The sequence below is a fragment of the Streptomyces mayteni genome (assembly GCF_054783955.1).
Genome location: NZ_BAAGPR010000048.1, coordinates 1 through 55,610, shown reverse-complemented (window position 1 = coordinate 55,610; position 55,610 = coordinate 1). Strand labels below are relative to the sequence as shown.

General features: G+C 73.3%; 49 protein-coding genes, 2 tRNA genes and 2 pseudogenes. 30 read left to right on the top strand and 23 right to left on the bottom strand.

The features are described 5' to 3' along the window. Window positions 1–92: 92 nt before the first annotated feature. Window positions 93–749, bottom strand: a complete 657-nt coding sequence (locus tag ACYVPE_RS21335; RefSeq protein ID WP_461035261.1) for a class I SAM-dependent DNA methyltransferase — start codon at window positions 747–749, stop codon at window positions 93–95. Between the two features lie 170 nt (window positions 750–919). On the opposite strand from ACYVPE_RS21335, the gene ACYVPE_RS21330 reads away from it, so the two are divergent. Beyond that, the gene (locus ACYVPE_RS21330) at window positions 920–2,740 is read left to right on the top strand and encodes a hypothetical protein (RefSeq protein ID WP_461035260.1); all 1,821 of its coding nucleotides are present in this window, start codon (window positions 920–922) and stop codon (window positions 2,738–2,740) included. Between the two features lie 41 nt (window positions 2,741–2,781). On the opposite strand, the gene ACYVPE_RS21325 is transcribed toward ACYVPE_RS21330, so the two are convergent. Then, window positions 2,782–4,299 (bottom strand): hypothetical protein, encoded by a 1,518-nt coding sequence (locus ACYVPE_RS21325; RefSeq protein WP_461035259.1) that lies wholly within the window; start codon window positions 4,297–4,299, stop codon window positions 2,782–2,784. Between ACYVPE_RS21325 and ACYVPE_RS21320 the strand changes: the two genes are divergently transcribed. After that, complete coding sequence (locus tag ACYVPE_RS21320; protein WP_461035258.1) at window positions 4,280–4,762, top strand: hypothetical protein; 483 nt, start codon at window positions 4,280–4,282, stop codon at window positions 4,760–4,762. The two genes, ACYVPE_RS21325 and ACYVPE_RS21320, sit on opposite strands and share 20 nt — an antisense overlap. A gap of 117 nt (window positions 4,763–4,879) precedes the next feature. On the opposite strand, the gene ACYVPE_RS21315 is transcribed toward ACYVPE_RS21320, so the two are convergent. Continuing rightward, entirely contained in the window at window positions 4,880–5,548 is a 669-nt protein-coding gene (locus ACYVPE_RS21315; protein WP_461035257.1) for a pirin family protein, read from the bottom strand. A 73-nt stretch (window positions 5,549–5,621) separates the two neighbouring features. Between ACYVPE_RS21315 and ACYVPE_RS21310 the strand changes: the two genes are divergently transcribed. The 6 genes from ACYVPE_RS21310 to ACYVPE_RS21285 all read left to right on the top strand — a co-directional run bounded on the left by ACYVPE_RS21310 (window position 5,622) and on the right by ACYVPE_RS21285 (window position 10,967). Beyond that, window positions 5,622–6,827, top strand: a complete 1,206-nt coding sequence (locus ACYVPE_RS21310; protein WP_461035256.1) for a PucR family transcriptional regulator — start codon at window positions 5,622–5,624, stop codon at window positions 6,825–6,827. A 101-nt stretch (window positions 6,828–6,928) separates the two neighbouring features. After that, window positions 6,929–7,891 (top strand): ACP S-malonyltransferase, encoded by a 963-nt coding sequence (locus tag ACYVPE_RS21305; RefSeq protein ID WP_461035255.1) that lies wholly within the window; start codon window positions 6,929–6,931, stop codon window positions 7,889–7,891. Between the two features lie 11 nt (window positions 7,892–7,902). Beyond that, window positions 7,903–8,937 carry a beta-ketoacyl-ACP synthase 3 gene (locus tag ACYVPE_RS21300; RefSeq protein WP_461035254.1) on the top strand — a complete coding sequence of 345 codons (1,035 nt, stop codon included), beginning with the start codon at window positions 7,903–7,905 and terminating at the stop codon, window positions 8,935–8,937. A gap of 72 nt (window positions 8,938–9,009) precedes the next feature. Then, the gene (locus tag ACYVPE_RS21295; protein ID WP_132819201.1) at window positions 9,010–9,258 is read left to right on the top strand and encodes an acyl carrier protein; all 249 of its coding nucleotides are present in this window, start codon (window positions 9,010–9,012) and stop codon (window positions 9,256–9,258) included. A 78-nt stretch (window positions 9,259–9,336) separates the two neighbouring features. Further along, on the top strand, window positions 9,337–10,599 hold the full coding sequence (gene fabF / locus ACYVPE_RS21290; protein ID WP_461035253.1) for a beta-ketoacyl-ACP synthase II: 1,263 nt from the start codon (window positions 9,337–9,339) through the stop codon (window positions 10,597–10,599). A gap of 125 nt (window positions 10,600–10,724) precedes the next feature. Continuing rightward, complete coding sequence (locus ACYVPE_RS21285; RefSeq protein ID WP_461035252.1) at window positions 10,725–10,967, top strand: hypothetical protein; 243 nt, start codon at window positions 10,725–10,727, stop codon at window positions 10,965–10,967. 76 nt (window positions 10,968–11,043) lie between these two features. On the opposite strand, the gene ACYVPE_RS21280 is transcribed toward ACYVPE_RS21285, so the two are convergent. Further along, the gene (locus ACYVPE_RS21280; protein WP_461035251.1) at window positions 11,044–11,979 is read right to left on the bottom strand and encodes a beta-ketoacyl-ACP synthase III; all 936 of its coding nucleotides are present in this window, start codon (window positions 11,977–11,979) and stop codon (window positions 11,044–11,046) included. Window positions 11,980–12,036: 57 nt separating this feature from the next. Between ACYVPE_RS21280 and ACYVPE_RS21275 the strand changes: the two genes are divergently transcribed. Both ACYVPE_RS21275 and ACYVPE_RS21270 read left to right on the top strand, forming a co-directional pair. Next, window positions 12,037–12,654, top strand: coding sequence for a TetR/AcrR family transcriptional regulator (locus ACYVPE_RS21275; RefSeq protein WP_461035250.1), 618 nt, complete (start codon window positions 12,037–12,039; stop codon window positions 12,652–12,654). A 1,353-nt stretch (window positions 12,655–14,007) separates the two neighbouring features. After that, window positions 14,008–14,469 carry a PH domain-containing protein gene (locus ACYVPE_RS21270; RefSeq protein WP_461035249.1) on the top strand — a complete coding sequence of 154 codons (462 nt, stop codon included), beginning with the start codon at window positions 14,008–14,010 and terminating at the stop codon, window positions 14,467–14,469. A 9-nt stretch (window positions 14,470–14,478) separates the two neighbouring features. On the opposite strand, the gene ACYVPE_RS21265 is transcribed toward ACYVPE_RS21270, so the two are convergent. Both ACYVPE_RS21265 and ACYVPE_RS21260 read right to left on the bottom strand, forming a co-directional pair. Further along, window positions 14,479–15,366, bottom strand: coding sequence for an NAD(P)-dependent oxidoreductase (locus ACYVPE_RS21265; protein ID WP_461035248.1), 888 nt, complete (start codon window positions 15,364–15,366; stop codon window positions 14,479–14,481). A 1-nt stretch (window position 15,367) separates the two neighbouring features. After that, a complete protein-coding gene (locus ACYVPE_RS21260) occupies window positions 15,368–15,862 on the bottom strand; it encodes a DUF3145 domain-containing protein (RefSeq protein WP_461035247.1) in 495 nt (164 codons plus the stop codon). A 231-nt stretch (window positions 15,863–16,093) separates the two neighbouring features. On the opposite strand from ACYVPE_RS21260, the gene ACYVPE_RS21255 reads away from it, so the two are divergent. The 9 genes from ACYVPE_RS21255 (at window position 16,094) to ACYVPE_RS21215 (ending at window position 28,836) form a co-directional block, all read left to right on the top strand. Then, the gene (locus ACYVPE_RS21255) at window positions 16,094–17,002 is read left to right on the top strand and encodes an SGNH/GDSL hydrolase family protein (protein WP_461035246.1); all 909 of its coding nucleotides are present in this window, start codon (window positions 16,094–16,096) and stop codon (window positions 17,000–17,002) included. 133 nt (window positions 17,003–17,135) lie between these two features. After that, complete coding sequence (locus ACYVPE_RS21250) at window positions 17,136–18,308, top strand: mandelate racemase/muconate lactonizing enzyme family protein (RefSeq protein WP_461035245.1); 1,173 nt, start codon at window positions 17,136–17,138, stop codon at window positions 18,306–18,308. Continuing rightward, window positions 18,305–19,330: a zinc-dependent alcohol dehydrogenase gene (locus ACYVPE_RS21245; protein WP_461035244.1), complete on the top strand. Its 1,026-nt coding sequence runs from the start codon at window positions 18,305–18,307 to the stop codon at window positions 19,328–19,330. The genes ACYVPE_RS21250 and ACYVPE_RS21245 overlap by 4 nt, the downstream gene beginning before the upstream one ends. A 95-nt stretch (window positions 19,331–19,425) precedes the next feature. Then, window positions 19,426–20,409, top strand: a complete 984-nt coding sequence (locus tag ACYVPE_RS21240) for a hypothetical protein (protein ID WP_461035243.1) — start codon at window positions 19,426–19,428, stop codon at window positions 20,407–20,409. A gap of 702 nt (window positions 20,410–21,111) precedes the next feature. Then, on the top strand, window positions 21,112–22,239 hold the full coding sequence (gene chvE / locus ACYVPE_RS21235) for a multiple monosaccharide ABC transporter substrate-binding protein (protein ID WP_461035242.1): 1,128 nt from the start codon (window positions 21,112–21,114) through the stop codon (window positions 22,237–22,239). Window positions 22,240–22,245: 6 nt separating this feature from the next. Next, window positions 22,246–23,862 carry a multiple monosaccharide ABC transporter ATP-binding protein gene (mmsA, locus tag ACYVPE_RS21230; RefSeq protein WP_461035241.1) on the top strand — a complete coding sequence of 539 codons (1,617 nt, stop codon included), beginning with the start codon at window positions 22,246–22,248 and terminating at the stop codon, window positions 23,860–23,862. Between the two features lies 1 nt (window position 23,863). Then, the gene (mmsB, locus tag ACYVPE_RS21225) at window positions 23,864–25,117 is read left to right on the top strand and encodes a multiple monosaccharide ABC transporter permease (protein ID WP_461035240.1); all 1,254 of its coding nucleotides are present in this window, start codon (window positions 23,864–23,866) and stop codon (window positions 25,115–25,117) included. A gap of 101 nt (window positions 25,118–25,218) precedes the next feature. Next, window positions 25,219–26,280: an aldose epimerase family protein gene (locus ACYVPE_RS21220; RefSeq protein ID WP_461035239.1), complete on the top strand. Its 1,062-nt coding sequence runs from the start codon at window positions 25,219–25,221 to the stop codon at window positions 26,278–26,280. A 36-nt stretch (window positions 26,281–26,316) separates the two neighbouring features. Further along, window positions 26,317–28,836 (top strand): ATP-dependent Clp protease ATP-binding subunit, encoded by a 2,520-nt coding sequence (locus tag ACYVPE_RS21215; protein WP_461035238.1) that lies wholly within the window; start codon window positions 26,317–26,319, stop codon window positions 28,834–28,836. 338 nt (window positions 28,837–29,174) lie between these two features. Here the strand turns inward: ACYVPE_RS21215 and ACYVPE_RS21210 are convergent, their stop codons facing one another. The 9 genes from ACYVPE_RS21210 to ACYVPE_RS21170 all read right to left on the bottom strand — a co-directional run bounded on the left by ACYVPE_RS21210 (window position 29,175) and on the right by ACYVPE_RS21170 (window position 38,699). Beyond that, the gene (locus tag ACYVPE_RS21210; protein WP_461035237.1) at window positions 29,175–29,765 is read right to left on the bottom strand and encodes a hypothetical protein; all 591 of its coding nucleotides are present in this window, start codon (window positions 29,763–29,765) and stop codon (window positions 29,175–29,177) included. Continuing rightward, complete coding sequence (locus ACYVPE_RS21205; RefSeq protein ID WP_461035236.1) at window positions 29,762–31,507, bottom strand: PHP domain-containing protein; 1,746 nt, start codon at window positions 31,505–31,507, stop codon at window positions 29,762–29,764. Before ACYVPE_RS21205 ends, ACYVPE_RS21210 begins: the two co-directional genes overlap by 4 nt. A gap of 141 nt (window positions 31,508–31,648) precedes the next feature. Beyond that, window positions 31,649–33,172, bottom strand: a complete 1,524-nt coding sequence (arfA, locus tag ACYVPE_RS21200) for an arabinosylfuranosidase ArfA (RefSeq protein WP_461035235.1) — start codon at window positions 33,170–33,172, stop codon at window positions 31,649–31,651. A 34-nt stretch (window positions 33,173–33,206) separates the two neighbouring features. Beyond that, window positions 33,207–34,070 (bottom strand): carbohydrate ABC transporter permease, encoded by an 864-nt coding sequence (locus ACYVPE_RS21195; RefSeq protein ID WP_461035234.1) that lies wholly within the window; start codon window positions 34,068–34,070, stop codon window positions 33,207–33,209. After that, window positions 34,067–35,023 carry a carbohydrate ABC transporter permease gene (locus ACYVPE_RS21190; RefSeq protein ID WP_461035233.1) on the bottom strand — a complete coding sequence of 319 codons (957 nt, stop codon included), beginning with the start codon at window positions 35,021–35,023 and terminating at the stop codon, window positions 34,067–34,069. Before ACYVPE_RS21190 ends, ACYVPE_RS21195 begins: the two co-directional genes overlap by 4 nt. After that, window positions 35,020–36,321, bottom strand: coding sequence for an extracellular solute-binding protein (locus ACYVPE_RS21185; protein ID WP_461035263.1), 1,302 nt, complete (start codon window positions 36,319–36,321; stop codon window positions 35,020–35,022). Before ACYVPE_RS21185 ends, ACYVPE_RS21190 begins: the two co-directional genes overlap by 4 nt. Before the next feature lie 251 nt (window positions 36,322–36,572). After that, window positions 36,573–37,430 (bottom strand): SMP-30/gluconolactonase/LRE family protein, encoded by an 858-nt coding sequence (locus ACYVPE_RS21180; protein WP_461035232.1) that lies wholly within the window; start codon window positions 37,428–37,430, stop codon window positions 36,573–36,575. A gap of 65 nt (window positions 37,431–37,495) precedes the next feature. Next, window positions 37,496–38,263, bottom strand: a complete 768-nt coding sequence (locus ACYVPE_RS21175) for an IclR family transcriptional regulator (RefSeq protein ID WP_461035231.1) — start codon at window positions 38,261–38,263, stop codon at window positions 37,496–37,498. 142 nt (window positions 38,264–38,405) lie between these two features. Then, window positions 38,406–38,699 (bottom strand): hypothetical protein, encoded by a 294-nt coding sequence (locus ACYVPE_RS21170; RefSeq protein WP_461035230.1) that lies wholly within the window; start codon window positions 38,697–38,699, stop codon window positions 38,406–38,408. Between the two features lie 168 nt (window positions 38,700–38,867). On the opposite strand from ACYVPE_RS21170, the gene ACYVPE_RS21165 reads away from it, so the two are divergent. The 3 genes and pseudogenes from ACYVPE_RS21165 to ACYVPE_RS21155 form a co-directional block, all read left to right on the top strand. Beyond that, a tRNA-Asn gene (locus ACYVPE_RS21165) sits at window positions 38,868–38,940 on the top strand. A gap of 229 nt (window positions 38,941–39,169) precedes the next feature. Further along, window positions 39,170–39,243, top strand: a tRNA-Ile gene (locus tag ACYVPE_RS21160). Between the two features lie 77 nt (window positions 39,244–39,320). Then, window positions 39,321–39,545, top strand: a pseudogene (locus tag ACYVPE_RS21155) (RNA-guided endonuclease TnpB family protein); the annotation flags it as partial. Between the two features lie 137 nt (window positions 39,546–39,682). Here the strand turns inward: ACYVPE_RS21155 and ACYVPE_RS21150 are convergent. Further along, window positions 39,683–40,438: a TetR/AcrR family transcriptional regulator gene (locus tag ACYVPE_RS21150; RefSeq protein WP_461035229.1), complete on the bottom strand. Its 756-nt coding sequence runs from the start codon at window positions 40,436–40,438 to the stop codon at window positions 39,683–39,685. 82 nt (window positions 40,439–40,520) lie between these two features. Between ACYVPE_RS21150 and ACYVPE_RS21145 the strand changes: the two genes are divergently transcribed. Next, complete coding sequence (locus ACYVPE_RS21145) at window positions 40,521–41,465, top strand: NmrA family NAD(P)-binding protein (RefSeq protein WP_461035228.1); 945 nt, start codon at window positions 40,521–40,523, stop codon at window positions 41,463–41,465. Between the two features lie 98 nt (window positions 41,466–41,563). Continuing rightward, window positions 41,564–42,949 (top strand): FG-GAP and VCBS repeat-containing protein, encoded by a 1,386-nt coding sequence (locus ACYVPE_RS21140; protein WP_461035227.1) that lies wholly within the window; start codon window positions 41,564–41,566, stop codon window positions 42,947–42,949. 73 nt (window positions 42,950–43,022) lie between these two features. Here ACYVPE_RS21140 and ACYVPE_RS21135 read toward each other — a convergent pair. Beyond that, window positions 43,023–43,259, bottom strand: a pseudogene (locus ACYVPE_RS21135) (ATP-binding protein); the annotation flags it as partial. Window positions 43,260–43,557: 298 nt separating this feature from the next. Between ACYVPE_RS21135 and ACYVPE_RS21130 the strand changes: the two are divergent. Both ACYVPE_RS21130 and ACYVPE_RS21125 read left to right on the top strand, forming a co-directional pair. Then, window positions 43,558–43,824 (top strand): acyl carrier protein, encoded by a 267-nt coding sequence (locus ACYVPE_RS21130; RefSeq protein ID WP_461035226.1) that lies wholly within the window; start codon window positions 43,558–43,560, stop codon window positions 43,822–43,824. After that, complete coding sequence (locus tag ACYVPE_RS21125; protein ID WP_461035225.1) at window positions 43,821–45,041, top strand: beta-ketoacyl-[acyl-carrier-protein] synthase family protein; 1,221 nt, start codon at window positions 43,821–43,823, stop codon at window positions 45,039–45,041. Before ACYVPE_RS21130 ends, ACYVPE_RS21125 begins: the two co-directional genes overlap by 4 nt. A gap of 3 nt (window positions 45,042–45,044) precedes the next feature. Here the strand turns inward: ACYVPE_RS21125 and ACYVPE_RS21120 are convergent, their stop codons facing one another. After that, window positions 45,045–46,250: an aminotransferase class I/II-fold pyridoxal phosphate-dependent enzyme gene (locus tag ACYVPE_RS21120; RefSeq protein WP_461035224.1), complete on the bottom strand. Its 1,206-nt coding sequence runs from the start codon at window positions 46,248–46,250 to the stop codon at window positions 45,045–45,047. 186 nt (window positions 46,251–46,436) lie between these two features. Between ACYVPE_RS21120 and ACYVPE_RS21115 the strand changes: the two genes are divergently transcribed. Then, window positions 46,437–47,678 (top strand): wax ester/triacylglycerol synthase domain-containing protein, encoded by a 1,242-nt coding sequence (locus tag ACYVPE_RS21115; protein ID WP_461035223.1) that lies wholly within the window; start codon window positions 46,437–46,439, stop codon window positions 47,676–47,678. 183 nt (window positions 47,679–47,861) lie between these two features. On the opposite strand, the gene ACYVPE_RS21110 is transcribed toward ACYVPE_RS21115, so the two are convergent. Next, entirely contained in the window at window positions 47,862–48,686 is an 825-nt protein-coding gene (locus tag ACYVPE_RS21110; protein WP_461035222.1) for an SDR family oxidoreductase, read from the bottom strand. A gap of 162 nt (window positions 48,687–48,848) precedes the next feature. Here ACYVPE_RS21110 and ACYVPE_RS21105 point away from each other — a divergent pair, with 162 nt between their 5' ends. Further along, complete coding sequence (locus ACYVPE_RS21105) at window positions 48,849–49,451, top strand: TetR/AcrR family transcriptional regulator (protein WP_461035262.1); 603 nt, start codon at window positions 48,849–48,851, stop codon at window positions 49,449–49,451. A 15-nt stretch (window positions 49,452–49,466) separates the two neighbouring features. On the opposite strand, the gene ACYVPE_RS21100 is transcribed toward ACYVPE_RS21105, so the two are convergent. Genes ACYVPE_RS21100 through ACYVPE_RS21085 form a run of 4 tightly spaced genes read right to left on the bottom strand, consistent with a single transcriptional unit; the run spans window position 49,467 to window position 53,525 of the window. After that, window positions 49,467–50,390, bottom strand: a complete 924-nt coding sequence (locus ACYVPE_RS21100; protein WP_461035221.1) for an NADP-dependent oxidoreductase — start codon at window positions 50,388–50,390, stop codon at window positions 49,467–49,469. Between the two features lie 7 nt (window positions 50,391–50,397). Further along, window positions 50,398–51,603 (bottom strand): sensor histidine kinase, encoded by a 1,206-nt coding sequence (locus ACYVPE_RS21095; protein WP_461035220.1) that lies wholly within the window; start codon window positions 51,601–51,603, stop codon window positions 50,398–50,400. 9 nt (window positions 51,604–51,612) lie between these two features. Further along, entirely contained in the window at window positions 51,613–52,899 is a 1,287-nt protein-coding gene (locus ACYVPE_RS21090; RefSeq protein ID WP_461035219.1) for an MFS transporter, read from the bottom strand. Continuing rightward, a complete protein-coding gene (locus ACYVPE_RS21085; protein WP_461035218.1) occupies window positions 52,896–53,525 on the bottom strand; it encodes a helix-turn-helix domain-containing protein in 630 nt (209 codons plus the stop codon). The genes ACYVPE_RS21090 and ACYVPE_RS21085 overlap by 4 nt, the downstream gene beginning before the upstream one ends. Before the next feature lie 151 nt (window positions 53,526–53,676). Between ACYVPE_RS21085 and ACYVPE_RS21080 the strand changes: the two genes are divergently transcribed. Both ACYVPE_RS21080 and ACYVPE_RS21075 read left to right on the top strand, forming a co-directional pair. After that, window positions 53,677–54,156, top strand: coding sequence for a cation:proton antiporter regulatory subunit (locus ACYVPE_RS21080; RefSeq protein WP_461035217.1), 480 nt, complete (start codon window positions 53,677–53,679; stop codon window positions 54,154–54,156). A gap of 98 nt (window positions 54,157–54,254) precedes the next feature. Next, window positions 54,255–55,457: a cation:proton antiporter gene (locus tag ACYVPE_RS21075; protein WP_461035216.1), complete on the top strand. Its 1,203-nt coding sequence runs from the start codon at window positions 54,255–54,257 to the stop codon at window positions 55,455–55,457. Window positions 55,458–55,610: the final 153 nt, after the last annotated feature.

Below are 55,610 nucleotides of genomic sequence, written 5' to 3'. Positions count from 1 at the left end.
TGGCTCCACACCTACAATCACCACCGCGGACACACCGCACTCGCAGGCCAACCACCCGCCAGCCGCGTCCCCAACCTCACAGGGCAATACACCTAGGGCGCGTCCTCCAGGGGCTTGGTGGCGAGCAGGCGGGCCTGCGGGACCCGGGCCGAGAGGTCCCGCACGATCTCGGTCTCCGGCACGAACCCGGCGGCGGCGAGCAGCGCGGCGATCCGCTCGACGGGGAGCCAGTAGATGTCGAGCGAGATGTCGCGGTGGCCGTAGCCCTCGGTCCTGTGGTGCCGGCGGTCGCCGACGTGGAAGGCGAGCTGCAACCAGCCGCCCGGCCGCAGCACCCGGTGGAACTCCGCGAACGCCGAGGGCAGCCGCTCCGGCGGCAGGTGGATGATCGAGTACCAGGCGACGAGGCCGGCGAGCCCGGCGTCCGGCAGGTCGAGCGCCAGCAGCGAGCCCTCGGCGAAGGGGATCGTCGGGTGGGTTCGGCGGGCGACCTCCAGCATGGCGGGTGACAGGTCGACGCCGGAGACGTCGAGCCCGGTCGCCGCGAGGTGGCCGGTGATCCGGCCGGTGCCGCAGCCGGCCTCCACCACGGGGCCTCCGCCGGCCGCGGCGATCCGGGCGGCGAAGTCGCCGAGCAGCGCGACGTCCAGTGGATCGTCGGTGACCGGCGGGATGACCTCGTCGTAGGACCGGGCGACGGTGTCGTAGGTGGATCGGGTTTCGGCGAGGAAGCCGGCGGCGTCGGTCATGGACCGGCACGATAGTCAACCGCGGTTCCCACGACGTCACTTGGGGTCGGGGGGCGGCGGAGCTGTTCACCGAACCGTCGGTTCGGCGTCGTCCCTCGGCAACGGCCCTGCTCCCCGTCCCGGCCTAGCGTCCGGCCGACCATCACTTTCGCGAAGGGCGCACGGGGACCATGCCCGATCTGGCATTCACACGTGAGGACGTTCAGGCCACCGCGGGCCGGCGTCCCTGGGACCGGCGGCGTGAGTTCACCGCGGAGATCGACCCGGACGACATGGCGGACACCGCGGCCGCCTACGCCCGGGCCGCCGAGGAGGGGGCCACGGCGGCGAACATCGCGGAGCGCGCCACCCAGGTGGCGGCCGAGTCGGGGGAGTTGGACGGCGAGTCGCTGGTGGACGGGCAGGGCCGGATCCGCGACACCCAACAGGACCTGCGCCCTGAGGAGTTGGAGGGCGTCACCAACGTCCTGGTCCGCGCCATGAACGAGGCCGTCGTCGCCGAGGAGGTCGTGTCGCACGTCATCGACGGCGGCCAGCCGCCGGTCGGCGCGGGCGAGTTGGTGGGCGGCCCGGCGGCGCGCCGGCCCGGCAAGGGGCTCGACGACAGGTACCTCGATCACCTCCGGGCGGCCACCACCGAGTGGAACGGCTGGGTGGACGCCCTGGGCACCGCCGTCTACCGGACCAGGACCTGGGAGTACGACACCCCGCCGACCGTCAACGTGCGGTACGACGGCCGCTGGCGCCAGGTGCCGCCGTCGACCGGGGCCGACGGGGTGCCCACCTACTCCCCCGACCACCTGGCCCCCGAGATCCGCGAACGCCACCTCCGCGCCGCCGCCGACGACGCCGTCACGGCCGCCGACGACATCGAGGGCGCGATCGACTCCTACCGCTCGCATCTGACCGAGCTCGCCACGGAGCTCAGCACCCGCGGCTACGACCTGTCGGAGGGGCCGCTCCACCTCTTCGTCAACGACGACATGGCGGCCTGGTCCGCCGACCAGCTCAGGGAGCTGCTGGCGAACGCCGGCGAGAACGGCCCGGACCGGGAGCTGCTGATGCGGTACCTGTCCGGCGTCGAGGGCGTCGTGCTCGGCGTCTACGACGACGAGTACGCGGACCACCCGGCCCCCGCCCGCCGGCTGACCGAGGCCGAACTGTCGTACCTGGAGACGTTCTACGACCGCCTCACCCCGGAGACGCTGGCCGCGATCGGCCGGGCCAACTGGACCACCGGCGCCACCACGGACGCCGAGAGCAGCTATCTGACCAACTGGGGCAACGCGGCGATGCGTTTCACCTCCGACGGCCTGCTGATGCTGCTGAACCCGGACGTCGGCGGTCACGACCCGGTCCGCGACCCGGGGGCCGTGCCGGACGCCCTGGGCCCCTACGTCTACGACCACGCGGCGCGACTCCGCGGCGCGTCCCTCGAGCGAGTGGCCGAGTTCAGCTCCTTCGGGGACCTGATGGGGCAGTCCAGGGTGGCGGGCGGCCGCGCCTTCAGCGAGGACCTGGCCAGGGCCGCGGTCGCCATCGAACCGCTGACCAGCGACGTCCGCCACGAGGTCAGCGAGAACCCGGTGAACACCGGCACCCGCGACCTGCTCGACGTCGCGGGACGGCGCCCGGAGGCCGCGGCGGCGCTGGTGGCCGACCCGGACTTCACCCGTTCCCTGATGAACAACCACTACGCGCAGCCCTACGACATCTCGGGCACCGAGTGGGACGGCGGCCGGGAGTGGAAGGCGGTCGACCTCGTGGAGCGGGCCACGACGCCGCCGGCCGGCGTCGACCCCGCCAGCGAGCGGGGCCGCGCCCACGCGGACGCCGCCTACGCCTACCTCTCCTACCTGGACTCCCCCGACGCCTCGGGCCGCAACAACGACGGCTCGCTCACCCTCGACATCTACCAGCGGTACGCCGAGATCGACCCCGCCCGCTTCGCCCGCTTCGACGACCTGGGCTTCGGCCGCCTGGTGGACTGAGGCCGGGGCCGAGGCCGGGGCCGGGACCGCGCCCCCGACCGTCAGACGTCCGTGCCGGGGTCCTCGAGGCCCGGCCAGCCCAGGTCCTCCTCGGTGACGTAGGAGCAGTAGGTGTAGACGTAGTCCGCGTCGAGCCCGTCGCTGTCGACCAGGTTGCGGGTGGACTCGTCGGGCGAGCGGTGCAGGAAGTGGTAGTCGCCGGCCGGGAGTCGCAGGGTGGTGCTCGGATAGTCGCGGTCGGCGGCGCAGGCGCCGTCGCCCGGGTCGCTCGGGTAGACCTGGCAGCCGTCGCAGGCGTCCACGGTGCGGGTGCCGGTGGCGGGGCCGGTGTACAGGAACTCCAGCGCGTAGGGCGAGTCGTTGTAGAGCTCCAGGGTCACCTCGGCCCCGCCTGCGGTGCCCGGCTCCGGGGGCAGCTCGGCGCCGGCCGCCGGGAGTTGGGCCGCTATCTGGGCCGCGATCAGGATGTCGCCCGCCCGGTCGGCGCGCCCGTGGTCCGGGTACCCCTCGACCAGCTCGGCCAGCATGCCGTCCGCCTCGGAGAACTCGCCGGCCAGGAAGCGGTCGGTGCCGCATCGGTAGAGCCCCTCGGGCACCGGCCCCGCGCCCTCCTCGGCGAGCGCGGTGAACTCCTCGCCAGGCAGCTCCCCGAACAGGGTGTTGAGCGAGCGCAGCCGGTCGAGGGCCGCGCAGGGCTCGTCCCCGCCGATGCCGTCGGCGGCGGCGCCCTGCAGGGCGCCGAGCTCGCCGGGCAGCGCGTCGGCGTACGAGGAGTCCGGGTGGTCCTCGAGCAGCTCGGTCAGCGGCTCGCGGGCGGTGCCGGTCTGCTGCCGCTCGGCGCGCTGGAGCCCGCAGCCGTGCAGCGGCTCGGGCAGCTCCTCGCCGGCGCGGCCGGCGAGCCGTTCGGCGTCCGTGCCGTCGAGCTCGTCCGGCAGCCGTTGGAAGAACCGCAGCGGGTCGAGGGCGGCACAGCTGTCCTCGCCGCCGCCGCGCGGCGCGGTGGCCTCCTCGTAGAGCGAGTCGATCCGGGCCGGCACCTCGCCGGCCGCGTCCGTGTCGGGGTGGGCGGCGCGCACGGCCAGGTACTCGTCGAGCGCCGAGTGGTAGTCGGCCGCCGTCGCGTCGTCGAAGGCGGCCGCGTCGGCGGCCCGGGCCACGAGCCGATCGGCGACGGTCAACCGCTCCTGGAGGTCGCTCTCCAGGGCCCGCCGCTGGGCGTCCTCGAACCAGACGACGCTGCCGAGCGGCACCGCGAGCAGCAGCGCCCCGGCGGTGAGCGGCACCCAGGCCCGGCCGGCGCCACCGAGGCCGCCGAGGGTCGGCGGCCGGCCGAGCCGCCAGGCGTCGAGCGCCGTGAGCAGCACCCACCCCAGGTAGGCGAGGGCCACCCCGCCGGAGACGCCCTCGGCACCGGCCGGCAGCGCCAGCCACAGCAGCAGCGCGGTGGCCGCCAGACTGGCGGCGACGCGCGGCCACCGCCGCAGGTAGAGGTAACCGAGGCCGAGACCGGAGAGGTTGAGCAACGCGGCGGTGCCCCCGATGCGGCCGTCCCTCGGCACCCCGGCCGTCGGCGGCCGCCGCGGAGGCGGCGGAGCCGCCGCCGCCCCACCCGACCAGTACGGATGCGCCTGCGGCACCACCGCCGGCCACACACCGCCCCCAGGCGCCCCGCCCACCGGCGGTGGCGCAGCGCCCGCGGGCAACCCGGATGCCGGCACCGGCGGCGGAGCCGCCACGCTCGCCCCGAGTGCCGCCCAGGCGGAAGCCGCCGGTGGCGCTCCAGGCACCGAAGGCGGGCCGACGGCCCGCGGCCCGGTCGGCGGCTCGGCCGCCGGCGGCGGCTCCGCCGCCGGCGTCGAGGCGCCGTCCTCGGACGGCACGGGTGCCGCCGCCGGTGCCGCCGGTATCGGTGCCGGTGGCGCCGCCGGTCGGCTCTCGGCCGGCTCCCCCCATGCCGGCGGCGAGGCCGGCGGGTCCGTGTTGTCGTGGTGGTCGTCGCTCACGTCCGGCTCCCGGGGGTGAGAGGTACGGGGTGATGCCCCGTCATAAGTGTGCGTCACCACACTGACAGTGAGCGACCACTCGTCGGTTCCCCCGCCCTCGTACCGGTTTCGGCCGATTCCCAGCCGGGCGCGGCGGCTAGCCGGACAGTTCCCAGACCAGCAACTCGGCGGCCCCGGCGGCCCGTACGGTCGTCCCGTCGGCGTCCGTCAGCCGGACCGCGTCGCCCGCGGTCAGCGCCACGGCCGGCCAGGACCCGGTCAACTCGGCCGCGCCAGCGGCCAGATGCAGGTAGGTGAGGCGGCCGCCAGGCAGCGTGGTCCACTCGCCGTCGCCGAGTCGTCGCACTCGCAACACCGCCGGGGTGCGCGGCAGCGCGTACGGGACGTCGTCGGCGATCCCCCGCACCACCTCGTAGGCCGGTTCGCCGCCCGGCTCGGCGGGGATCAGCCACATCTGGAGGAAGCGCAGCGGCTCGGGCCCGGCGTTGCGTTCCACGTGCCGCACGCCGGCGCCCGCCGTCAGACGTTGCAGGTCGCCGGGGCGCACGACGGTCGCGCGGCCCGCCTCGTCCTCGTGGGTCAGCTCGCCGGAGAGCACCCAGCTGACGATCTCCAGATCCCGGTGCGGATGGGCGGGGAAGCCGGCGCCCGGCGCCAGACGCTCCTCGTTGCAGGCGGTCAGCGGGCCGAAGCGGACGTTCCCGGGGTCGTAGTGGTCCGCGAACGAGAAGGCGTGCCGGGTGTCGATCCCGGCGGCCGGATCGCCGCCTCGGAAGCGGTCGGCGGCACGCGTGACGTGAGGCATGCGCCTACGGTATCCATCCGTGCAGTACCCCCCGCCTGGTATGAGCGGGTGGGAAATGAGGCAGGCTGGTTCCGTGTCCGAAGCCGATGAGAAGGCCGAAGCTGAGAAGGCCGATGAGAAGAAGGCGCACGTCGCGACCGTGCGCAGCCTCGAGCAGTCCTCGGGGAAGCTGGCCGCCGCCGCGATCTCGCGGATGGACGAGCAGCTGTCCTGGTATCGCGCGATGCCACCGGAGAACCGCTCCTGGATCGGCCTGGTCGCCCAGGCCGGCATCGCGGCGTTCATCGAGTGGTTCCGGCACCCGGACACCCCGCAGGCCATCAGCACCGACGTCTTCGGCACCGCCCCCCGCGAGCTGACCAGGGCGATCACGCTGCGGCAGACGGTGGAGCTGGTGCGGACCACCATCGAGGTGGTGGAGTCGGCGGTCGACGAGCTGGTGCCGCCCGGTGGGGCGGCGACGCTGCGGAACGCGCTGCTGGTCTACTCCCGGGAGATCGCCTTCGCCACGGCCCAGGTGTACGCGCAGGCCGCCGAGGCCCGCGGCGCGTGGGACGCGCGTCTCGAGTCGCTGGTGGTGAACGCGGTGGTGTCGGGCGAGGCGGACGAGAGCGACGTGTCGCGGGCCGCCGCCCTCGGCTGGAACACGCCTGAGCATGTGACCGTGGTCCTCGGCAGCGCGCCCAACGGCGACAGCGAGCTGACGGTGGAGGCGATCAGGCGGGCCGCCAGGTACGCCAAGCTCCAGGTGCTGACCGGGGTGCTCGGCAAGCGCCTGGTGGTGATCGCGGGCGGCAGCGACGATCCGGTGCAGGCGGCCAAGGCGCTGATCGGCCCGTTCGCGTCGGGCCCGGTGGTGGCCGGGCCCGTGGTGGGGGACCTGCTGGCGGCGACCCGCTCGGCGCAGGCCGCGGCGGCCGGGCTGCGGGCCTGCGCGGCCTGGCCCGACGCGCCACGCCCGGTGCTGGCGGACGATCTGCTGCCCGAGCGCGCCATGGCGGGGGATCCCGCGGCCCGGCGGCTGCTGGTGGAGGAGATCTACAGACCGTTGCAGGAGGCCGGGTCCGCGCTGCTCGAGACGCTGAGCGTCTACCTGGAGCAGGCGAGCAGTCTGGAGGGCGCGGCGCGGATGCTTTTTGTGCATCCCAACACGGTCAGGTACCGCCTGAGACGTGTGACCGACGTCACCGGATGGCCCCCTTCCGACGTGCGCTCGGCCTTCACTCTGCGCGTCGCGCTGATGCTCGGCCGGCTGGCGGACGCCGATTCCGGCATCTAGCCGTCGGCTCCCCGCTTTGTGTGGGAGCTACAAATCCCTCGACTGTTCTTCGTTCTTGCCCCCACCGGCGGTTCACCCGCTGACCAGGAGAGAGTGAGAGGGTGCTTGTACTCGTCGCTCCCGGCCAGGGTGCCCAGACGCCCGGCTTCCTGAACCCGTGGCTCGAACTCCCGGGCGTCTCCGACCGCCTCGGCGGGTGGTCGGAGACCGCGGGGCTCGACCTCGTCCACTACGGCACGGCGGCCGACGCGGAGGAGATCCGCGACACGGCCGTCGCCCAGCCCCTGCTGGTGACCGGTGCGCTGCTCTCGGCGGCCGCGCTCTTCGACGACGACCCCGCCGGCCCGGCCGGCTCGGTGGGCGCCGTCGCCGGGCACAGCGTCGGTGAGCTGCCGGCCGCCGCGATCGCCGGCGTCCTCACCGAGGAGGAGACCGTCGCGCTGGTGCGGCAGCGCGCCACGGCGATGGCCGAGGCCGCCGCCGTCACCGAGACCGGCATGTCGGCGGTGCTCGGCGGTGACCCGGAGGAGGTCGCCGCGCACCTCGCGAAGCTCGGCCTCACCGCGGCCAACAACAACGGCGGCGGGCAGATCGTCGCGGCCGGCACCATGGAGCAGTTGGCGGCGCTGGCCGCCGACAAGCCGGCCAAGGCCCGCGTGGTGGGGCTCAAGGTGGCGGGCGCCTTCCACACGGAGCACATGGCGCCGGCGGTGGACGTGATGCGGGCGGCGGCCAAGGGACTGAACCCGGCGGAGCCGGGCATCCGATTCGTATCGAACGCCGACGGCGAGGTCGTGGCCGACGGCCAGGAGATCGTGCGCCGCCTGGTGACCCAGGTGTCCAACCCGGTCCGCTGGGACCTGTGTGTGGAGACGTTCCAGCGGCTGGGCATCACCGCCCTGATCGAGCTGTGCCCGGGCGGTACGCTCGCTGGTCTGGCCAAGCGCAACCTCCCAGGGGTGGAGCGGGTGGCCATCAAGAGCCCGAACGATCTGGCAGCGGCCCGCGAGCTGATCGCCGCCCACCGCACGGCGTCCGCACCCACCGCAGAAGCCGCCGAATAGGAGCAGTGGACATGTCCGCCACACTGAGGGTCGGGAAGGGCGCGCCCTACGCCCGCATCATGGGCGTCGGCGGGTATCGGCCGACGAGGGTCGTGCCCAACGAGGAGATCCTGAAGTACATCGATTCCTCCGACGAGTGGATCCGGTCCCGCTCGGGAATCGTGACCCGACACTGGGCGGACGAGGACGAGACGGTGGCCGAGATGGCGATCGCCGCCTCGGGCAAGGCCATCGCGGACGCGGGCATCACCGCCGAGCAGGTCGACGCGGTCGTGGTGTCCACCGTCTCCCACTTCATGCAGACGCCCTCGGTCGCGACCGTGATCGCCCACCGTCTTGGCGCCGGCACGCCGGCCGCGTTCGACATCTCGGCGGCCTGCGCCGGCTTCGGCTACGGGCTGACGGTCGGCAAGGGCCTGATCGTCGACGGCAGCGCCGAGCACGTGCTGGTGATCGGCGTGGAGCGGCTGTCCGACCTCACCGACAAGGAGGACCGGTCCACGGCCTTCCTGTTCGGCGACGGCGCGGGGGCCGTGGTGCTGGGTCCGGCGCAGGAGCCCTCGATGGGCCCCACGGTCTGGGGCTCGGAGGGCGACAAGGCCGACGTCATCGCGCAGACGGTGCCCTGGGACCGCTTCCGGGTCGGCGACCTCGCGGAGCTGCCGGTGGACGCCGAAGGGCAGGTCAAGTTCCCGGCGCTGCGCCAGGAGGGCCAGACGGTCTTCCGGTGGGCCGTCTTCGAGATGGCCAAGGTGGCCCAGCAGGCGCTCGACGCGGCCGGGATCACCGCCAAGGACCTGGACGTCTTCATTCCGCATCAGGCCAACATGCGCATCATCGACTCGATGGTGAAAACCCTCAAGCTGCCGGAACATGTCGCGGTCGCCCGCGACATCGAGACAACCGGCAACACCTCCGCCGCCTCCATCCCGCTCGCCATGGAGCGGATGTTGGCGACGGGGCAGGCGAAGAGCGGTGACACCGCCCTCGTCATCGGCTTCGGGGCGGGTCTCGTCTACGCCGCGACGGTCGTTACCCTCCCCTAAGCATGGTCCGAACAGATCCGCCGGATCACCACCCCGCGGTACCCCACCGCAACACACTGAAGGAGCGCCGCAATGGCTGCCACCAAGGAAGAGATCATCGAGGGTCTCGCCGAGATCGTCAACGAGATCGCCGGCATCCCCACCGAAGAGGTGACGGTGGAGAAGTCGTTCACCGACGACCTCGACGTCGACTCGCTGTCCATGGTCGAGGTGGTCGTCGCCGCTGAGGAGCGCTTCAGCGTCAAGATCCCGGACGACGACGTCAAGGGCCTGAAGACCGTCGGCGACGCCGTCGGCTACATCTTCGACCACCAGAGCTGACCCCCGGGCTACAGCGCCTGTCGCCACCCTCGTGGTGGCGGGTCACCACCTTTCCCCGACTAGCGGAGTAAGAATCCCGTGAACGCGATCAATCGAACGGTGGTTGTCACCGGTGTCGGTGCGACCACACCGCTGGGTGGCGACAGCGCGACGACCTGGGAGGGTCTGCTGGCCGGCCGGTCCGGCGTGCGGGCCCTGACGGAGGAGTGGGCCGCCGACCTGCCGGTGCGGATGGCGGCCGTGGCCGCCGTCGACCCGGCGGACGTGCTGCCCCGCCCGGTGGCGCGGCGCCTCGACAGGTCCGCGCAGTTCGCACTGCTCGCCGCCCGGGAGGCCTGGGCCGACGCGGGCTTCTCCGCTCGGGCCGGCGAGGACGAGTCGGTCGACCCGACCAGGCTCGGCACGGTCATCGCCTCCGGCATCGGCGGCGTGACCACGCTGCTCGACCAGTACGACGTGCTGCGCGAGAAGGGGGCCCGGCGGGTCTCCCCGCACACCGTGCCCATGCTCATGCCCAACAGCCCGGCGGCCAACGTCGGTCTCGAGGTCGGGGCGCAGGCCGGCGTGCACACCCCGGTGAGCGCCTGTGCCTCCGGCGCGGAGGCCGTCGGCTACGCGGCGGAGATGATCGGCACGGGCCGCGCCGACGTGGTGGTGGCCGGTGGCACGGAGGCCGCGATCCATCCGCTGCCGATCGCGGCGTTCGGCAACATGATGGCGATGTCCAAGCAGAACGACGAGCCGGAGCGCGCCTCCCGGCCGTACGACACCGCCCGGGACGGCTTCGTGCTGGGTGAGGGCTCCGGCGTGGTGGTGCTGGAGTCCGCCGAGCACGCCGCGCGGCGTGGTGCCCGGGTCTACTGCGAGCTGCTCGGCCAGGGTCTGTCGGCCGACTCCCACCACATCGCGCAGCCCGAGCCCTCGGGTCGTGGCATCGCGGCCGCGGTGGAGAGCCTGCTGGAGAACACCGACCTCAAGCCGGAGCAGCTGTTCCACCTGAACGCGCACGCCACCTCGACGCCGCTCGGCGACATCGCGGAGATCAAGGCGCTGCGGCGGGTGCTGGGCGACGAGGTCGACCACGTGGCGATCTCGGCGACCAAGTCGATGACCGGGCATCTGCTCGGTGGTGCCGGCGGCATCGAGACGGTCGCGACGGCGCTTGCCCTGTACCACCGGGTCGCGCCGCCGACGATCAACATCGAGGACCTCGACCCCGAGGTGGACGCGGACGTGGTCCGTGACGAGCCGCGCGAGCTGCCGGGCGGCACCATCGCCGCGATCAACAACTCGTTCGGCTTCGGCGGGCACAACGTGGTGCTGGCGATGCGTACGGTCTGACGGCCGTTCGCGTGATTCCGAACCGCCGCCCGGCTGACGCGGGGCGGCGGTTCCGTCGTTCCTGGTTACCCCTTCTTCCCGGAGGGACCGCGTTGGATCGGTCCCACGAAGCGGAAGGGGTGCTCATGCGCATCCACACCATTCCGGCCGCCGCGGCACTGGCCGTGGCGGCCCTCGTCGGCGTGACCGGACCGGCCGTCGCCGGGACCAGCGTCGGCGGCGACCTCGGATTCGTCACGGACCGGTGCGACGAGCCGAGCGTCCACAACGACAGCCTCGTCTGGACGCCGCCTGGCGCCTCGGCGGCGCCGGCCGCCGAGCCCAACGGCCGGTGTGGGTTCCTGGGCTCGTTCCACCTCGGCGGCTGACGGCCGCCCCCTGACAGCCGACGACCCCGCCCGGGACGGGCGGGGTCGTCGGCTGTCCGTCTCGTTCGTCAGGAGTTCACGGGACGCGAACGACCTGGCCGGCCCAGGAGAGGCCGCCGCCGAAGGCGAACAGCAGGACCGGCGCCCCGGTCGGGATCTCGCGGCGCTCGATCAGCTTGGACAGCGCGAGCGGCACGGAGGCCGCCGAGGTGTTGCCGGAGACGATCACGTCCTGGGCGACGACGGCCTGGGGCGCGTCGAGTTTCCTGGCGATGGCCTCGATGATCCGCAGGTTGGCCTGGTGGGTGACGATCGCGGCCAGCTCTCGGGGGTGGACGCCGGCCCGCTCGCACGCCTCCCTGGCCAGCGGGGCGAGCTCGGTGGTGGCCCAGCGGAACACGGCCTGGCCGTCCTGGGCGAAGGTGGGGTGCCAGTCGCCCTTGATCCGGACGGCCTCCCGCCGGGACGGGTCGGAGCCCCAGACGACGGGCCCGATGCCGTCCTCGCGCTCGCTGGCGCCGAGCACGGCGGCGCCCGCGCCGTCGCCGAGCAGCACGCAGGAGGAGCGGTCGGTCCAGTCGGTGATGTCGGACATCTTCTCGGCGCCGACGACGAGGGCGTGCCGGGCGGCGCCGGCCCTGATGGCGTGGTCGGCGGTGGCGAGCGCGGTGGTGAAGCCGGCGCAGGCGTTGTTGAGGTCGTAGACCACGGCGCGCGGGATGCCGAGCTCGCCGGCGACCTGGGCCGCGGTGGACGGGGAACGGTCGATGGCGGTGCAGGTGGCGACGATCACCTGACCGATGTCGGCCGGGTCGACGCCGGCCGCGGCCAGCGCCTTCCCGGCGGCGACGACGGCCAGGTCGGTCACGGACTCGTCCCTGGCGATGCGGCGGGTGGCGATGCCGGTTCGCTGCCGGATCCAGGCGTCGTCGGTGTCGACCATGCCGGCCAGGTCGTCGTTGGTGAGCACATGCTCGGGCTGGTGATGGCCCAGGGCGATGAGGCGAGTCATGCCGCCCAATATAGCGACCGATCGGTCGGACGCTATACCGGGCCTATGCTGGTGGTCATGAGTCCGCGACACTCGGCGGCCGAGGCCCGCCACACCAGGGAACGGATCCTCGAACGCAGCGTGGACCTGGCCTCGGTCGAGGGCCTCGAGGGCCTGACGATCGGCCGCCTCGCGCTCGACCTCGGCATGAGCAAGTCCGGCCTGCTCGGCCACTTCGGCACCAAGGAGGCCCTGCAGCTCGCCGCCCTGGAGCGGGCGGCGGTCGTCTTCAACCGCGAGGTCTGGCGGCCGGCGGCGGACGCCACGCCGGGGCTGCCGCGGCTGCGGGGCGTCTGCGAGGCGTGGATCTCCTACCTGGAGCGCGAGGTCTTCCCCGGCGGCTGCCTCTTCGTCAGCTCCACCTTCGAGTACGACGGCCGCGGCGGCCCCGTCCGCGCGCTCCTGCAACGCCAGTTCCGCACCTGGGAGCTGCGCCTCACCACGGAGGTCCGCCGCGCCGTCGCCACCGGCGACCTGCCGCCGGCCACCGACCCGGCCCAACTGGTCTTCGAGCTCTACGGCGTGACGATGAGCCTCAACCACGCCATCCAGCTCTACGGCACCGGCACCGCCCCGGCCCTCGCCAGGGCGGCGGTGGCCCGCCTCCTGGCGGGCGCCCTGGCCGGCCCGGGCTAAGCCGCCGGGCCCTGGCCGGCCCGGGCTGAGCCGACACTGCCGCGCTACGCGCGGACGCCAGGCGGCTCCGCCGCCGAGCCCGGCAGCGGCAGCGGCGCTCCGCGCGAGCAGTGCTTCACCGGGGCCCAACCTCGCCCGGCTCGGCCGACGGACCACCGGGCAGCCTTCCGCGCTGCGCACAGGAAGCCTGGGCCAGGGGTACCGGCGGCGGCCGCGCCGGGCCCGGCCCACGGCCGTCGCCAAACCTTCCCCCCTGCAGACGGAAACCACATGCCGCTCCGCCAAGCCAGCGGCGCACCGCGCTCCGCAGGGCCCGAACCGGGCCCGGCCGACGGACGTCGGCCAACTTTCCGCCCTGCACGCGGAGGCCAGGCGGCTCCGCCGAGCCGGCGACGGCGCGGCGCACCGCGCGAGCAGTGCTTCACCGGGGCCCAACCTCGCCCGGCTCGGCCGACGGACCACCGGGCAGCCTTCCGCGCTGCGCACAGGAAGCCTGGGCCAGGGGTACCGGCGGCGGCCGCGGGGGCCCTGCCGGGCCCGGGCCTGGCCGAGGGACGTCGACCAGCTTTCCGCACTGCGCGCAGGCCCCACGCGCCGCCACCGGGCCGGTGCACCGCCGGGCTCGGCCAACGGCCCCTCGGCCCACCTTCCGCGCACCGCGCACGGGCCCCTGAGCCGGCGGCCCTGGCCGCCCGGCCTCGGCCGGCGGACGCCGGTCAACTTTCCGCGCTGCGCGCGGGAGGCCCCGGGCCAGGAGTGCTGGCGGCGGCCGCGGGGGCCCTGCCGGGCCCAGCCCGGCCGACGGACCGCCGGGCAGCCTTCCGCGCTGCGCGCAGGAGGCCACAGGCTGCGGCCGCGGCGCTGCCGGGCCCGGCCAACGGCCCCTCGGCCCACCTTCCGCGCACCGCGCACGAGACCCCGAGCCGGCCGCGCCGCTGCCCCCTGCCGCCCCGGCCGACGGACGTCGGCAAACTCTCCGCGCTACGCGCAGGAGGCCCCCGGGCCAGGGGCACCTGCGGCTCCGCCGCCGAGCCGGCCGCGGCCGCACCGCGCGGCCAGCGCTACGCGCGGGGGCCACAGGCGGCGCCGTGGGGGCCCGGCAGGGCCCCCGCCTCTCGCGCTCCGCGCGAAGCGCCGGGCCTGCGGCCGACCGGCCGCCATCGCCCCGCAACGCGGCTCCGCCGCCCGCGGCGCATGCGCAAGCGCACGCGCGCGCGAGGCGCGGAAAGGGGGGTGGGTGGGCGGGGGAACCCACCCGGCGCCCACCACCCGGCGCTCGGCGCCCTGTCGAGGGATTTCCAGGATTCCGTGAACCCGACGTGGTCGCGGGCCGCGCCCGTTAGCCTGCCCGCCATGACGAACCAGCCCCACTTCCCCGTCTACCGGGCCGCGCCCGGGCTGAAGGCGCTCGGCCTCCCGGTGGCGATCCCCGTCATGGCCCTGGGCCTCATGGCCGTGGCCGGGGTGCCCGGCGTGGTGCTGCTGAGCTGGACGGTGGTCGTCCTCGTCCTCGTTCCCCTGCTCTACGTCGCCCTTCGGCGGAGCGGCACCACCACCCACCCCGACCACATCGAGACCCGCACGCCGTTCGGCACCCGGCGGATCGCGTGGCGGGACATCCAGTCCATCGAGGTCACCGGGTCGGGGACGACCGGCGAGTTCGTGCTGGTCCGCGACGGCTCGGGCCGGCGCCGCGGACTGCCCCACGTCAACTCCCGCACGCTCGGCGCCGCGCTGCCCGGCGAGGTCCGCAGGCTCCACGACCTGTGGGCCTGGCTGCGCGGCCCCGACTGGACGCCGCCGCCACCCCGCTGACCCCGCCGGTCAGCCGGCGGACTCGGACTCGGACTCGGGCGGCCAGCTCGCGAAGTAGGACGCCGCCATGTCCTCCGCGCCGTGCCCCTGTTCGGCCGCCCGCCGGAAGCGGTCGGCGCCGGCCGCCGCCAGGTCGAGGCGGACGCCGGCCGACTCGGCCGCGGCCAGGATGAGGCCCGCGTCCTTGGCGGCCGTGTCGACCGTGAAATCCGCCGCGAGTTCGCCCGATCGGATCGCCGCCGCCTTGACGCGGAGGTACGGGAGGTCGAGCGCGCCGCCCTCGACGGCGTCGAGGAAGTGCTGCGGGTCGACGCCGAGCCCCTCGGCCAGCGCCAGCGCCTCCGCCGTGCCGTGGGTGACGGCGAGCACCCAGCTGTTGCAGACGAGCTTGAGCCGGGAGGCCGCCCCCACCTCGTCCGCCACCCACAGGGTGCGGGAGCCGATCGCGGAGAAGACCGGGGTGAGCGCGGGGCGGGTGGCCGAGGGGCCGGCGGCCAGGACGGTCAACTGGCCGGACTCGGCCGGCTGTCGGGTGCCGAGCACCGGCGCGTCCACCAGGACGAGGCCCTCCTCGGCGGCCAGCAGGGACAGCTCGTCGAGCCCCGCGGGGCCCACCGTGGAGCTCTGCGTCCAGACGGCGTCCGCGGCGAGGCCAGGCGTGGCCGCCCGCATGGCGGCCAGTACCGCCGCGCCGTCGCGGAGCATGGTGAGGATGACGTCCGCGCCGGTCACGGCCTCGGCCGGGGTGCCGGCGACCTGGGCGCCGTCCGCCGCCAGGGGCTCGGCCTTGGCGCGGGTCCGGTTCCAGGCGCGGACCTCGATGCCGGCGCGGAGCAGGCTGCGGGCCATGCCGGCGCCCATGATCCCGGTGCCGAGCACCGCCACGGTCGGCGCCATCTCACACCACCTGGTGCAGCCAGCGGACGGGCGCGCCCTCGCCCGCGTGGCGGAACGGTTCGAGTTCGTCGTCCCACGGTTTGCCGAGCAGCCGGCTGATCTCGGCCTGGAGGTCGCTCTCGCCGCGCGCGGCCCGCGCCGCGGCGGCGCGTAGCCGGTCCTCGGGGATCATGATGTCGCCGTGGATGCCGGTGACGGCGTGGTAGATGCCCAGCTCGGGGGTGCAGCTGTAGCGCTCGCCCTCGGCGGTGGGGCAGGGTTCGGAGGTGACCTCGAAGCGCAGCAGGTGCCAGCCGCGCAGCGCGGATGCCAGCTTGGACGCGGTGGCGGCCTCGCCCTGCCAGGAGAGCTCGGCCCGCCAGGTGCCCGGCGAGGCCGGCTGTCTGGTCCAGTCGAGGCCGACCCTGGCGCCCAGCACGCCGGCGACCGCCCACTCGATGTGTGGACACAGCGCGCGCGGGGCGGAGTGCACGAACAGAACACCACGTGTCGTCACCGGGACCTCCACTCTTGGCTACCTGCGCCCGCCGCGAGCCTCAAGGCGCCCCCCAGCACGCCGGTCTCACGCACGAACAGTAAACACCATTGGCAACTTTTTGCGGCAAAATGGACAACGGGTGACGCGCGGTCATCTTTTACTCTTGTTGCAGACGCGCGTCGGGCGTCGCCACTGCCAGGTCCAAGCTACCGCTCCACCACAGGCCCCCACGGACACCGAGGAAACCGAATGCCGGTCAACCGCCGCTCGTTCGCCACGTCGCTCGCCCTGCCGCTCGTCGCGGCCGCCGTGTTGGCCGGCTGCACCTCGGGAGGTTCCGAGGAGTCGACCGCCGCCCCGGAGGAGGCGGCGAGTCCGGCACCCGAGTGGAACACCGCGCCGGAGTCGGTGGCCGCCATCGGCGACTCCATCACCCGCGCCTTCGACGCCTGCTCCGTGCTCTCCGACTGCCCCGAGGCGTCCTGGGCCACCGGCACGGACGCCAACGTGGACAGCCTGGCGCAGCAGTTACTGGGCGAGGCGACCGCCGAGCGGTCATGGAACCTGGCGGCGACCGGCGCCCGGGTCACCGATCTGCCGGCCCAGGCGGCCGAGGCCGTCAGGCATCGGCCCGAGCTGGTCACCGTGCTGATCGGGGCGAACGACGCCTGCGCCGCCGACGTCGCGTCCATGACGAGCCCGGCGGAGTTCAGGGCCGAGCTCACCGAGGCGTTCGGCGTGATCAGGGACGAGCTGCCGGAGACCGGCATCTACGTGTCGAGCGTGCCCGACCTGATGCGGCTCTGGGAGGAGGGCAGCGAGTCGTTCATGGCGCGCACGGTGTGGCAGATGGCCAACATCTGCCCCTCGATGCTGAGCGACGCCACGGACGACGGCGCGGCGGCCGGCGAGCGGCGGGCCGAGGTGCGGGCCCGCGTGCAGGAGTACAACACGGTGCTCGATGACGTCTGCGCCTCGGACGAGCTGTGCCGCTACGACGGTGGCGCGGTCTTCGACTTCCGCTTCACGTCCAGCCACCTCAGCGACTGGGACTGGTTCCACCCCAGCCGGGAGGGCCAGTCCGAGCTGGCCGCGCTCGCCTACGAGCACATCACGATGTCCGAGTCCGGCGAGCCGGCCGAGCGGCCGGTGGACTAGCCGCCCCCGATCCGCGGTATCCATTCCCTGACCTTCCTGACCATTGACAGGGTATGGGCGGCCTCCTAACGTTCTCGCCAGGATTTCGAACGATTAACGAAATATCGAACGTCGCGTGAGAGGGCGCTTTCCCGTGCGTATCACCGGAATCAGCACGCATGTCGTCGGCACACCCTGGCGGAACCTCACCTATGTCCAGGTCCACACGGACGAGGGCCTGACCGGCGTGGGCGAGACCCGGATGCTGGGGCATACCGACGCGTTGATCGGCTATCTCCGGGAGGCCGGGGCGAACCACGTCGTCGGGTCGGACCCGTTCGCGGTCGAGGACCTGGTGCGCCGGATGAAGTACGGCGACTACGGCCGGGCCGGCGAGATCGTGATGTCCGGCATCGCCTGCGTCGAGATGGCCTGCTGGGACATCAAGGGCAAGGCGCTCGGCGTGCCGGTCTGGCAGCTGCTCGGCGGCCGCGCCGACGTCTCGGACAACCGGGTCAAGGCGTACGCCAACGGCTGGTACACCGTGGAGCGCACCCCGGAGGCGTTCCACAAGGCCGCCAAGACGGTGGTGGACCGCGGCTACCTGGCCCTCAAGCTCGACCCGTTCGGCACCGGCAGCTTCGAGCTCGACCACGCCGAGACGCTGCGCTCGATCTCCCTCGTGGAGGCGGTGCGGGACGCGATCGGCCCGGAGGCCGAGCTGCTGCTGGAGATGCACGGCCGGTTCAGCCCGGCCACCGCCATCCGGCTGGCCGGCGAGCTGGAGCGCTTCGCGCCGTCCTGGCTGGAGGAGCCGGTGCCGCCGGAGAACCTGAAGGCGCTGGCCAAGGTGGCCGCCAGGACCAACCTCCCGATCGCCACCGGCGAGCGGATCCACGACCGGATCGAGTTCCGGGAGCTCTTCGAGTCGCAGGCCGTCGACATCATCCAGCCCGACCTCGGCCACATCGGCGGCATAGGCGAGATGCGCAAGCTGGCCGCCACCGCCGAGACCCACTACGTGCTGGTCGCCCCGCACAACGTGGGCGGCTCGGTGCTCACCGCGGCCAGCCTCCAACTGGCCGGCTGCACACCGAACTTCAAGATCCTTGAGCACTTCAACGACTTCGCGGACGCGGAGATCAAGAAGGTGGTCGAGGGCGCGCCCGAGGTGGTCGACGGCTACTTCACGCTCTCCGAGGAGCCGGGCCTCGGCGTCGAGCTGGACACCGACGCGGCGGCCGAGTTCCCGCAGCAGCAGGCCCGCTTCGACCTGTGGGCCGAGGACTGGCACAAGCGGGACGGCGGGGCGGGGAAGCAGCCGTGACGACCGGCGAGACCCGGAGCGTGCTGGTCGAACGGCCGGGCACCCACCGGCTGGTCACCGGCGAGCCCCCGACGCCGGGACCCGGCGAGGTCCGGGTGGCTGTGCACGCGGCGGGGATCTGCGCGAGCGACCGCGAGGTGTACGACGGCACCAGGGCCGCCGGCTACGTCCGCTACCCGATCGTGCCAGGGCACGAGTGGTCGGGCACGGTCGACGCGGCGGGGCCCGGCGTCGACCCGGCGCTGGTCGGCCGGAAGACGGTGGGCGAGGGCTTCCGGGCCTGCGGGGTCTGCGACCGCTGCCGCTCGGGCGAGACCAGCCTGTGCACCGCCGGCTACGAGGAGACGGGCTTCACCCAGCCCGGCGCGTTCGCCGACCATCTGGTGCTGCCGGCCGGGCTGCTGCACCTACTTTCCGACGACGCCGACCTGACGGCGGCCGCCCTGCTCGAACCGGCCGCCGTGGTCGCCGCCGCCGTGCTGCGGGCGGCCCCCAGGCCGGGCGAGCGGGTCGCCGTGGTCGGCGCCGGCACGCTCGGGCTGCTGGCCACGCAGTTCCTGGCCGCCTCCTCGCCGGCCGAGCTGCTGGCCGTCGACCCGCGGTCCAGGCCGCTGAGCCAGGCCACCGCGATGGGCGCGACCTCGACCGCGGGCCCCGAGGAGGCCGCGTCCCGGCTGCCGGGCCGCTACGACCTAGTCGTGGAGACGGCCGGCGCGCCGGGCACCGCCCGCGACTCGTGCCTGCTGGCCAGGCGCGGCGGCCGGGTGGTCCTGACCGGGATGCCGGAGGCCGGCGCGCACGGCATCGATCCCGTCCACCTGTCGGTCAGTCAGCTCACCGTCTCCAGCGTCTTCGGCGCGCCGCCGGCGGCCTGGTCGTACGCCACCCTCGCCTTCGGCCAGGGCCTGCTGCGGCCGGCCGAACTGATCACCCACCGGCTGCCGCTGACCTCGTTCGGGGAGGCGATCGGGCTGGTCGGCAGCGGCGATCCGGAGGTGGGAAAGGTGCTGCTCACCCCATAGCGGACGACGGCGGGCGATCACGCTCAACCACCTCGCGATCAAACCCGTTCACACCTCTTCCCTAATGATCGAACAACCGCGAACAATGGAGCATCGTGTCTGAGACAGCGCCCGCCACTCCCCGCCGCCCGGGCGACAGCGCCCTGGCCTCGCTGGGCTACGCGGCCCCGGCGGACGATCCCGCCGACGCTTCCCCGCACGCCTTCCCCGACGGCGGCACGTGGCGCACCGAGATACCGTCCGTCGAGGGCCCGGAGGCCGTGCACACGGTCCTCAAGGAGGCCGCCCAACTGGGCGTGCCGATCCACCGCATCAGCCAGGGCAGCGGCGTGTGGATGCTCACCGACGCGGAGATCACCGAGATGGTCGACGCCTGCGCCCAGGCCGGCGTCGAGCTCTGCCTGTTCACCGGCCCCCGCGGCACGTGGGACATCGGCGCCGGCACCCGCACCTCGTCCGGCGGCGCCGGCCTCCGCGCCCGCGGCCACGGCGCGCTCGCCGGCTGCGTCGAGGACGCGCTGCGGGCCACCGAACTCGGCGTCAAGTGCCTGCTGGTCGCGGACGAGGGCGTGCTGTGGCTGCTGAACCGGCTGCGCGCGCAGGGCACGCTGCCTGCCGACACGACGATCAAGGTCTCCGCCCTGATCGGCCCGGTCAACCCGGCGTCGGTCGCGGTCCACGAGGGCCTGGGCGCGGACTCCGTCAACATCCCGTCGGATCTGACGCTGGATCACCTGACGGAGATCCGCCGGGCCAGCCGGGTGCCGCTGGACTTCTACCTGGAGGCGCCCGACGACCTGGGCGGCTACGTGCGGATGTACGACATCGCCGAACTGATCCGGCGCGGCGCGCCGATCTACCTCAAGTTCGGCCTGAGCCGGGCCCCCGGCATCTACCCGGTCGGCGGGCACCTGCGCGACGTCACGCTCGATACGGCCCGCGAACGCGTCCGCCGCGGCCGCCTCGCGCTCGACCTCCTGACCCGCCTCGGCGCCAACACGGGCATGTCCCCCCTCGGCTCCCGCCTCCCCGGCCCCCTCAACCGCTTCCCCGCCCCCACGACCACCGAAGGCGCCTGACGGCGCCACACCCCCAAACCCCCGGCCCAACGCCGCACCACTCGGCACACCAGGAACCGGCGCCACAGGCACCACGCACCACCGGCCACCAGGCCAGGCACGGCGCCGCCAAGCGCTGACGCGCAGGTCGCGCCGCAGGCACCACGCACCACCGGCCACCAGGCCGAGCACGGCGCCGCCAAGCGCTGACGCGCAGGTCGCGCCGCAGGCACCACGCACCACCGGCCACCAGGCCGAGCACGGCGCCCCAGGCGCCGGCGCCCCGGCCCAGCGCCGCAGGCAGGACCGCACCACCCGGCACAGCCGGAACCGGCGCCGCCAGGCGCCAGCAACGGCCCAGCGCCACAAGCACCACCGCAAGCACCGGCGCCCCCAGGCACCGGACGCGGCCCAGCGCCGCAGGCACCACCGCACGGCCGGCAACGCCGGAACCGGCGCCGTCAGGCGCCACAGGCACAACTCACGCACCACGCACCACCGGCCACCAGGCCAGGCACGGCGCCCCCAGGCGCCCGCGCCCCGGCCCAGCGCCGCAGGCAAACGGCAAGGACCGGCGCCCCCAGGCGCCGGACGCGGCTCAGCGCCGCAGGCACCACCGCACCAAGGCCGCCACGGGCCGGCGCCGCCAGGCGCCGGCCCGCCGGCGGCCCCGCAAAAGCCCCCCGCAGGGGGCCGGTACCAGCCACCATCAGCCGGAAGGACGTGAGCACCTTGTCCCGTGCCCGATTCACCGCCCGCGGCGCCCGCGGCATCGCCGTCGCCGCCACCCTCGCCCTGTCACTCGCCGCCTGCGGCCAGGACTCCGAGGGCGGCTCGGAACCGGATCGAGATCCAGAAGCCGAGGGCGGCACCGTCGGCATCGCGATGCCCACCCGTTCCTCCGAGCGCTGGATCGCCGACGGCGAGAACATGGTCGAGCTGTTCGAGGAGGCCGGCTACGAGACGGACCTCCAGTACGGCGAGGACCAGATCGAGAACCAGATCAGCCAGATCGAGAACATGATCGCGCAGGGCGTCGACCTGCTGGTGATCGCCGCCATCGACGGCGCCTCGCTCGGCAACGTGCTCCAGCAGGCGGCCGACGCGGACGTCCCGGTGGTGGCCTACGACCGGCTGTTGATGGACACCGAGAACGTCGACTGCTACGCCTCCTTCGACAACGAGCGGGTCGGCGCGTTGCAGGGCCAGTACATCGTGGACGCGCTCGGCCTGGCCGAGGGCGGCGACGAGGCCTACAACATCGAGTTGTTCGCCGGCTCGCCCGACGACAACAACACCCGCTACTTCTTCCAGGGCGCCATGGGGGTGCTGCAGCCCTTCCTGGACGACGGCCAACTCACGGTCCGCTCCGGCGCGACGGAGCTGAACGCCATCACCACCGAGCGCTGGTCGGGCTCGGAGGCGCAGGAGCGGATGGACGACCTGCTGACCGCCGACTACCGGTCCGAGCGGCTCGACGCCGTCCTCTCCCCCTACGACGGCATCTCGCTCGGCATCATCGCGGCGCTGAAGAACGTCGGCTACGGCACCGCGGACCAGCCGCTGCCCGTGGTGACGGGGCAGGACGCGGAGCTGGCCTCGGTGCAGTCGATCATCGCGGGCGAGCAGACCCAGACCGTCTTCAAGGACATGAGGGAGCTGGCCGCTCAGGCGCTGGCGATGACGGAGTCGCTGCTGGGCGGCGAGGAGTGCGAGGCCAACGACACCGAGTCCTACGACAACGGCGTCAAGGTGGTGCCCGCCTTCCTCCTCGACCCGGTGAGCATCGACGCCGAGAACGCCCAACTCCTCGTCGACGAGGGCTTCTACACCGAAGAGCAGCTGGGCTGACCCACCATGACCGAGCACGTGTTGGAGATGCGCGGCATCACCAAGACCTTTCCCGGGGTGCGGGCCCTCGACCAGGTCGGCATGTCCGTGGCGGCGGGCGAGATCCACGCCGTCTGCGGGGAGAACGGCGCCGGCAAGTCCACGCTGATGAAGATCCTCAGCGGCGTGCACCCGCACGGGAGTTACCAGGGCGAGATCCACTTCGAGGGTGAGCGCTGCGCGTTCCGCGACATCAAGGACAGCGAGCGGCGCGGGATCGTGATCATCCATCAGGAGCTGGCGCTGGTGCCGCACCTGTCGATCGCGGAGAACGTCTTCCTCGGCAACGAACGCGCCAACCGCGCCGGGGTGATCAACTGGACGGACACGTTACGGGAGACGGAGCGGCTGATGCGCCGCGTCGGCCTCGGGGACGAGCGTCCGACCACCTCGATAGCCGAACTGGGCGTCGGTAAGCAGCAGTTGGTGGAGATCGCCAAGGCGCTCGCCAAGCGGGCGCGGCTGTTGATCCTGGACGAGCCGACGGCCGCGCTCAACGACGAGGACAGCGGCAAGCTCCTCGACCTGATCGTGGAGCTGAGGGAGCAGGGGATCTCCTGCATCCTGATCTCGCACAAGCTCAACGAGATCCGCCGGGTGGCGGACTCGGTGACGATCCTGCGGGACGGCCGCACCATCGAGACGCTGCCGGTGCGGGCCGAGCCCGGCGCGCCGGCCGAGGTGTCGGAGGACCGGATCATTCGCGCCATGGTGGGGCGGGAGTTGACGCGGTTCTACCCGACCCGCACCCCGTACACCGGGGAGTTGGCGGGGACGGTGGCGATGTCGGTGTCGGACTGGACCGTCAGGCACCCGCTCGACCCGGCGCGCCGGGTGGTGGACTCGGTGTCGTTCGAGGTGCGGCACGGCGAGATCCTGGGCATCGCGGGGCTGATGGGCGCCGGCCGCACCGAGTTGGCGATGAGCGTGTTCGGCCGGTCCTGGGGCCGTTACGAGCGCGGCACCGTCTCGATGGGCGGCCGGCAGGTCTCCACGCGGTCGGTGGCCGAGGCGATCGAGCGCGGACTGGCGTACGTCACGGAGGACCGCAAGACGTACGGCCTCAACCTGATCGACACCATCAGCCGGAACATCTCGATGGCGGCGCTGCCCAGGATGGCCCGCCGGGGGCTGGTGGACGGGCACGCGGAGACCCGGGTGGCCGAGCGGTTCCGGGCCTCCATGAACATCAAGGCGCCCACCGTGTTCGAGCAGGTGGGCCGGCTCTCCGGCGGCAACCAGCAGAAGGTGGTGCTGTCGAACTGGATCAACGCCGAGCCCCGGGTGCTGATCCTGGACGAGCCGACCCGCGGCATCGACGTGGGCGCCAAGTCCGAGATCTACACGGTGATCGACCAACTGGCCGCCGAGGGCAAGGCGGTGATCGTCATCTCCTCCGAGCTGTCCGAACTGCTGGGCATCTGCGACCGGATCGCCACGATGGCCGCCGGCCGGCTGACCGGCGTGCTCGACCGCGCGGACGCCGACCAGGAGACGTTGATGCGGCTGATGACGACGACCCGGGCCAGCCCCGAGGCGAGTGCCGAGACCAGCCAGACGGTGCCCGGAAGCGAGGAACGGTGAGATGAGCCAGGCCACCCTGGGCAAGACCCCGACCGACGAGCCTCCGGGCGGCGGAGGCGGGGGCGGCATGCGGCAGTTGCCCACGCTGGTGCTGACCGCGCTGCGCACCAACATGCGGCAGTACGGCATGCTGATCGCGCTGGCGGTGCTGCTGCTGGTCTTCCAGATCTGGACCGACGGCGACGTGCTGCTGCCGCGGAACGTCAGCAACATCATCAACCAGAACGGCTACATCCTGATCCTGGCCATCGGGATGATGATCGTCATCATCAACGGCCATATCGACCTGTCCGTCGGGTCGATCGCCGGCTTCAGCGGGGCCGCGGCGGCCGTGCTGATCCTGGAGCACGACCTGCCGTGGCAGCTCGCGGTGCTGGTGGCGCTGCTGATCGGCGCCGCCATCGGGGCCTGGCAGGGCTTCTGGATCGCGTACGTCGGACTACCGTCGTTCATCGTCACGCTGGCCGGCATGCTGCTGTTCCGCGGCGCCACCCGGATCCTGCTGGAGGGCCGCACCTGGTCCGGCCTCCCGCAGGGCTTCCAGGACATCAACCAGGGCTTCCTGCCCGAGGTCGGCCCGGAGACCAACTACCACAACCTGACGTTGCTGTTGGGCGTGGCGGTGTCGGTCGCCGTGGTGGCGCAGGAGTGGCGGCGCCGCTCCCAGCAGCGGCAGTACGAGCTGACGGTGCTGCCGTTCAACCTGTTCGTGCTGCGCTGCGTGGCGCTGGTGGCCGCGGTGATGGCGTTCACCTTCACCCTGGCCAGCTACCGGGGCACGCCGGTGGTGCTGCTGATCCTCGGCGGTCTGCTGGTGCTGCTGGGCTTCGTGATGCGGAACTCGGTGTTCGGGCGGCACGTGTACGCGCTGGGCGGCAACCGGGCGGCGGCCGAGCTGTCCGGCGTGAAGCACCGGCGGGTCACCATGGCCGTGTTCATCAACATGGGCCTGCTGTCGGCGCTCGCCGGCATCGTGTTCACTGCCAGGACCGGCACCGCCACCACCGGCGCCGGCAACCTCTTCGAACTGGAGGCCATCGCGGCGGCGTTCATCGGCGGCGCCTCGATGAGCGGCGGCGTGGGCACGGTGCTCGGCGCGGTGATCGGCGGCCTGGTGCTCGGCGTGCTGGACAACGGCATGCAGCTGGTGGGGGTCGGCGAGGACTGGCAGCAGGTGATCAAGGGCCTGGTGCTGCTGGTCGCGGTCGCCTTCGACGTCTGGAACAAGCGCCGGGGCCTGGCCGGCCGCACCTGAGCCGCCCCGTGGGACCGCTCGTGCCCCCCGCCCAGGACCGTCCCGGGGCGGGGGGTACCGTCGTGTGATCTCGTCGTCCCCTTCGGCTAGGAGCACGTTCCGTGAGAGAAGAAGCGCCGCGGTCAGAGGTGTTCGGTCGGCTGGACGACGGAACCGAGGTGCACCGTTGGACGCTGGCCAGGGGCGGCACCAGACTGCGCGTGCTCAGCTACGGCGGCGTCGTGCAGTCCCTCGAACTCCCGGACCGGCACGGCGAGTCGGCCAACGTCTCCCTGGGCTTCGACACGCTCGCACCGTACACGGCCGGCCACTCCCCGTACTTCGGCGCGCTGATCGGCCGGTACGGCAACCGCGTCGCCGAGGGCCGCTTCACGCTGGACGGGCGGCCCCACCGGCTGCCGTGCAACGACGGCCCCCACAGCCTGCACGGCGGCGACGTCGGCTTCGACCGGCGGCTCTGGGAGGTCACCCCGTCCGGACCTGCCGGGCTCACGCTCCGGCTGACCAGCGAGGACGGCGACCAGGGCTATCCGGGCACGCTGCGGGTCCTGGTCGACTACACGCTCACCGAGGACGGCGGCTTCCGGATCGACTACACGGCCGAGACCGACGCGCCGACCGTCGTCAACCTGACCTCGCACACCTACTTCAACCTGGCGGGCGAGGGCGCGGGCACCGTCCTCGACCACCGCCTCGGCCTGGAGGCCGGCCACTACACGCCGGTGGGCACCACCCTCATCCCGGAGGGGCCGCCGGCCCCGGTGGACGGCACCCCGTTCGACTTCCGCCGCGCCAAGCCGATCGGCCGGGACCTGCGGCAGGCGCACCCGCAGCTGCTGCGCGCCCAGGGCTTCGACCACAACTTCGTGCTCGACAAGGGCGTGACGACCGGGCCCGAGCGGGTGGCCACCGTCTACGAGCCCGGCTCGGGGCGGCTGATGACCGTCGCCACCACGGAGCCCGGGCTCCAGTTCTACAGCGGCAACTTCCTGGACGGCAGCCTCGCCGGGCCCTCGGGCCGCGTCTACCGGCAGGGCGACGGCCTGTGCCTGGAGACCCAGCACTTCCCCGACTCCCCCAACCGGCCCGACTTCCCCGACACCGTGCTGCGCCCCGGCGAGACCTACCGCTCCAGCACCGTTCACTCGTTCGCCGTACGGTAACCGGCGCGGCGTGCGATCGCTTGTTCTCGTGGACGTATGACGTCTTCGTCCTTCGGCCCGTCCCGTGACCCGTTCGCCGACCTGCTCAACCGGTTCTTCGGGATGTCGCCGGGGGCGGCGCCACCCCGGGTGCAGCGGGTGCCGATCGGCCGGCTGCTGAGCGAGGCGGCGCGCGACCTGATATCCCGGGCCTCGGAGCGGGCCGTCGAGGACGGCGTCGAGGACCTGGACACCGGGCACCTGCTGTGGGCCTGCACCCAGGCCGGGCAGGCCCGCGGCCTGCTCGCCGAGGCCGCCGTCGACCTCGCCGGGCTGGCCGCGACCGTCGCCGAGCCGCTGCCGGGCGCGGGCGCCGCGCCGTCCGCCGAGCCCGGCCTCACCCCGGCCGCCAAGCGGACCCTGATCGACGCGCACACCCGCTCGCAGGCGGCGGGCGTCTCCTACATCGGCCCCGAGCACGTCCTGGCGGCGCTCCTCGACGACCCGGACTCGGGCGCCGCCGGGCTGCTCTCCGGCCAGCCGGTGGACGCCGACCGGCTGCGCGCCGCGCCTGAGCGGCGCCCCGCCGCCGGCACGTCGTCGAGCGCCACCCCCACGCTCGACACGTACGGCCGCGACCTGACCGAGGAGGCCGGGGCCGGGCGGCTCGACCCGGTGGTGGGCCGGGCCGAGGAGATCGAGCAGACCGTGGAGATCCTCTCCCGCAGGACCAAGAACAACCCGGTGCTGATCGGCGACCCCGGCGTCGGCAAGACCGCGATCGTGGAGGGCCTGGCCCAGCGGATCGCCTCGGGCGACGTGCCGGAGACGCTGCGGGACAAGCGGGTGGTCGCGCTCGACCTGCCGGGCCTGGTCGCCGGCTCCACGTACCGCGGCGAGTTCGAGGAGCGGCTGAAGAAGGTCATCGACGAGGTGCGGGCCGCCGAGCACTCCACCATCCTGTTCGTCGACGAGCTGCACGCCGTGGTCGGCGCGGGCGCCGGCGCCGAGGGCGGCGCCCTGGACGCGGCCGACATCCTCAAACCGGCGTTGGCCCGCGGCGAGTTGCACGTGGTGGGCGCCACCACGCTGGACGACTACCGGCGGTTCGTGGAGAAGGACGCGGCCCTGGAGCGGCGCTTCCAGCCGGTGACGATCCCCGAGCCCGGCGTCGACGAGACCGTCCAGATCCTGGAGGGGCTTCGGGACGCCTACGAGGCCCACCACCAGGTCAGGTTCACCGACGAGGCGCTGTCGGCCGCCGCCGAGCTGTCCGACCGCTACGTCTCCGACCGCTTCCTCCCCGACAAGGCCATCGACCTGCTCGACCAGGCCGGCGCCCGGGTCAGGCTCAGCTCGCTCGGCCGCTCCACGGAGGTCACCGGGCGCGAGGACCGGCTCGCCAGGCTCGGCCGCGAGAAGGACCAGGCCATCGCGGCCGAGGACTACGAGCACGCGGCCGAGCTCAAGCGGGAGATCTCCCGCGTCGAGGGCGAGTTGGCCGGCATCAGGGAACGCCGGGAGGGGGTGCGGGAGGTCACCGCCGACGACATCGCCGAGGTGCTGTCCCGACGCACCGGCATCCCCGTCAGCCGGCTGACGGAGAGCGAACGCGACCGGCTGCTGAAGCTCGAACACGCCCTGCACGACCGGGTGGTGGGGCAGGACGAGGCGGTCACGGCGGTCGCCGAGGCGGTCCGGCGCAACCGGGCCGGCATGAGCGACCCGGACCGCCCGGTCGGCTCGTTCCTCTTCCTCGGCCCCACCGGCGTCGGCAAGACCGAACTGGCCAAGGCCCTGGCGGCGCTGCTGTTCGGCGACGAGAACCGGCTCGTCAGGTTCGACATGAGCGAGTTCCAGGAACGACACACGGTCTCCCGCCTGATCGGCGCCCCACCCGGCTACGTCGGACACGAGGAGGCCGGCCAACTCACCGAGCGGGTACGGCGACAGCCCTACAGCGTGCTGCTCTTCGACGAGGTCGAGAAGGCGAACCCGGACGTCTTCCACGCGCTGCTCCAGGTCCTGGACGACGGCCGCCTGACCGACGGCCAGGGGCGCACCGTCAACTTCCGCAACACGGTGGTCATCATGACCAGCAACCTGGGCGCGCAGCGGATCCTGGCCCACCACGGCCGGGCCGACGAGGTCCGGGACGAACTCCTCGCGGACCTCAGCCGGCACTTCCCGCCGGAGTTCCTGAACCGGATCGACGAGACGATCATCTTCCACCGGCTCTCACCCGGCGAGTTGAACGAGGTCGTCGACCTCCTCCTGGAACGCAGCCGCCGCCGGGTGCGGGCCCAGGGCATGCGCCTCGAAGTGACGGAGGACGCCCGCCACCTGCTGGCCGAACACGGCCACCGCCCCGAGTTCGGCGCCCGCCCGCTGCGCCGCACCATCCAGAGCGAGCTGGACAACCACCTGGCCTCGCTCCTGCTGAGCGACGAGGCCCACACCGGCGACACGATCATCGCGGACACCCGCGACGGCCACGTGGTGTGCGACATCGCCCGCGAACAGGAAGCGGCGGCGGAGGCCGCCGCCGAATCCGAAGGCATGCCTCCCGCGGCCTGACGGCGCGGCCCCGGCCAGCCGTGCCGGTGCCCGGCCCCGCCCGCGACGAGGCGTCGAAGAGGCGGCGCTGGCGCCCCGAAGGGACGCGGCGACCCGCCGCCACGGCGCCCCGAAGGGGCGCGGGGAACTGCGCGACCAGCCACGACGGCGCCGCAGACAACACACGGCCCGCCGCGCAGCGGCACCGGCGGAGCCCCACCACGACGCCCCGAAGGGACGCGGCGACCCGCCACGACGGCGTCCCAAAGGGGCGCGGGGAACTGCGCGACCAGCCACGACGGCGCCGCAGACAACACGCGGCCCCCCGCGCAGCGGTGGGTGGGGGAAACCCTCGCGGCCTACTCCGCGTCGTGGTCGCCGCCGCAGCACGGGTGCGGATCCGGCAACTCGAACGGCACGTACACCCCACCCCGCGCCGGCGCGACCCGCAACAGCAGGCGCCCGTCCCGGAGTTCCGGCCGCACGTGGCCCCTCGTGTCAACGCGAGCCGCAGGCTCCGGCTCGGCGCCACCCAGCGCCACCGCCGACTCGATCGCCGTCCGTTCGAACAGCTCGGCCAGCGTGAGCGTGCCAGAAAGCCCCGCCGCGCCGGGGAAGAGCACGGCCCGGGCGCCGTCCCGGTCGTGTCCGGCGAGTGCCGCCACCGCCGCGGCCCGGTGTTCGGCGGGGCCGAACAGCCGGTCGCCCCAGGCGACGGCCAACTCCCGCTCGTCCCTCAGTCGTTCGAACGTGGCCGCGGCCGCGGCCCGAGCCGGGTCCGGCAGCTCTATCGAGAGCGCCAGACCCGGCTCGGGCGTCCGCACCACATGGGTGCGGGCGTGTGCACCGGGCGGGAGCGGGAGTGTCTCCGCGAGTCGGTGCAGCAGGTGATCGGCCGAACGCGGGCCACGGGTGCCGGCCGAGAGGCCGAACAGGGCCCGCTGCGTCACTGGGGCAGCACCCACATCGGGTTGGAGTAGAACCACAGGTCGCGCCACGGGTCGGCGTCGCCCATGACGTCCAGGGCCGGCCCGTTCGGGTCGACGGAGGCGCCGTTCAGGCCCACCTGGGTGCGGTTGCCGTCGGTGCCGCGCACCCGCAGGTAGCACGGGCGGTCGACGCGGCCGAGCCGGAACTCGAGGGTCACGGTGCCGGTCGACTTGTTGACCTCGAAGGACTTGGCGACCTTGGTGTTCGGGGTCTGGAACACGTCCTTGTCGGAGACGGCGCCGGTGACGTCGCCCTTGATGACGTCGACGCGGGCCAGCTTGGGCACGAACTGCGCCCAGTTCGGGCCGTTGGCGAGCGCGATCTCCAGGGTCAGGGTGACGTCGGTGCCGCGTCGCACGGAGAGCGTGCCGCCGAGCGTGGCGGAGCGGTTGCCGCCGCGGAGCTGGGCGTTGAGGCCGGAGATCAGGCCACCGTGGTCGACCCAGACGCGGCCGGCGCGCAGGCCGTCCATGACGGCGGCGTAGGAGAAGCCGGCCGAGCCGACGTGGGTGCGGCTGTACTGGCCAGGCCAGTAGTCGCCGGCCTCGACGTCCATGGCGGGGCCGCCGTAGACCGGGTCGCCGTGGAAGCCGTTGCCGTTGAAGTCGGTGTCGGCGGGCCGCACGGAGAGGTCACCGTAGTTGCTGTGCGAGTCGGAGTTGGCGGTGATCCACCACGCCTTGCCCTCGGCGAGCAGGCTGTCCCACAGGCCGCCGACGGTGGCGGTCATCCAGTCGAAGCCGCCCCAGGTGCGGTAGCTCTCGGCCGGGTAGCCGGGGAAGGAGTCGCTGCCCGGGCTCGACTCGTAGTAGCCGCGGCCGCCGCCTGAGCCGTGCGGGGCGGGGATGCCGGCGGCCTGGTGGCCGGGGGCGCCCTCCATGCCGAGCGCGATCCTGGGCTGCGCGTCGCGCCAGGCGCGGATCTCGTGCGGCGAGTCGATGCCCTTGCGCGAGGGGTGGTTCGCGAACATCATCGCGTCCTTCACCTTGCGGCGCTGGACCTGCTCGGCGAGGAAGTTCAGACCGGAGATGGCGAGCGCCTCGTTCTGGGGCGTGTTGCCGGTCGCGTTCCTGACGCCGCCGTCGTAGTCGGTCTCGAACTGCTTGAGGACCGAGACCTCGTTGTCGCCGGGGTGCACGAAGACCGTGGCGTGCTCGGCCGCGGGGATGTTCCACTCCAGGCCCTGGAAGACCAGGGTCTCGTCGAACGAGTCGCGGGCGGCGCGGATGTCGGGGTTGACCTTCTCGACGCCGATCCGCGAGTGGTTCACGGAACCGTGGTCGGTGATGACCATCCAGTCCAGGCCGTGCCGGGCGCCGTTGCGCACCTGGTCGACGACCCGGTACTTGCCGTCCGAGCTGTACTGGGTGTGGATGTGGTGGTCGCCGGCCAGCCACAGCAGCCGGCCGTTGCCACCACCGTTGTTGCCGCCACCGTTGTTGCTCTGCCCGTTTCCGCTGTGCCCACTCCCGAAGGCCGTGCCGGCCGCGGCGGCGCCGGTGCCGGCGAGGACGCTGGCGCCGGCCACGCCCGCGCCGAGCAGGCCGGCGCGGCGCAGCATGGAGCGGCGGGAGAGCTGGTCGGGGGTCAGTTCGCTGTCGGGGACGTTGACGTCCATGGCCGCCGGAAGCGGTCTCGACTCGGCCTCGTGGTCGTGGTCGTGGTGGTGGTCGTGTCCGTGATGGTGGTGGCCGTGGCCCATCGTCGCTCCCGGTAGGTGTTCGCCAGACTCTCGTCTTCTCGGCGGGCACTCTTCACGCGACAGATGAACGGAAGGTGAGGCGTGGGGGACATCGACCCACCGGATCCCTTTCCGGTGGGTCGATGTCGAAACGCCCGGTCGTCAGGCGAGCCGGATCACGTTCCAGGACAGCGGTTCCAGGGTGGCGGCCAGCACCTCGCCCTCCAGTCCGGTGCCGGTGGCCGGGTGCGGGGCGACCCGGTCGGGGCTCGCGGCGGTGTTGCGGGCGTCGGGGTCGGCGTCGGCGAGCACGCTGTGCTCCACCACCTCGCCGAGCCCGAGGCCGCGCAGGGTGATCTCCAGCGGCAGCGGTTCGGTCTGGTGGCGGTTGACGGCGAAGACGGTGACTGCGCCGGTCGCCTCGTCGCGGACGGCGGTGGCGTGCAGCAGGTCGACCTCGCCGTACTTGGCGGTGGCGTGCCGAGGGCTCTCAGGACGCACGTCGAGCACGGTGCCGCGGCCGTGGGCGGAGGCCTGGGCGAACGGGTGGAAGGTGGTCTGCCGCCAGGCGGCGCCGCCCGGTTCGGTGGCGATCGGCGCGATGACGTTGACGAGTTGGGCGAGGCAGGCGATCTTGACCCGGTCGGCGTGCCGGAGCAGGGCGATCAGCAGCGAGCCGAAGACGACGGCGTCGGTGACGCTGTAGTTGTCCTCCAGGAGCCGGGGCGCCTCGTCCCAGTCGTCGCCGCGGCCCTCGTCCGACAGGGTGGGCGCGCTGCCGTCCTGGTACCAGACGTTCCACTCGTCGAAGGAGAGGTTGATGGTCTTCTTCGACTTCAGCCGGGCCCCGACGTGGTCGCAGGTGGCGACGACGTTCTCGATGAACGACTCGGTGTCCACGGCGGAGGCGAGGAACGAGTCGCGGTCGCCGTCCCGCTCGTAGTAGTAGGCGTGCAGCGAGACGTGGTCGACCAGCTCGTAGGAGTGCTGGAGGACGGTGGACTCCCAGCTGGCGAAGGTCTCCATGGACTGGGACGAGCTGCCGCAGGCGACGAGTTCGACGTCCGGGTCGATCTGCCGCATGGCGCGGGCGGTCTCGGCGGCGATCCTGCCGTACTCGTCGGCGGTCTTGTGGCCGGTCTGCCAGGGGCCGTCCAGCTCGTTGCCCAGGCACCACAGCCGGATGTCGTAGGGGTCCTTGTCGCCGTTGGCGGCGCGCCGGTCGGAGAGCTCGGTGCCGCCCGGGTGGTTGGCGTACTCCTGGAGCTCGATGGCCTCGGCGACGCCGCGGGTGCCGAGGTTGACGGCCATCATCGGCTCGCCCTGGATCTTGCGGACGAAGTCGACGAACTCGCCGAGCCCGAACTGGTTGCTCTCGGTCGACCGCCAGGCCAGGTCGAGCCGGCGGGGCCGCTGTTCCTTGGGCCCGACGCCGTCCTCCCACTTGTAGCCGGAGACGAAGTTGCCGCCGGGGTAGCGGACGACGCTGACGCCGAGCTCCCGGATCAGTTCGAGCACGTCCCCGCGCAGTCCCGCCTCGTCGGCGGTGGGGTGTCCTGGCTCGTGGATCCCGGTGTAGACGCAGCGGCCGAGGTGCTCGACGAACGAGCCGAACAGCCGCGGGTCAACGGCCGAGACGGTGAAGTCGGGGTCGAGGGTGAAGCGGGCGGTGTGCGGTGCGCTCATCATGTCCTTTGCCTCACTGGTGAGTTGTGCGTGTTCATTGCCCGGCGAGGCCGGTGTGGGCCACGCCGCGGACGATCTGCCGCTGGAAGAACGCGAAGACCACCAGCAGCGGCAGCCCGCCGATGATCACCGAGGCCATCACCTGGGCGTAGCGAACGCCGTAGGTGGACTGGACGTTGACCAGGCCGACCGGCAGCGTCATCGCGTTGGGGTCGGTGGTCACCAGGAACGGCCACAGGAAGTTGTTCCAGGTCTGGATGAAGGTGAAGATGGCGACGGCCGCCAGCACCGGCCGGGAGAGCGGCAGCACGATCTGCCAGAAGACCCGCCAGCGTCCGGCGCCGTCCACGTAGGCGGCCTCCTCGAGTTCGCGCGGCACGCCGTCGAAGAACTTCACCAGGATGAACACCATGGCGGGCACGGCGACCTGGGGCAGGATGACGCCCCAGTAGGTGTCGACGAGGCCGAGCGAGACCATCTCGGCGAACAGCGGCGCGATCAGCACCTGTGGCGGCACCATGATCCCGGCGAGCACCAGTCCGTAGAGCGTCCGGCGGCCGCGGAACTCGGTGCGGCTGAAGCCGTAGGCGGCCATGGCGGTCAGGGCGACCGTGAGCACGGTGGTCACGGAGGCGATGTAGGCGGTGTTGACCATCCAGCGGGTGAGGTTTCCCGACTCCCAGACCGCCCGGTAGGCGTCGAGGGTCAGGTAGGAGCCGATCCACTGGAAGCCGGTCTCGGTGGTCTCGGACTCGGGTTTGAAGGAGGTGGCGAGCGCCCAGGCCAGTGGCAGCAGCCAGAGCAGGGCGAGCAGCAGGGCGCCGCCGAGCATGGCCAGCCGGCCCGGGGTCCAACGCGACCGGCGGCCGGCCGCCGTCGCCTCCACTACGGCACTCATAGCGCGTTCTCCTCTCTCCGCCGGCGCGTGATCCGCAGCTGGACCAGTGAGACGATCACGATCAGCGCGAAGAAGATGTACGAGATCGCCGAGGCGTAGCCGATCCGGTAGCCGGTGAATCCGGACTGGTAGACGTACTGGAGGATCGGCCGGGTCGACTCGTCGGGGCCGCCGCCGGTCATGATGTACACCTGGTCGAAGATCTTGAGCGAGGCGAGGAGTTGGAGCACCAGCACCACGCCGGTGGTGGAGCGCAGCTGCGGCAGGGTGATGTGGCGCAGCCGGTGCCAGGCGCCGGCGCCGTCCAACTCGGCGGCCTCGTAGAGGTGTTGTGGGATGGACTGCAACGCGGCCAGGTAGAGCAGGAAGTTGAAGCCGACTGTCCACCAGATGGTGGTGAGGACCACGGAGAGCATCGCGTAGCGGGTGTCGGTGAGCCAGCCGATGCCGGGGTGCAGGCCGAACTCGGCGAGGAGTTGGTCGGCGAAGCCGAAGTCGGTGGGGTAGATCACCCAGAGCCAGAGCAGGCAGACGACGCCGGACGGCAGCAGGAACGGCGCGAACCAGCTGAGCCGCCAGAGCCAGGCGACGACCCGCAGGTGGTGCGCGAGCAGCGCGAGCACCAGGCCGACGACGACCAGCGGCACGGTGGAGAGCACCGTGAACCAGAGGGTGTTCCAGAGCGAGGACCAGACGTCGGGGTCGGTCAGCGCCTCGGCGTAGTTGTCGAAGCCGATGTAGTCGGACTGGGTGCCGGCGATGTCGGCGTTGGTGAGGCTCATCCGGATACCGGAGAGCAGCGGCCAGACCAGGAAGAGCGCGTAGACGACGAGGAAGGGCAGGGTGAAGACGAGGCCGTGCTCGCTCCAGTGGCGGCGCACGGTGGCGGGTGGTGTCCTCGGCGGCGCGGGTTCCGCGGGCGTGGTCAGCTCGCCCGGTGTGGTGGTCGTCATGCGGTCTCCCCGAACGGGCTTGGGGTGTCCAGGAGTTCCTGGAGCCGGGACCTGGCCTCGGCCAGCGCGTCCTCGGGGGTGCGGGTGCGGGTGAGCACCCCGGCGAAGACGGCGCCGAGTTCGATCCAGAGCCGGGAGGCGGAGCCGGCGAACCAGACCTGCGGGTCGAGCACCACCTCGTCGATCACCGCGCGGTACTCGGACTGCGGGGTCATCGCCAGGTAGTCGGGTTCCTCCAGGGTGGGCAGGTAGGCGGGGACGTGGCCGCCGGCCGCCCAGTCGACGGAGTGCGTGAGCATCCAGGCGACGAACGCGTGGGCCGCCTCGTTGGAGGCGCCGCCGCGGCCGGTCTGGTGCGGCAGCACGAAGGCGTGGCAGTCGGCCTGGGTGGCGGCGGTGCCGAAGAGGTTGGGTATCCGGGCCATGGAGAACGGCAGCCCGGTGTTGAGGTAGGTGGTGACCTCCCACTCGCCGTTGAGGTAGAAGCCGGTCTCACCGGCGGCGAAGATGCCGACCGAGCCCTGGTAGTCGGCGCGTTCGACGCAGAGCCCCTCCTCGGTGAGCCGCCGCATGTAGCGGAGCACGGTGAGGGCCTTGGCGTCGTCGATCGCGATCCTGGTGCCGTCCTCGGTGAGCAGTTGGCCGCCGGTCTGGGCGTAGAAGGCGTTGAACATCCGCCAGGGGCCGATGGTGTCGGCGCCCAGGGTCTCGGCGACGAGTCCCGGGCCGCCGGTGACCTCGCCGGCGGCGCGCAGTGCCTCGGCGAAGGCGTCGGCGCCCTCGATGGCGCGGAGCCGCCCGTCGCCGTCGAGCAGCCCGGCGCGCTCGCAGACGTCGGTGTTGTAGTAGAGGACCATGGGGTGGGTGTCGAGCGGGACGGCGTACTGGGCGCCGTCGACCGCGCCGCGCTGCCACAGGTCGACGGGGAAGTTGGCGGGGGTGACGCCGTGTTCGGCCAGCAGGTCGAGGTCGAAGGGGTCGAGGAGCCGGCCGGGGGCGAAGCCGGCGAGCCGCGCCAGGTGCATGGCGGCGACCTCGGGGGCGCGCCCGCCGGCGCCGGCCATGCCGAGCTTGGTGTAGTAGGGCGCGCCCCACTGGAGGGTGGCCGCCTCCAGGTCGATGTCGGGGTGCTCGGCCTGGAACGCGTCGAGCATCGCGGCCATGTTGGCGCCGTCACCACCGCCGAAGAGGTGCCAGTAGCGCAACCTGGTCTGTCCCGAGCCGGCGCCGCTCGGGGCCGAGCAGCCGGCGGCGGCGAGCGCCCCGAGGGCGCCGAGCCCGGCGAACGAGCCGAGCATCCGTCGTCTGGTGGGCCCGGGGGGCAGCGGGGGGCCCAGGGTGTGTGGAGCGGATGGTCGGAACATGCGGCACCCATCCTCCATTCGTAATCCCGAACAAGGATCGAAAATACGAACATGAACGTAGGTGGGTAGCGGAGCGGAGGTCAACGGTCGTGCAGCAACTGGATTTTCGACGATCCGTCAGACGGGCCTGCCGCGGGGCCTCGGGCGGCTCGCCCCCTCCGGGGCCCGGCGAGCCGCCCGCCGCGTCAGCCGGCGAAGGCGGGCTGCGGCAGGCCGCGGCCGGCGCCCGGCAGCACCAGCACCGAGCCGGAAAGGGGCTCGGCCCCCGGGTCGGTGCCCACGCTCGCGGTGGTGATGTAGAGGTCGGTCAGCCCGGGGCCGCCGAACGCGCAGGCGGTGGCGCGGGAGACGGGCAGTTCGACGACGCGGTCGAGCTTGCCCTCCGGCGTGAAGCGGCGCACCGCGTGGCCGTCCCAGAACGCGACCCAGACGCAGCCGTCGGCGTCGACCGTGAGGCCGTCGGGTGAGCCGGCGAACTCGGTGGTGTCCACGAGCGGCCCGCGGTCCCGCGCGGAGCCGTCCTCCGTCATCGTGAACACGTCGACCCGTTGGGTGGGGGTGTCGATGTAGTACATCAGCGAGCCGTCAGGGCTCCAGCCGATGCCGTTGCTGACGGTCGCGTCGGGCACCACCACGGCCGCCGAGCCGTCGGCCCCGACCCGGCTGAGCGAGCCGCCGCCGGGCCGCTCGTCATAGCGCATGGTGCCGGCCCACAGCGTGCCGTCGGGCGCCACCGCCGCGTCGTTGCCGCGGCGGCCGGCCACGGCCTGGTGGTGCAGCCAGGAGAATCCGCCGGCCTCGTTGTAGAGGCCGACGCCGTCCCTGAGATTGACCACGAAGCCGCCGCCGGCCCGCGGCTTGGCGGCCCCGACGTGCTGCTCGGTGGGCAGCACGGTGCGCCGGCCGGTGGCCGGGTCGAAGAGGTTGATCCTGGAGGCCAGGATGTCCACCCAGATCAGCCGCCCGCCCGCCGGATCCCAGGTCGGCCCCTCCCCCAGCTCGGCCCGCGCCCGTATCGCGATCTCCAGACCGTCCGCCACCATGACCCGCTTCCTCTCGTCGCCTGCCTGTCTGCCTGCCAGACTGCCCGCCTGCCCGCCTGCCCGCCTCAGCCGTGGTGGCCGAGCCGCTCCGACAACTGCGCCGCGCCCTTGACCGCCAGGTCCGCCAGCTCCCCCTGCCGTTCCTCGCTCCACCGGATCATCGGCACGGAGACGCTCAACGCGGCCACCACCCGGCCCGAGCGGTCCCTGACGGGGGCGGCGACGCAGCTCACGTCGGGGTTGGACTCGCGCTGTTCGAAGGCCACCCCGCGCTCCCGGATCTCCACGAGCGCCGCCCGCAGCGCGGCCGGTTCGGTGATCGAGTGGGGGGTCATCGCCCGCAGCTCGCCGGTCGCGGAGAGCCGCTCGTCGAGCCGGTCGGGCGGCAGCGAGGCGAGCAGCATCTTGCCGACCGCCGTGCAGTGGGCGGGCAGCCGGCGCCCGGCGGCCGAGACCATCCGGACGGCGTGGGTGCTGTCCACCTTGGCGATGTAGATGACGTCGGCGTCCTCGAGGACCGCGACGTGCACGGTCTCGCCGCAGGTCTCCGCCACCGCGCGGGCCACCTGCTGGCCCTCGGCGGCCAGGTCGAGCTGCTCGGCGTAGCGGCTGCCCAGCTGGTAGGTGCGCACCCCGAGCCGGTAGCGGCCCGGCTGCTCGGGCACCGGCACCAGATAGGAGCGGGCCGCCAGCGTGGTGACCAGCTCGTGCACGGTGGTGCGCGGCAGCTGGAGCCGGCGGGTGATCTCCGGCGCGGACAGCGTGCCGTCCCCGTCGAGAAAGAGCTCGAGTATGTCCAACGCTCGGCTGACGGCCGGCACGCGACGCCCCATGCCCTACGCCTCCCCCGCACTCGGTCGTTCGAGATGCACAGTGTTCGAGATAGCACAGTGTTCGAGATGCCGGGCGGATTCCGGAATCTCGAACATAGCTAACCAGCGCCCGCGACCGTGGGCAATGGCCGGGAGGCGCGGACTACACGTCTTCCCGGGCGTCGACCTCCGCGCCGGTCGCCCGATCCCGCACCGAGCGTAGCGTGTCGGTCACCGAGCTCGGCACCCTGCCGGCGGTCCGGTCGGCCATCAGACCCGCCGCCCGGCCGGCGGCCTGCCGGCCGGCCTGCGCCGCGCTGTCCACCGTGTTCCTGACCGAGGGGTTGCGCCGCGCCCGGTCCGCCGCCTCCCGGAGCTGCTCGTACCGCTCCCGCCCCGCCCTGGCGCCCAGCACGTAACCGGTGGCCAGACCCGCGATGAAGATGAGCTTGCGCATCAGACGCTTCCCTTCGTCGGACTTTCCGATCTTCTCCTGACCCACGATCGGGCCGGCAACCGGGTGGCCCGGATACCGATTTCAAACCACCCCCTCACATGCGCTAATGTAAGCGTCGCGCGAAGGTCGCGCCCCCGGGGAACCGGGCGGTGGGCCCGAGCAGAGCAGTCCCCTGTAGCTCAATTGGCAGAGCAGCCGGCTGTTAACCGGCAGGTTACTGGTTCGAGTCCAGTCGGGGGAGCAGAGTGGATGTTCGTCCACATCACCCGAAGGGCCCCGATCGGGGCCCTTCGTTCGTGTTCGGAGCTTTTCCGACCCTCGCGATGCATCACTCACCGGCCATCGGGAACCGATCACCCCATGCCCGCAGTCACAGTCCCCGTACGAGCACCCCGACCCGCGCGGGAGATCGTATGAACAGCTATGCTGCGGCAGACAGCGCGCACAGGTGTGCGCGGCACGCCGTACCTGGGGCAGTAGCTCAGCCGGTTAGAGCAACGGACTCATAATCCGTCGGCCGTGGGTTCGAGTCCCACCTGCCCCACTCAGCGGCGAAGGCCCCCACCAGCCACATCCGGCCAGTGGGGGCTTCGTGGTCCAGCAGGGCCTGATCCCCCTCACCCGGCCCACCACCAGGCCGCCGCGCTCGGCGAGATGCTGCGCGATCACCGCTCCCTCTACAACGGCGCGTTGCAGCAGCGCCGGGACGCCTACCGGCACACCTCGAGAACGAGCATCACCTACGGGCAGCAGTCCGCCCAGTTGAAGGACGTTCGGGCGTTCGACCCGGAACGCCAGGGCCGCTGGTCCTTCTCCAGTCGGCCTGGACGACTTCTACGACTGGACGCCGACGGGCGTCAGCAACTTCATCATGCGAGCCGGGAGTTCGTCCTCCATCACGGAGTTCGACATCTGGATGCTCCGTGACCGGTGGCGTCATCTGAAGTCCCGCTACGGCTACTGACCGCCCCACGCCGGCCGGGTCAGCCGACGACGCGCCGGCGGCGGTGGGCGCGCTGGCGGCAGGTCGGACCGCAGTAGCGGGCCGGCCGGCCGGTGGCGCGGCCCCGCAGCGGGGCGCCGCACTCCGCGCAGCGCTCGGCGTCGCGGGCGCCGGTTTCGTGACGCCCGTTCCGCCGCCCGTCACGGAAGGCGACCGCTTCCGTGACGGGCGGGGTGCGCAGTCCGTCCAGCAGCAGCCGTGCCAGTCGGGCGCCGCGCGCCTGGTTGGGATGGGCCGAACGGAGCGCGGCGGCACCGACGGCCACCGCGGTCAGGTCGTCCACCCGCAGGTCGGGGCGTACCGCACCCGCGCGTCTCGCGTCGCGCAACAAGCGGTCGAGCGCCTCGTCGAACCGCCCCGCCACCGCCGCGAGGCCGACGCGCGGCCAGCCGCAGTCAGCGGTCAGCGCGTCGCAGACATGGTGGCGGCCGGCCGACCGCTCGACCACCTCAAGCAGGAACCCGAAGAGCGCGTCCCCTGGCGCGGCCCGGGCGGCCCACTGATCGGCGGCGCCCACCAGGCCCTCGATGTGTTCGATGAGCACGGCCTCAAGCAGGACCTGCTTACTGGGAAAGTGCCGGTAGACGGTCCCGGCTCCGACCCCGGCGCGCCGCGCGATCCGGACGAGCGGGACCTCGATCCCCTCCTCGGCGAATACCCGCGCCGCGGTGCGCAGCACGACCGCACGGTTGCGGCGGGCATCGGCGCGCTCGGCGCCAGGCGCTGCACCTGTCATGTCACGCAACCCTTTCCGCCATGAGGAAGCGGGTCGACCATTCCGGATGATGCCAGTATCCCTCGTCTCAGGAACGGACGCCGTGACCACTCCGACCCCGCCCCCGCCCCACCCCGACTCTCCGATCCTCGTCACCGGCGCGACCGGCAAGCAAGGACGCGCCACCGCGATGCGGCTCCTGGCCGAGGGGCGACCGGTACGAGCCCTGGTCCGTGACCCGGCCGCCTTGGTGGCGGTCGGGTTGGCCGCCGCCGGCGCCCAGCTCGTCAGCGGCGACTTCGACGACCCGGCAAGCCTGCGGCCGGCGTTCGACGGCGCCCGCGCCGTGTTCGGCGTGCCGCCCCTGGCCCTCGGGCCGACCGGCCTTGAAACGGATCTCGAAGTGGCCAGGGTCCGGGCGCTGATCGACGCGGCGGCCGCGGCGGGGGTCGAGCAGGTGGTGTTCAGCACCATCGCCTCGACCTCGGCGACACGGCAGGTGACGGCGGACAAGGCGGCGATCGAGCGATATCTGCGCGACCACATCGCGCTGCCCACCGTGCTACGTCCCGTCCGGTTCATGACCAACTACCTCGGCGGCCGGTTGATCGGCATCGACGGGATCGCGAACGGCGTGCACCGGCACCTGTTCCCGCCGCACGAGCCCATGCAGGTCATCTCGCTGGAGGACATCGCCGAATTCGCCGCGCTCGCCTTCGCCGACCCGGCCAGGTTCGCCGGACGAACGCTGGAGCTGGCCGGTGACGAACCCACCCCCGTCGAGGCCGCCGCCGCGATCGCCAGGGCCACCGGCGTGCCGGTCCGCTACGAGCAGCTCACCGACGACGAGACCGCCGCGATCGGCCCGGAGATCGCCGAGACCAAGCGGCGCTGGCAGGCCGGCGACCGCTGGCACGCCGACATCGAGGCACTGCGAGTGATCCATCCAGGGCTGCGTACGCTCACCGACTGGCTCGCCGAATCAGGCGCCGCCGCCATCCGCGCCCACCTGTCCTGGTCTCGCCACGACAGCCGCCGCCGAAGGTGAACGTGCGCGGAACTGGCCCCCAACTCCCGTACAACCTCCGGTGCGTCACGGTGGTCTTCCCTCCGTTGATGTTGATCTTTCCGGTCAGGGAGAGCTGGATGAGACGAAGCGCGCTGCGGATCGCGACGACACTGGGCGTGGCCGCCGTCGTGGGGGGTGGCCTGCTGCCGGCCGTCCCGGCCGGGACGGCGCAGGCGGCGCCAGCCCGGTACGCGGACGACTTCAATGGGGACGGGTACCGCGACTACGCCGCCTGGCTGTGGGGATCGGAGGAGGCCGGTGACGCGGGCGCCGTCGAGATCACCTACGGCACGGCGTCCGGGATCGGCACCCGGCGACAGGTGATCCACCAGGGCAGTCCCGGTGTGCCGGGCGGCAACGAGGCGGGCGACATGTTCGGCGCCGCGCGCGCCGCCGCCGACTTCGACCGCGACGGCTACGCCGACCTGGCGGTCGCCGCCCCTGGCGAGGACGTCTCGGGGCGGGCCGACCAGGGCAGCGTGACCATCCTGTGGGGCAGCGCCAACGGCCTGACCGGCGGGACCAACGTGCCCAACCAGAGCCCACGGGCGAACGACGGCTTCGGCGAGGACCTCGCCACCGGCGACTTCAACGCGGACGGGCGCCCCGACCTGGCCGTCATCGACGGCACGGACGCCTACGTCTTCCGAGGGAACATCGCCCCGTCGGGCGTCGCCGGCTCGATCACCCGGCTCCGCCGCGACGCCGGCTTCTTCGCCACCCGCCTCATCGCGGGGAACGTCACCCGGGACACGGCCACCGACCTGGTGATCGTCGGCGTCAACGGCTTCGACGGCGAGGAGGGCACCGAGGCCTGGTTCGTGCGCGGCGGCTCGACCCTGGCCTCCGGCACCTCGGGACGCCTCTCCCCCACCCAGAACAGCTGGCAGGCCGACGGCGTCATAGCCGACTTCGACCGGGATGGCTACGGCGACGTCGCCTTCGGCGACGCCGCGTACAACGGCTCCCGGGGGCGCGCCACCGTCTGGCGCGGCGGCGCGAACGGCCCTGCCTCGGCGGTGCGGATCTCCCAGTCGACGGCCGGCGTGGCCGGCACCCCCGAGCCGAACGACCAGTTCGGCTACAGCGTCTCGGCCGGCGACGTCAACGGCGACGGCTACCCCGACCTGGCGGTCGGTGCCCCCGGCGAGCAGATCGGCGACCTGGCCGAGGCCGGGGCGGTCCACGTCCTCCGCGGCGGCTCCGGCGGCGTGACCGGCGCCAACTCCCAGGCGTTCGACCGCGGCACGTCCGGAGTGCCGGGCGCCAGGCGGTGGCTCGACGCGTTCGGCGTCACGGTCCGGCTGCGCGACACCAACCGCGACAACCGCGCCGACCTGCTGGTCGACAGCGGCAGCGATAGCCAGCCCTCGGTCCGCCTGCCCGGCACCACGTCCGGCGTCACCACCACCGGCGCCTCCTACTGGGGCGACTGGGACGTCGCGGACGGTGCCCTGCAGTAGGCCGACGGCGGGGAAACCAAAGCCGGCCGGGTGACGGCGCGTCGGCTCGTTGGAGCGGCAGGTCCGCGACCGTTCAGACGTCGTCCACGCCGTAGAGCGTCGTCAAATCGACGAGGAGCACGTCGTTCCGGCGGGCCGCGAGTTCTCGCACGTCAGAGTGGAAGCCGTGCGGGGAGAAGAGAGCGAGGGTGGTCTCGGCCGTCTGACAGCCCTGTTCGGTGAGCAGGGCGCGGATGCGCTCCAGGCGCTGGAGATCGCCGGTGCCGCGTCGGGCCGCGGTGGCCTTGGCCTCGCCGAGGAGAACGACGCGGGTCCAGCGGCGCGGGGTGTGGACGAGGGTCGCCCAGGTGCGGTCCCCGTGCTCGGGCACTCGGCGGCGGCGAACCCCCAGGTGACGTGGTGGGCGTGGACGACCTTCGGGGTCATGGCGAGGGTGGCACGTCGCAGGAGGTGGCTCCGGGCTCGGGCATCTACGTCGTCGTGAGTGGAGGCACCGGCACGCTCTGGATGGGGCCGCGGGCCTTCGTCCTGGCCGGCAGTCCGACAGATGGGTGCTTTTCATCCCTCAATGAGACATTCGATGCTTCCGAGCCGGGAGACTGCGCCCTATGAGTGAGCAGAGCATGAGTGGGCGGAGTGCGAGCTACGACGTCGTCGTGGCGGTCCTGGTCGGGAAGTTCCAGTTCGTGGCGGACGAGCTGTCGCCCGAGATGTCGGTGGAGGAGGTGGGTCTCGACTCGCTGGGGCGGGTGGAGTTCGCGTTGTGCCTGCGCGAGGAGACGGGGGTCGCGCTGGACGAGAACGGGATCACCGTGGACTCGACGCTGGCGGACGTGGCGCGGGCGTTGGACGCGGCGCGGGCCGTGCCGCAGTGAGCCGGTCCGATGTGGTGGTGACGGGGCTCGGGGCGGTGACCCCGGCCGGGGTGGGGGTGGCGGCGACCTGGGAGGGGGTGTGCCGCGGCGAGGGGACGGCGTCCCGGGATCCGGCGCTGGCCGGGCTGCCGGTCGACTTCTCCTGCCGGCTGCCCGTCGAGGAGCTCGGCACGGCGAGCGGGCCGCGGAACCTGTGGCGGCTCGAACGGTTCACCCGGCTGGCGCTGGTGGCCGCCGCCGAGGCGGTGGCGGACGCCGGGCTCGACCCGGCGACGTGGGACGGGGCGCGGGTCGGGGTGGTGGTCGGCTGCGGGATCGGCGGCATGCACGCCGTGAAGGAGCAGGGCGAGCGGCTGGCGGAGCGGGGGCCGGAGTGGGTGTCGCCCGCGCTCGTTCCGATGATGCTGCCCAACATGGCGGCCGGCGAGGTCGCGTTGGCGCTGGGCGCGCGGGGGCCGAGCCTGGCGGCGGTGACGGCGTGTGCCTCGGGGGCGAGCGCGCTGGCCGTCGCGCGGGACTGGCTGGTCGACGGCCGGTGTGACGTGGTGGTGGCGGGTGGCACCGAGTCCGCGACGACGCCGCTGATGGTGACGGGGTTTCAGCGGGCCGGCGCGCTGTCCGGGCGGCGGGACGACCCGGCGGGCGCGTCCCGGCCGTTCGCGGCCGACAGCGACGGCTTCGTGATGGCGGAGGGGGCGGCCGCGCTGGTGCTCGAGCGGTCGGGCGACGCGCGGGCCCGCGGGCGGGCCGCGCTCGCGGTGCTCGCGGGGTGCGGGGTCAGCACGGACGCGCACCACCCCACGGCTCCGCACCCGGAGGGTCGGGGCGCGGAGGCGGCGGTGCGGACGGCGCTGGCGGAGGCCGGGATCGGGGCGTCCGACGTGGAGCACGTCAACGCGCACGCCACGTCGACGCGGCAGGGGGACACGGCGGAGGGCCGGATGATCGAGCGGGTGTTCCCGCACGGGCCGAGCGTCACCTCGGCCAAGGGGGTGCTCGGGCACAGCCTGGGCGCCGCCGGGGCCGTGGAGGCGCTGCTCACGGTGCTGACCCTGGCGCGCGGAGTGGTGCCGCCGACCGCCAACGTCGGGGCGCCGGCGCCGGATCTGGGGATCGACCTGGTCGTCAAGAAGCCGCGGGAGCGGCCTGTGGCGGTCGCGGTCAGCGACTCGTTCGGCTTCGGCGGGCACAACGTGTCGCTGGCCTTCACCCGGTGAGCTTCACCCGGTGAGCTTCGGGCGGGCCAGCGCGACCGGCGTCCAGTCGTGCTCGGCCCGCCCGGCGACCAGGCCGAGCCGGCGCCCGCAGGTGGCGAAGGCGTCCAGGATCCGGGTGATCTGCTCGTCGGTGTGGGTGGCCTGCGGGGTGACCCGGATCAGGGCGCGGCCGCGCGGCACCGCGGGCGCCACCACGGCGTTGGTGTGCACGCCGGCGTCGTGCAGCGCCTGCCACATCCGCAGGCAGGGGCGGGTCCTGCCGACGTGCACGGGGACGACGGGGGTGATGGAGGGGTCGGTGGCGAAGCCGAGGGCGCGCAGCCCGTTGTGCAGCCGCTCGGCGTGGTCGAACACCCGTTCGCGGCGGGCCGGTTCGGTCTCGATGATGTCCAGCGCGGTCAGCGCGGCCGCCGCCGAGGCCGGGGACATCGCGGCCGAGAACAGCACCGGGCGGGCGCTGTAGCGCAGGTACTCGACGATCCTGGCGGGCCCTGCGAGCAGCCCGCCGAGCGAGCCGAAGCACTTGGAGAAGGTGCCGGAGTACAGGTCGACGGCGTCCGGCAGGCCGAAGTGTTCGGCGACGCCGCTGCCACGCGCGCCGAGCAGCCCGATGTCGTGCGCGCCGTCCACCACCAGGCGGGCGCCGTACCGGTCGGCGAGCTCGCGCAGCCCGGGCAGCGGGCAGAGGTCGCCCTCCATGGAGAACATGCCGTCGGTGACGATCAGCTTGCCGGCGGCGGGGTCGGCGGCGGCCAGCAGCCGGCGCAGGTGCGCCAGGTCGCCGTGCCGGTAGCGGAAGCGGGTGCCCTGGCCGAGCTGGACGCCGTCGACGAGCGAGGCGTGGTTGGCCATGTCGCTGAACGCGGCGTCGGCGGGGCCGAGCAGGGTGCCGACGGCCAGGTTGGCCTGGAATCCGGTGGTGGTGACGAGGGCGGCCTCGCAGCCGAGGAACGCCGCCAGCCTGGCCTCCAGTTCCTCGTGCAGCGGCAGCGTGCCGTTGAGGATGCGGGACCCCGAGCAGCTGGTGCCGTAGCGGGCGGTTGCCGTGGCGGCGGCCTCGACGAGCCGGGGGTCGGTCGCCAGGCCCAGATAGTCGTTGCAGCCGGCCATGACCGCGTTCGGCTCTGCGGTGCGGTAGTAGGGGCTGACGCCCGTCTCCGCCATTTCGCCGATTACCGCGATCGGCTTCTTGTCGAAGATATCTGCCATGCCGTTACCTGGGCCTCTTCCCTGTCGTGTCAGAGTGCAGCCTGTCCGATCATCGCGATGAGAATGCTCCCCCACACGCCGGGGGGCACGGAATCGCTGTCGTTTGGTAAGGGGCCCCCTTGGTAGGGAGAAAAGGCGGGGAGGATGAAAAATAGTATCGCACTCTCGGCTTCTGACGAGTGTTTCGTGGCCGGCGGCACTCCGAAGACGATCGGTTCGGCCGTGTTCTTCTCGGGGCCGGTGCCGGATGTCGACGAATTGCGGGATCTGGTGGTCAAGCGTTTCGGTTCGCTGCTCAGGATGCGTTCCGTGCTGTGCCCGCCGCCCGCGCCCGGGCCGCTGCGGCGGCACCGGTGGCTGGCCCTTGACCGCTTCGACCCGGCGGGTCAGGTGCGGGTGGCGGCGCCGGGCACCGGCCTCGCCGCGCTGGTGGACGACGCGGTGCGGCGGCGGCTGCCGGCCGGGCTGCCGCCGTGGCGGCTGCACCTGGTGCCGGGGACAGGACCTGGCGAGGACGGCTTCGCGCTGCTGCTGACCGCCCATCACGCGGCGCTCGACGGCCGGTCCCTGGAGACCCTGCTCTACCTGCTGCTCGACGGCCCGACCCCGGTGGGCCGGGAGCCGGCGACCCGGGGGCACGCCCCGGCGGCCGGCCTCGGCGGACTCGGCAGGCTGGGCCGGGACCTGGTGCACCAGGCGCGGCCGAGCCGCCGGCTGCCCGGCACGCCCGGCGAGCCGACCACGGCCTGGACTGGGGTGGATCCGGCGGCGGTGCGGGCGGCGCGGCGCTCGCTGCCGGGCACCGGGATCAGCCTCAACGACGTGCTGCTCGCCGGCGTCGCCGGGGTGCTGCGCGACGTGCACGGCCCGCTGGCCGGCTGGCCGGGGCGGGACCGGCCGGTCTACGCGCTGGTGCCGGTCGACCTGCGGCCGCCGGGCGCGAACGGGGAGCTCGGCAACGTGATCTCGGCGGCCAGGGTGCCGCTGCCGGTCGGTCTCGACCGGCCGGCCGACCGGCTGGCGGTCTGTCACGAGGCGATCGTCGGGCCCGGGTTCCGGTCGCGGGCGGTCAACGCGGCCCGGCTGCTGCGGGGCGCGGCGCTGCTCGGCGCCTGGGCGTCGCGCGCCGCCGGCTCCCACGCCATCGCCCCGTCCTACGCGCCGGTGTGCTGCACGACGCTGGTGCTGCGGCGCGGGCCCTGGTACCTGCTCGGCCGGCCGTTGACCGGCGGGATCGTGCTGCCCGACCTGCCGCCGCCCGGCGCCGTCAGCTTCTTCCTCGCCGGCCACACCAGGACCCCGGAGCGGGCGGCCCAGCTCACCCTGACCGTGGTCAGCCACGGCGCCACCCCGGCGGCGCGGCTGACCGGCGACTTCACCAGGGCCGTCGCGGAACTCGCCGAGAGCGGCCCGACGGTACGGCGCTAGGCGCGTAGGCGCTCTGCGGGAAAAGCCGCGACGACGGCGCCTTTCATCCGCGGCACCCTCGTGGCTGGTCGCGCAGTTCCCCGCGCCCCTTCGGGGCGACGTCACGCCCGACCCACTCGGCCGCGCCGCCGCCGGGGGCGGGCGGGGCCGGGGCGGCGCGGGTACGCGCCGCGCCTGGCGGGCTCAGGGGCCGTGGCCCCGCCGGCGGGCGCGCGTGGTGCGGCGGTCGAACTCGCGGCGCAGCAGCGGTCCCAGCAGGCCGCCGAGGGCGGCCAGCGCCCGGGTGCCGAGGTCGGGGCAGATGACGAAGCGGCGCCGCTCGATGCCCGCCACGATCGAGGCGGCGACCCGCTCGGCGGTCAGCGGCCGGAACATTCCGCCGATGGCCCGGGTCTCCTCGGGTTTCAGCAGGTTCTCCGCCGCCAGTTGCGGGGTGTCGACGTCGGGCGGGAACACCACGGCGGAATGGACGCCGTGCCGGGCGAGTTCTCCCCTGACGGCCGCCATCAGACCGTGCACCGCGTGTTTCGACGGCGCGTACGCGGTATATCCGAATACCCCGACCAGCGCCGCGGCCGAGGAAACGGCGACCACGCTGCCCCGTCCCCGTTTCACCATTCCCGGCACCACGGCGCGCATCGCGTGCAGCGTGCCGAAGTAATTGACCTCCATCTGCCGCCGAAAGGCGCCGTCCGGAAGGTCGAGGAAATGCCCGGGCCCGGCCGTGCCGGCGGAATTGACCAGCACGTCGCAGGGCCCCCAGGTGTCCTGGAGCCGGCCGAGGGCGGCGGTGAGCGCCGCGCGGTCCGCCACGTCGGCCCGCTCGACGGCGACGCTCGCGCCGGCCGCCCGCAGCAGCTCGCCGGCCGCCACCAGCCGCTCGCCGTCCCTGGCCAGCAGCGAGACCCGCGCCCCGCGCCCGGCCAGCAGTCGGGCGGTGGCCAGCCCGATGCCGCTGGAACCGCCCGTCACCACCGCGTGGCACCCGTTGAGGTCGACCCCCGCCATCCGCCTCGCTCCTCCCGGCACGCCGCCCGGCTCTTCGTCGTCCGCTCAACGAGCCGGGCGGCGCCGTGGTGACGGCGCGGCCCCCGCCAGGTGCTGGTACAGCCGTGCTCCAACCATGCGTGAAGTCGGGGGATTTGCGTTACCTTTACCGTCGTGCCACGAATGATCGATCACGGCGAGCGCCGTCGCGAGATCGCCAGGGCCGCCTGGCGGGTGATCGTGCGGGACGGGATCGGCCGCGCCTCGGTGCGTGCCGTCGCGGACGAGGCCCGGGTGTCGGCCGGCTCGCTGCGTCATGTGTTCACCACCCAGCGGGAGTTGCTGGTCTTCGCGCTGGAGATGGTCCTCGACCGGGCCAGGGCGAGGGCGGCCGCGCTGCCGCCGCTGTCCAGCGCGCGGGAGACGGTGGAGGCGCTCGCCAGGCAGTTCCTGCCGCTGGACACCGAGCGCCGCACCGAGTCCGAGGTGTACCTGGCGCTGTTCGACGCGGCGCGCGCCGACGAGGCGTTGCGCGCGTCGCGGGAGGCCGCCCACCGCCATCTGCGGGAGGTGTGCCGCACGCTGATCGGGCGGCTGGACAACGGCGTCGACCTGGCCCCCGGGGCGGATCTCGACCTGGAGGCGGCGCGGCTGCACGCGCTGCTCGACGGCCTCGGCGCGCACGTCGTCCACGAGCCGGCGGGCGCCGACCCCGGCTGGACTGCCCGGGTGCTGAGCCGGCACCTCGACTCGCTGGCCGCGCCGGCACCCGGGCCCCACGGCTGAGGCCCGGCCCGGGCGTCAGGGGATCAGCACGATCTTGCCCAGCGTGTGCCGCTGCTCCAGGTCGCGGAAGGCGTCGCGGACGTCGTCCAGCGGATAGGTCCTGGCGATCGGGATGTGCAGCCGGCCGTCCTCGACGGCGGCGGCGAGTTCGGCCAGCACGCCGGCGTCGGCCGCCGCCGCGCTGCCCTCCATCCGGGCGCCGAACTCCTCGGCGTCCGCCATGTTGATGATGGTGTCGATCCGCTCGGGTGCCACGCCCAACTCGATGGCCAGCCGCACGTAGTCGGCGCCGTAGGTGTCGATGAACGCGTCGGGCCCCTTCCCGCCGGCCGCGGCCGTGATCCGGTGGGCCACGCCCTCGCCGTAACTGACCGGCAGGATCCCGTGGTCGGAGAGCCAGGCGTGGTGCTCCTCGCTGGCCAGGCCGATCACCGTGGCGCCCAGGTCCCGCGCCAACTGGCAGGCCAGGGTGCCGACCCCGCCGGCCGCGCCGGAGATCACCACGACGTCGCCGCGGCCGACGCCGACCGCGCGCACCGCGGCGTAGGCGGTGGTGCCCACGATGGCCAGCGCGCCGGCCTCGGCCCAGGACACGTCGGTCGGCCGCCTGATCAGCTGGTCGGCCTCGACGGCCGCGAACTCGGCGTGGCTGGCCCGGTGGTTGGTGAAGCCCATCACCTCGTCGCCGACGTCGAACCGGGTGACGTCGGGGGCGGTCTCGGTGACGACTCCGGCCAGGTCGCTGCCCTGCCCTGAGGGGAAGGTGGCTGGCCAGCGCTTGCGCAGCAGGCCGCGGCGGATGCCCGCCTCGCCCGGGTTGATGCCGGCCGCCTTGATCCGGACCACCACCTCGCCAGGACCCGGCTCGGGACGTGCCACCTCGTCCACGCGCAGCACGTCGACGTCTCCGTACTCGTCGAATCTCACAGCTCTGGACATATGTCCACTATGGGACGGCTGCCCGGGGGGCACCACCCGGGCAGCGTTCCGGCAGGTCGGCGCGCAACCGCCAGCCGCCGTCGTGCGGGCCGGCGGTCAGCGTGCCGCCCACCAGGCCGACGCGTTCGCGCAGCCCGATCAGCCCGAACCCGGGCCCGCCAGGCAGGTCGCCCGACACCTCGGCCGGGCCGCCGCCGTCACGCACCTCGACCCGGACGTCGCCCTCGGTGACCGCCACCTCGACCGTGATCCGGCTGCCTGAGCCGGCGTGCTTGGTGGCGTTGGTCAGCCCCTCCTGGACCACCCGCAGCACGGCGAGGCCGCGGACCGCGTCGAGGCCGGCGATGCCGGGGTCGACGCGGGCCCGCACGTCGAGCCCGGCCTGCACGCCGCGCTCCACCACGGCGGCCACGGCGGCCGGCAGTTCGGCGGGCTCCACCACCAACGGCGGGCCGCCCTCGGGCGCGACGGCCGTCGGATCGCGCAACACGGCCACCAGCCGGCGCAGGTCGGCGAGGGTGGTGGTGGCGGAGCCGTAGACGTCGTCGAGCACCGCGCGCACCCGCGGGTCGAGGTCGGGCAGCACGGCCCTCGCCACGTTGACCCGCAGCGCCATCGACGACACGTGGTGCGCCACCAGGTCGTGCAACTCGCGGGCCAGCTCGGTGCGTTCGGCCAGCCGGGCGCCGCGCGCCGCGAGCTCGCGGCGCGCCTCGGCCTCCCGGGCGCGGGCCCTGGCCTGCGCCAGCGCGCGGTCGGTGGCGCGCAGATAGGCGCCGAGCAGCAGTGGCGCGACCGCCACCACCACGACCCGGTAGCCCACGGCCAGCACCCCGGTGACCGTCTCGTGGTCCTTGATGAGCAGGACGTACGCGGTGATCAGGACCGCGGTGCCGAGCAGCGCCTCGCGCGGCGGGCGGCGCACGGCGAGCTCCAGGAGCGCCACGCTGGCCACCACCTTGGCGGCGACCGGGGTCTCGGAGACCAGCGGGTGGGCGAGCAGCAGCAGCGCGCTCTCGGCCAGGGAGACCGCGAGCGGGAACGCGCCGCCGCCGAGGAAGAGCAGGCCGGCGGCCAGCGTGACCAGCCAGTCCGCGGCGTCGGGCGGTGCCCCCTGGACGAGCAGCAGGTAGCCGGCGCCGATGAACAGCGGAAGCAGGCGTGCCGGCCCGAACCGGTCCCCGACCGCCCGCCCAGCCCACGTCAACAACACGCCATGACACTAACCCGATGCGGTGGTCTGTTCGTGACGTGGCGTGGCCGAAGCCTGTCGCCCCTCGCGGCCCATCCGGCGCCATTCGGGCCGCAGCGCCGCCAGGTTGGTGGTGAGGAAGTAGAGGGAGCCGGCGACCAGCAGTACCGGAACCAGCCCGGCGGCGCCGACCGCCGCGCCGCCGAGCAGGCCGCCGAGCGGGATGCCGGACCAGGCGAGCGAGGTGACCAACGCCTGGACGCGGCCCAGCATGTGCCGGGGTACGCGCTCCAACGTGACGGCACCGATGATGGGGTTGAGGAACCCGGCGCCGAACCCGCTGACGGCGCACACCACGAGCACCGCCCACAACGGCACGCCGGCCGAGAGGCTGAGCGCCAGGATCACGAAGCGCGGCGCGCCGGCGAGCAGGAAACCGCCGAAGAACACCGGGAGTCGGGGCAGCCGCTGGGCGATCGCGGCGGCCAACAGGCTGCCGCAGACCCCCATGGCACCCCCGACCGCCCCCAACAGGCCGATCGCGGACGGTCCGTGGCCCGACTCCTCGGCCCAGACCGGCAGCAGGACGCTGACATAGGCGGCGTCCAGCAGGTTGGTGACGGCGACGGTGAGGGCGATCGCCAACAGCAGTGGCTCGCGTCGCAGATGGGCGAAGCCGACGCCGAACCGCCGCCAGTAGCCCTCCGGTTCGGCGGCGGACTCGGCCGGCGCACGCTGGGCGCGCCCCAGGCCGCGCGGCAGCGCGAGCCCGATCAGCAGCGAACCGGCGGCGAAGCAGGCAGCGTTGACGAGCAGCGCGGTCATCGCGTCGAGCGTCGCGACCACCACGCCGGCGAGTGCGGGGCCGACGGTGCTCGCCAGTCGTTCGGCGACGCCCGACAGGCCGGTGGCCCGCTCGAGCGGCACCCGCGCGAGGTCGGCCGCCTCCGGGACCATCACCTGCTTGGCCAGGTCGCCGGGGCCGCGGCAGAGGCCGATCGCCGACACCAGCGCGAGCAGCAGCCAGAACGGCAACCGGTCGGCCGCGTGCAGTGGCGGGATCAGGCACACGGCGACGGCGCTCACCACGTCGGTGGTCCAGGAGGTGAGCCGGGCGCCGACCCGGTCGATCAGCGGCCCTGAGAACGCCTTGGCCAGCACGTAGGGCGCCATCTCGCAGAACGCCACAAGACCGGTCTGCGCCGCGCTGCCGCTGGTGACCAGCACGAACCAGGGCAGCGCGATCGCGGAGATCCTGGTGCCGAGCTGCGATATGGAGACGGCCGTCAGCAGCCCGACCAGCGCCCGGGATCTCATGCCTCGGGTTCCTGGTCGGCGCCGGCCGGCTCGGGCAGCACATGGAACTGGACGGCGACGCTCTCCCGACCGGCGTCGGACTCGGCCCGCTCGTTCTCCTCCCGGTAGCGCCGGAGCACCGCCCAGAGCTCCCGGCCGAGTTCGCGCGCCTGCTCAGGGGTGAGGCGCAGCATGGTGTCGCTCAGGTTGAGCGCCGGGCCCCAAACCCGGGGCATGGTGGCCAGTTCGTTGAGGCCCTGCTGGAGGCGCAGGGTATGGGCCGCGGCCACCGACTGCAGGAAGACCTGGGCCGCCTCGGGTTCGGCCTCGACGATCTCGGGCTCCACGGTGGTCAGCTGGTGCACCGCGCGCCACCAGCGCTCCCTGGCGTTGCCCCGCTCGGTGTCCTCCTCGACGAAGCCGGCGGCGGCGAGTTGGCGCAGGTGGTAGCTGGTCGCCCCCGAGTTCAGGGACAGCCGCCCGGCCAGCTGGGTCGCGGTCGCCGGGCCGTGCTGGCGCAGCAGCCCGACGAGGCGCACCCGCAGCGGGTGGGCCAGGGCGCGCAGCCCCTTGCCGTCGAGCACGACGACCCGCTCCGCCGCGGCCGCCGCCTCCGTCTCCGCTGTCTTGTCCCCGGGTTCCGTCATGCGCTCACGGTAGACCCCAAAGAAGTCTTTGCAAAGACTCCTTTGCGAAGATCTCTTTGGTAAACCGACGAGTTCCGGCCAATCTCCAGAACAAACGTGCTGGCGCCCGCGTTATGCTCACTGCGACCACGGTTGAGGAGGCACGATCAACATGGGAACGCGGCGCACCCCACTGCCGGGCGTCGGCACCCAGTACGACATCGCCGCACGGGATGGACGACACATCTCCGTGGTGGCCCACGAGGACGGCCGGCGCTTCATCGGGTTCTTCGACCCGGAGGACCCGGACGCCTGCCAGGGCACCGTCGCCCTGGACGCGGACGAGGCCGAGCGGTTGGCCTCGATCATCGCCCCACAACGCCAGGCCGTCACGCTGCCCGAGAGCGAACTCGGCCTCGACCTGGTCACCGAGCGGATTCCGATCGAGCCCGACTCCCCCTACCGGGGACGTCCGATGGGCGACACCCGAGCCCGCACGAGGACGGGCGCCTCGATCGTGGCGGTGCTGCGCAGGACTGGCGCGCACCCGTCACCGGGGCCCGACTTCCGCCTCGAGGCGGGCGACACGTTGCTGGTCGTCGGCACCCGCGAGGGCGTCAGCGACCTGGCCGACATCATCGCTGGAGCCTGAGCTCCGCGCTGACGGTCGCCTGGGCCACGGATACACGGCGTCGGTGGTAGCAGCCGGCGCCGTGTGAATGACCTTGACAACCGAAAGGTGCGGTGAGCGTGCACGACACCACGACCATGTTGATCGAGCTGGGGGCCGTCGTTCTGGGCCTCGGGCTCGTCGGGCGACTGGCCGGCCGGCTCGGCCTCTCCCCCATCCCGCTCTACCTCCTGATAGGGCTGGCCTTCGGGCACGGCGGCCTCATCCCGCTCTCGACGACCGAGGACTTCATCGAGATCGGCGCCGAGATCGGCGTCATCCTGCTGCTGCTCATGCTGGGCCTGGAGTACACCGCGACCGAGTTGGCGGACAGCCTCAAGACCCAGTACCCCTCGGGGCTGGTGGACCTGGTGCTGAACGCGACCCCGGGTGCGGTGGCCGGGTTCCTGCTGGGCTGGGGCCCGGTGGGCGCGCTGGCGCTCGCCGGCGTCACGTACATCTCGTCATCCGGCGTCATCGCCAAGATCCTCACCGACCTCAACCGGCTCGGTAACCGCGAGACCCCGGTGGTACTGGGCATCCTGGTCATGGAGGACCTGGTGATGGCCCTCTACCTGCCGGTGCTCTCCACGGTGCTCGCCGGCGTCGGACTGGCCAGCGGCAGCCTCACCCTGGCGATCGCGCTCGGCACGGCCGGCATCGCGTTCTACGTCGCGCTGCGGCACGGACGCATCATCAGCAAGGCCGTCTCCTCCGACAACCCGGAGATGCTGCTGCTCGTGGTCCTCGGCCTGACGCTGCTGGTCGCGGGCGTGGCACAACAGCTCCAGGTCTCGGCGGCGGTCGGCGCGTTCCTGGTGGGCATCGCGCTCTCCGGCGAGGTCGCGCACAACACGCGCCGCCTGCTGACGCCGCTGCGGGACCTGTTCGCGGCCGTCTTCTTCGTCTTCTTCGGCCTGTCGACCGACCCGACGGCGATCCCGCCGGTCCTGGTCCCGGCGCTGCTCCTCGCCGTGGTGACCACCGGCACCAAGATCGCCACCGGCTGGTGGGCCGCGAAGCGGGCCGGAGTCGGCCCCCGGGGCCGCTTCCGCGCCGGCGGCGCGCTGGTGGCGCGTGGCGAGTTCTCGATCGTCATAGCTGGCCTGGCCGCCGCGACCGAACCACGGATCGCGCCGGTGGCCACGGCGTACGTGCTGATACTCGTCATCATCGGCCCGTTCGCCACGAGGTGGACGGAACCGGTGGCGAGCCGCCTGCGGGAGCGGCGCAAGGCACGCCAGACGACGACCGCGGTGGCGGCGGCCGAATCCGGCGCGTGACCGCGGCGCGACTGCTTCGGGCGCGGGGGGTTTTCCCCCACCCACCCGCCCTTTCGTCCGCGCTCCGCGCGGGGTGGCGCGCTGCGCGCGGCAGCGGGCCGCCGGCCCGGCGGCGAAGCCGCCGCGGGCGCCGCCCGCCCGGGCCGGCCCTCT

What these genes read in the sequence shown, in the direction of transcription:
- ACYVPE_RS21255 (WP_461035246.1), top strand. Translation starts at nt 16,094, where the DNA reads ATGCCGGTCAACCGCCGCTCGTTCGCCACGTCGCTCGCCCTGCCGCTC.
- arfA (WP_461035235.1), bottom strand. Translation starts at nt 33,172, where the DNA reads ATGAGCGCACCGCACACCGCCCGCTTCACCCTCGACCCCGACTTCACC.
- ACYVPE_RS21130 (WP_461035226.1), top strand. Translation starts at nt 43,558, where the DNA reads ATGAGTGAGCAGAGCATGAGTGGGCGGAGTGCGAGCTACGACGTCGTC.
- ACYVPE_RS21080 (WP_461035217.1), top strand. Translation starts at nt 53,677, where the DNA reads ATGGGAACGCGGCGCACCCCACTGCCGGGCGTCGGCACCCAGTACGAC.
- ACYVPE_RS21275 (WP_461035250.1), top strand. Translation starts at nt 12,037, where the DNA reads ATGAGTCCGCGACACTCGGCGGCCGAGGCCCGCCACACCAGGGAACGG.
- ACYVPE_RS21195 (WP_461035234.1), bottom strand. Translation starts at nt 34,070, where the DNA reads ATGAGTGCCGTAGTGGAGGCGACGGCGGCCGGCCGCCGGTCGCGTTGG.
- ACYVPE_RS21140 (WP_461035227.1), top strand. Translation starts at nt 41,564, where the DNA reads ATGAGACGAAGCGCGCTGCGGATCGCGACGACACTGGGCGTGGCCGCC.
- ACYVPE_RS21120 (WP_461035224.1), bottom strand. Translation starts at nt 46,250, where the DNA reads ATGGCAGATATCTTCGACAAGAAGCCGATCGCGGTAATCGGCGAAATG.
- ACYVPE_RS21280 (WP_461035251.1), bottom strand. Translation starts at nt 11,979, where the DNA reads ATGACTCGCCTCATCGCCCTGGGCCATCACCAGCCCGAGCATGTGCTC.
- ACYVPE_RS21190 (WP_461035233.1), bottom strand. Translation starts at nt 35,023, where the DNA reads ATGACGACCACCACACCGGGCGAGCTGACCACGCCCGCGGAACCCGCG.
- ACYVPE_RS21300 (WP_461035254.1), top strand. Translation starts at nt 7,903, where the DNA reads ATGTCCGCCACACTGAGGGTCGGGAAGGGCGCGCCCTACGCCCGCATC.
- mmsB (WP_461035240.1), top strand. Translation starts at nt 23,864, where the DNA reads ATGAGCCAGGCCACCCTGGGCAAGACCCCGACCGACGAGCCTCCGGGC.
- ACYVPE_RS21175 (WP_461035231.1), bottom strand. Translation starts at nt 38,263, where the DNA reads ATGGGGCGTCGCGTGCCGGCCGTCAGCCGAGCGTTGGACATACTCGAG.
- ACYVPE_RS21315 (WP_461035257.1), bottom strand. Translation starts at nt 5,548, where the DNA reads ATGCCTCACGTCACGCGTGCCGCCGACCGCTTCCGAGGCGGCGATCCG.
- ACYVPE_RS21265 (WP_461035248.1), bottom strand. Translation starts at nt 15,366, where the DNA reads ATGGCGCCGACCGTGGCGGTGCTCGGCACCGGGATCATGGGCGCCGGC.
- ACYVPE_RS21150 (WP_461035229.1), bottom strand. Translation starts at nt 40,438, where the DNA reads ATGACAGGTGCAGCGCCTGGCGCCGAGCGCGCCGATGCCCGCCGCAAC.
- ACYVPE_RS21320 (WP_461035258.1), top strand. Translation starts at nt 4,280, where the DNA reads ATGCGGCCGTCCCTCGGCACCCCGGCCGTCGGCGGCCGCCGCGGAGGC.
- ACYVPE_RS21185 (WP_461035263.1), bottom strand. Translation starts at nt 36,321, where the DNA reads ATGCTCGGCTCGTTCGCCGGGCTCGGCGCCCTCGGGGCGCTCGCCGCC.
- ACYVPE_RS21330 (WP_461035260.1), top strand. Translation starts at nt 920, where the DNA reads ATGCCCGATCTGGCATTCACACGTGAGGACGTTCAGGCCACCGCGGGC.
- ACYVPE_RS21090 (WP_461035219.1), bottom strand. Translation starts at nt 52,899, where the DNA reads ATGAGATCCCGGGCGCTGGTCGGGCTGCTGACGGCCGTCTCCATATCG.
- ACYVPE_RS21205 (WP_461035236.1), bottom strand. Translation starts at nt 31,507, where the DNA reads ATGGGCCACGGCCACCACCATCACGGACACGACCACCACCACGACCAC.
- ACYVPE_RS21270 (WP_461035249.1), top strand. Translation starts at nt 14,008, where the DNA reads ATGACGAACCAGCCCCACTTCCCCGTCTACCGGGCCGCGCCCGGGCTG.
- ACYVPE_RS21295 (WP_132819201.1), top strand. Translation starts at nt 9,010, where the DNA reads ATGGCTGCCACCAAGGAAGAGATCATCGAGGGTCTCGCCGAGATCGTC.
- ACYVPE_RS21085 (WP_461035218.1), bottom strand. Translation starts at nt 53,525, where the DNA reads ATGACGGAACCCGGGGACAAGACAGCGGAGACGGAGGCGGCGGCCGCG.
- ACYVPE_RS21180 (WP_461035232.1), bottom strand. Translation starts at nt 37,430, where the DNA reads ATGGTGGCGGACGGTCTGGAGATCGCGATACGGGCGCGGGCCGAGCTG.
- ACYVPE_RS21110 (WP_461035222.1), bottom strand. Translation starts at nt 48,686, where the DNA reads ATGGCGGGGGTCGACCTCAACGGGTGCCACGCGGTGGTGACGGGCGGT.
- mmsA (WP_461035241.1), top strand. Translation starts at nt 22,246, where the DNA reads ATGACCGAGCACGTGTTGGAGATGCGCGGCATCACCAAGACCTTTCCC.
- ACYVPE_RS21335 (WP_461035261.1), bottom strand. Translation starts at nt 749, where the DNA reads ATGACCGACGCCGCCGGCTTCCTCGCCGAAACCCGATCCACCTACGAC.
- ACYVPE_RS21100 (WP_461035221.1), bottom strand. Translation starts at nt 50,390, where the DNA reads ATGTCCAGAGCTGTGAGATTCGACGAGTACGGAGACGTCGACGTGCTG.
- ACYVPE_RS21285 (WP_461035252.1), top strand. Translation starts at nt 10,725, where the DNA reads ATGCGCATCCACACCATTCCGGCCGCCGCGGCACTGGCCGTGGCGGCC.
- ACYVPE_RS21215 (WP_461035238.1), top strand. Translation starts at nt 26,317, where the DNA reads ATGACGTCTTCGTCCTTCGGCCCGTCCCGTGACCCGTTCGCCGACCTG.
- ACYVPE_RS21105 (WP_461035262.1), top strand. Translation starts at nt 48,849, where the DNA reads ATGATCGATCACGGCGAGCGCCGTCGCGAGATCGCCAGGGCCGCCTGG.
- ACYVPE_RS21170 (WP_461035230.1), bottom strand. Translation starts at nt 38,699, where the DNA reads ATGCGCAAGCTCATCTTCATCGCGGGTCTGGCCACCGGTTACGTGCTG.